The following is a 40,615-nucleotide window of genomic DNA, read 5'->3' on the forward strand; positions in this document are numbered from 1 at the left end:
CGCGGCCTGATCAGGCCCAAATCCGCATGCTCGGAGAACGCCGCTGGAGAATTTCCACCAGAATCGAGACACAACCAGAGCATTTGAATCATCGTTGTTGTCTATAGTGCCGCCTGTTCGGTCCGTCAGAAGACCGGCCGTGTTGAACGGGGACGACAAGACTATGGTCGAGATATTGCTCTGCTCTTCTATCCAATCGACAACGTCATCGTTGAAGGCAATGCAGTCCTGTGCCTCTGCGGGCGCCAAATCAACACTCGCAGTATTCAGGATGGGCCAGCAGCGACTCCTTGTAATTTGTTGCATGCCGATGCGCGCGGCGCTGTCGCTGTGTTCCAGCCACTTCGCGAGATGCATAGCATAGCTGTCGCCCCAAAGGAGGACCGATGGGCTATCAGACGTTCTGCATTTCGGCGAGTTTACGGCAGTTTCCAGATTTTCAATACAGGCCCGGCCCAAACCAAAGTTGAAGCCCAGCTTTTCATCGTTCAAAAATTCACTGTATTTTATGCCGTTCGGAGCTTTTCGAAACGGCGCACCCTCGGAGTTCATTACCAGAACGCCCAAGCATACTAGGGCGGCCATGCCAGCGCCGCTGACGAGAAAAACCGACTTCTGGGTCGGAAGGAGCTGTCGGTCACGGCGCCTGAACGGCTGCTCCACGAAGCGCCAACTCAAATAGGCAAGGCCCAACGTCATGACCGACAAGAGCATCATCCAGATCATAGCAGGTTCATGCGGGCTTCGGATTCTGGCAAACGCAAAAAGCGGCTGATGCCAAAGATATGCGCTGTAACTTATCAATCCGATCCCGACGATTGGCTTGAATGACAGCAGACGGGAGACCATCGATTGTGGTCCTGCAAAAAGGATGATCAGGACACTACCCATGACAGGCACCAGCGCATAGGCGCTGGGAAACGGCACTGTTTCATCGAACGCAAATATAGCGAAGAAAATAAGGCCCAACCCTAATGCAGCTAGCGCATCGTTCGAATATGGATCACGCTTGAACAGCACAATCGAGCAGAATGACCCTGCCAGAAGCTCCCAGAAACGCGATGGCGTGAAATAGAAGTTTGCATCCGGCTCGTTTCGCCATCCCCATTCACTCAGCAACAACGAGGCCAGTGCGAGACATCCCAGAAACCAAGCGACACGGCCCAGTTTACGTGTTCCGAACAGCATGAGCAGCATTGGAAAGACAAGATAAAATTGCTCCTCAACCGCGAGGCTCCAAGTATGCAAGAGCGGTTTCAAGTCTGTGTTGGCGGAAAAATACCCCGCAGTTTCCCAGAAGTGCACATTTGAGATGAAAAGGGCCGTGGCGGCAGCGCTCCTCGCGAAATCCGCCAACATTTCCGGCACCATCCAAGCCCATGCAAAGGGCAGGCAGGCCAAAATAACCAGGTAAAGTGCGGGCAAAATTCTGCGCGCGCGCCGCTCGTAAAATCTTCGAATACTGAAAACGCCATCTGCGCGCTCTGCCAGGATTATCGACGTTATCAGGTAGCCGCTGATGACAAAGAAAATGTCGACACCGACATAGCCCCCGCTGAAAACGCTCATGCCTGCGTGAAAAAGTATCACGGGCACTACGGCAACGGCTCGCAACCCATCGATTTCACTTCTATACTTCATTGGCAGAGCTTTCGATTTTTGACGTTCGATGCAATGTCTTTTATGGCTAAGCTGATCGGAAATACGAAGTTCTTTCCGAAGAAAGAAAGCCGGTTGGCAGTGATGCCTGCTCCATCCGCCGAGGTTTCAAGCTAATCCTTAACCACATAAGATTGATATAAATTTCAGGTTCTCGTGCGCGGATCGTAGGACGCCAGGGGGCCAAGCTCTGCCTCTTCAATGCTTTGTTGGACTTCCCATACCGGCCTGACAAATCTGACTCAAGCGACGAAGTACCCTTTGCACGCGGCTGCCCTTCGGGTTTTGTCGGGTTTGGCGCCCTCCGCCTGTCCAGCGCACCCGCCGCATCACGGCAAAGAGCGCCATGGCCGACAGCACACCTCCGTACGGCGCATAGAGGACTTTGGGCGAGGTCAAAAGGCGATGCAACGTGCGCACACTCCCACAGGTTCAGCTTCAGTGGGATAAGCTCCCTTGATCACGTGTGAGTGTGCCGCACGGATAGTCATCATCGACCGCCTCTGTGTGCCTTTGTCCGCAAAGGTCCAATTCGCGGTTGGAGCGCAGGTGGAGGCATTGGTGGCCCAGCGATTGGAAGACTTCCTTGAAGCGACAGAGATCGCATGTGGACATCACTTGCGCTCACCAAAAAACATCCATATACCATCCATATGGATGGAGAAATCATATGAGCAACATCAGGCAGCTTCGCGACAAGACCCCCGATAGTGAGAAAATCACCATCAATCTCGGCTATGTCGATCTGGGACGGATCGACCTGCTGGTGCAGGAGGGCTTCTACTCAAACCGCAGCGACTTCATTCGCACGGCGATCCGCAATCAGCTGGGCAGCCATGCCGAGGTCGTCAGCAAGTCGGTCGAGCGCCACACAATGGAGCTGGGCCTGCGCGACTACACCCGGGCCGATCTTGAGGCTTTGCGCGATGCCGGTGAGGTGCTGCATGTCAAGGTCGTGGGCCTGGCCCGCATCGATCCCGACGTGACGCCGGATCTGGCGCTGCAGACCATTGGGTCAATCACCGTTCTGGGCGCTTTGCAGGCGTCCCCCGAGATCAAGAAGGCGCTCGCAGATCGCATCCTTTGAGCCAACCCAACCTTAGACAAGGATAAAGACATGTTCGATTTTAACGCCGGCGCGCCGCGCCAGGTGAACGATGGCGCACGCTTGGAGCGGCGCACCGCGGCCCGGGATCTGGTGCAGCGCACCCTTGCCCGGCATGGGCTCGTGTCCACGGGCGGCCAGTCGGAGCCGGACCAGCAGGGCCTGATGGACCTTCTGCAGAACGTTCTGCCCAAGGGCGGCCTCGACCTGCGCGGTGCGCCGCCGCAGAGCCTGCCAATTCCGGCGGGCGCAGAGTTCCTGTCGGCAACGCATCAGGGAAAGAGCGGCAGCCGCTCCTATCGGACTTACGTGCCGGCCTCGGCCAAGGCGGGCGTTTCCGGCATCGTGATGATGCTGCATGGCTGCACGCAGACGCCCGAGGATTTCGCGATCGGCACCGGCATGAACGCGCTTGCCGACCTGGGCGGGTTCATCGTGATCTACCCCGAGCAGTCTCGCGGCGCGAACGCCCAGACCTGCTGGAACTGGTTCAGCCCCAATGATCAGCGCCGCGACCGGGGCGAGCCCGAGATATTGGCCGGCATCGCCCGCAAGGCGATGTCAGACCATGCTGTCCCTTCGGAGCGCATCTTTGTCGCCGGACTGTCCGCGGGAGCCGCGATGGCGGTGATCCTCGGACAGACCCACCCGGATGTTTTCGCGGCCGTGGGGGCACATTCCGGCCTTCCCTATGGCGCGGCAAGTGATGTCGCATCCGCCTTTGCCGCGATGGCGGGGCAGGGGCAACATCAGCGCGCCAATGGCAAGGCCTCGGGCACCCGAACTATCGCCTTTCACGGCAGCGCCGACAACACGGTGCAGCCTGCCAACGGCGCGGCCATCATTCGAGATGCCGAGCGGGCCGGACCGTCTCAGATTGTGCAGACGACGCACAACGGCAGCGCATCAGGCCGGGCCTATTCCGTGACGACTAGCATCGGGCCGGACGGGCGCAACCATCTGGAGCACTGGGTGATCGACGGCCTCGGCCACGCCTGGTCGGGCGGGCAGCCCGGCGGCTCTTACACGGACCGACGCGGCCCCGACGCCAGTGCGGAAATGGTCCGCTTCTTCTTTGACAGCAAGGATTGATTGACATGACACCGATGACATTGACCTTCGACGCCATCAGCGAGAAGGCCCCCGCCGAGAAATGGCACAAGCGCTGGCTGCGCTCATGGCCCGCCTATGAGGCCTGGTTCGTCGCCCACGGGGGCGATGCCGGGCCGGACAGGCGCGCCTGCCGGTCTGCGCTGGGGCGGTACATGCCGGAATTGCTGCCGGTCTACGATCAGCTTGTCGCGATTGCGGGCGGCGATGACCGCGCCGCGCGGTTCCTTTCCACATGGTGCCCGCCGCGTTATCTTGGCGGGTGTTCTCTGGCCGCGATGTCGGACGGCACCGATATACGCCTGTTGCGCAACTACGACCTGTCGCCGGATCTGAACGAGGGCCTGCTCTTGCGCAGCGAATGGACCGGCAGGCCGGTCATGGGCATGGTGGAATTCCTCTGGGGTCTGTCCGATGGCATCAACGATGCCGGGCTCAGCGTCGCGCTGGCCTATGGCGGGCGGTCCGAAACCGGCGAGGGCTTCGGCGTCACCACCATTCTGCGTTACGTGCTGGAAGTATGCGAAAGCGTCGATGAGGCGTTGGCCGTGCTGGACCGGGTGCCATCGCATATGGCCTATAACATCGTTCTGGCCGACACATCGGGCGCGACGGCCAGCGTGGAGCTGGCCCCCGGCGGCGGGGCCAAGCGGATGCCGCATGCCATCGCGACCAACCATCAAAGCGATGCGTCCTTGCCGGATCAGGCCCCTTTCACCCGCACCTATGAGCGGCACACGCATCTGAAGGCGCTTCCGTCCAGCGCGCGGGATCTGCATATCGCCTTCACCAGTGCCCCCCTGAGGCAGGACCGTTTCTCTGAGGGTTTCGGCACGCTCTTTACCGCCGAATATGATCCTGATGCGCGGTCCCTTCGCCTGATCTGGCCGGATGAGGACTGGCACCAGAGCCTCGCGCGGTTCGAAGAGGGCCGGCGGCTCATAGATTTTGCCTCCGGCTCCGATCTTCCGGGTATGAGCCAGGATTGGTATGCCGGGATGGATTGGTCACGGGCGGCGCAGGTGGATTGGGCGCGGGTCGGGCGAGACTACGCCACGGGCGCCGGGCGCCCGATTGCCGCCTACCTTTTGGATGTGAAGCCGTCTTGACCCACCGGGCACCGCAGTCAGGGGGATGCTTTGCCATCCCCCTGATCCTTTGGCCAGGGGGGAGGGCCTGACATCAGGGGTTTGAGCATCCGCATGGGTCAGATCCGCGCCGTCGATATCGTTCGAAGTCTAAAAAAATAGCATTTGACGGACGTCAATTCGGAAAAGCGGCTGTCGACTATGCTCGGCAAAGATGTTTGCCGCTATAAATCGCGGCGTTGGAACGCCCCCTGGCGCCCGAGTTCAGGCGGTAGTCGGCCACAGGAGATTCTACCCATGCAAGACAGAACACTTCAGATCGGGCCGGTATCTCTAAGAGCCTGCCGTAAATTCTGGCTCGCCGCCATTACGTGTTTATGCTTGGCACCCCTCACGGCGTCAGCGCAGGACGTAGAGTCGCAAACCCCCGGGCTCCTACCCGGCATGAATGAGGAAATGCTGGTCGACCCGACCACCTTTGATATCTCTGGAGGATGGTCATACTCCAGTGAGTGGGGCGCGGGGCTATTCGACATCTATCAAGGCGGTGACGGGGTCGTTTTGGAAATTGTCTCCGGCTCGACATGTGATCCCGAAGCGATGTGTACCCTCACGGGGGCAGTCGAGGGCAAGGCGCTCCTGGTTTCCGTGACGGCCTCCGTCCCTGATGGTGGGCAGGCGACGTCTACCTTTGTCATATTCTTCGAGTCGGAGAACGAAGCCCGCGGCATGGGGACGTCCGTATGGGCGGGCGGCGGGTACGAGAAGCGCTGGGACTATCTGATCGAAATGTGGCGACCGGGAACGCGTGACTAGGTCAAGCATAGGCACAGACGTTGAGCCATTGGCCACGGTTTTGTGGCAAGCCAATGTCAGGTGTGCCCGCACGATCCTCTGATCGGCGGGCGTTCATGCGGGTTTACTGGCACACCTCGGGTAGAACGGCGGACCAAATCGGGCAGTAGACGGGATCATACCACCACCCTTCTGACGAATTGATCCCGTAATGGACCCCGACCCAGACCCGACCGGATTTCTGCAGCAAAACCTCCATCGTCGGCCCGTTGCCTGCCTGCGGGTCTATCTGACCACGCTCCACAGCGGGGGTGGCAAAGATGTCGATCTGCTCGCCACTGGGGCGTTGGGCGCGAACGGTCGCAAAGGCCACGTTCCCCGCGACGCGAATTTCACCGACCACAAATTCGATGGGCGGACCGAAATTCCATTCCGCCTGGGGGCGAATAGCATCCAGGATATCTTGGCGTGTGTCGCTGCCCCGTGCGGGTTCGCCGTAACTCTGCGCTTCCGCGAAATGTGCAGAACCGCAAAACGCTGCGATCAGCGCGAGATGTCTGAGAGGTCCGATCTGTAGCATCACTTTTGCCAATCCTTTCGGAACTTACGGTGACCCGGGAAAATGTGGTTTTGCGAGCCTACTGTATTTTCTGCAAGATGCATGACTGCGACTGCCCACATTGGCCGGGGTCGAGCACTGACCGTCAAGCGTTAACTCACCTCCGCAAGAAAGAGCGCTTGATTGTTGGACCGCGTACTTGGGGCGGGCTTGATCGGCGACCTGCCGCGCGGCTCTTGCCCTCAGTCCCGCATGGCGCGGGCAAGGCGCCGGATCCGCAGCGCGCGGTTCAACTCGCCTCCGAAGATCAGCAGAAGCGCCGAAAGATACATGAAATAAAGGGCGGCGATGATCCCCGCCATGCCTGCATAGTAGCTGGCATAGGTGCCGAAGCTGCGGACATAGAAGGCAAACACTGTCGCCAACAGCGTCCAGGCAAGGGCGGTGAACAGGACGCCGGGCCAGATATTTGCGAATTTGGTCCGCCGCGCGGGCAGCAGGACATGCGCGGCAAAGAGCGCGACCACAAAGATGGTCGCCGACGCTGGAAAGCGGATCAGCCGGATCGTCACAGACGCGGGGTCGAACCCCGGTATGAGATCGTGCAGCCACGACCCGGCCCGCGGTGCAAGCACCAGAAGGTAGCCGACCAGCACCAGTGCAAGACTGGCCAGAACGATCATCGTGATCTGGACACTGTATATCAGCACCACGGACCGTGTTTCGCGCAGCCCGTAGGCCCGGTTCAGTCCGACCCGCACGCCATCGACACCGCCCACCGCGAACCAGATCGTAAGCAGGATACCCACGCTGAGCACACCGCCGCGCGGCACCGTCATCACGTTCTCGACCTCCGAGACGATAGGCTCGATCAGGGCCGGGGGCACGATGGCGATCAGAAAGTCGACCAGGTCCTGTGCCATCGAGCGATCCCCGACAAAGGCCGTCATCGCGCTGGTGAAGATCAGGAAGGGAAAGATCGCCAAGAGGGCGCGAAAGGCCACGTTGCCGGCAAGGCCGAAGGCATCGTCGCTCCAGAGCCTCAGGATCGCTTCTTGCATGACGCCGCGCATGATGCGCCAACCGGTGCCGTGGAACAGATCCTGCGGATTTTCGGTGAGCACGCCATGGGTCATCACGATATCGCGGCCCTGATCCTGGCTCGGCTTGGCATTCATCTTCTGACCTCGTCGCGTGACGCCCTCGGTGCTGTAGGCCGCACGGGGTGGCCTAAGGATATCGCCGCCGCGCGGGAGGCACCACAGCGAAGTCAGCAGGGGGTGGCCGCCAGCCGAAAGCCGCGCCCCGACCTTTATGGCGGGGCCGCCGGGGACAAATTGTAGGGCAGGGTCCCCGCCGGTCAGGTGGGGATAAGTGCGAAAGATCGGCGCAAGACGCGTCATGCGGCCGTCATCAAAACAGATCCGCTGTCTTGAAAACGTCACTTGCAATTCTGTGTTATTTCGAGAATTCATGAAATATGAAAATAGACATTCCCGATATGCTGACCACGCTCGGCCACCCGCAGCGGCTCGCCCTCTTCCGCCTGCTCATGCGGCGTTATCCCGACCGCGTGCCTGCAGGGGAGCTTTCGGAGGCGCTGGGCGTGAAGGCCAGCACCATGTCCAGCTACCTTGCCGCCCTCCAGCGCGCCGGGCTGGCCCAGCAACTGCGCATCGGCACGTCGCTGCTCTATTCCGTGCGGATGGACAGGGTGCAGTCCCTCTTCGGCAGCCTCTTTGCCGATTGCTGCCTTGGCCGGCCCGAACTGTGCATCCCTTTCAACGCAGATCCTCACCCGGTGCCTGACCGCAAGTACGGCGTCCTTTTTGTTTGTACCGGCAACTCGGCGCGCTCGATCTTTGCCGAGAGTATCCTGCGCGCGGTGGCGGGGGGCTGCTTTGACGCCTATTCCGCCGGCACGCGCCCTTCGTCCGACGTGAGCCCCCAGGCGCTGCAAGTGCTCCGCAAAAACGGTCATGATATCGCGCTCCTGCGCGCCAAGAGCGTTGCCGAGTTTTCAGGGCTGGACGCGCCCCGGCTGGATTTCGTCTTTACCGTTTGCGACCAGTCCGCGAACGAATACTGCCCCGCCTGGGACGGCCAGCCCGTCAGCGGCCATTGGGGCGTGCCCGATCCGGTGGCAGTGATCAGATCGGACGCGGAAAAGGCGCTGGCGTTTCAGCAGGCCTATGACGCGCTCAAGCGCCGGATCGCGGCGTTCGCGGCGCTGCCCCTCCACAGCCTCAGCCGCATGGAGCTGCAATCGGCCATCGACGATATCGCCCGCACATCGAAAGGAAACCCCGCATGACCACATATGCCGTGAACGGCCTTGGCCGCATTGGAAAACTGATCCTGAAACCGTTGCTGGAGCGGGGGGCCAAGATTGCCTGGATCAATGACGGCGTTGGTGATCCGGAAATGCACGCGCACCTGTTGGAGTTCGACACGGTGCATGGCCGCTGGGACGCCAAATTTTCTCATGACGCCGAAAGCGTGACGGTGAACGGCACTCGGCTGCCCTTTGTCGGGACGCGCGATCTGTCCGCGCTGCCGCTGGAAGGTGTTGACGTGGTGATCGACTGCACCGGCGCCTTCAAGACAGAGGCCAAGCTGGCGCCCTATTTCGACGGCGGCGTGCGGAAGGTCATTGTCTCGGCCCCGGTCAAGGATGGGCCTACGGCGAATATCGTTTACGGCGTCAATGACGAGAGCTATGACGCGGCGCAGCACCATATCGTCACTGCCGCCTCCTGCACCACGAATTGCCTCGCCCCGGTGGTCAAGGTCATCCATGAAAACCTGGGGATCAAGCATGGCTCGATCACCACCATCCATGACGTGACCAACACGCAGACCATCGTGGACCGCCCGGCCAAGGACCTGCGCCGCGCGCGCTCGGCGCTCAATTCGCTGATTCCGACGACCACCGGTTCGGCCACGGCAATAACGTTGATCTATCCTGAACTGGAGGGCCGCCTGAACGGCCATGCGGTGCGCGTGCCACTGCTGAACGCCTCGCTGACCGATTGCGTTTTCGAGGTTGAGCGCGAGACGAGCGCCGAGGAGGTCAACGCGTTGTTCAAGGCCGCCGCAGAAGGCCCGCTCGCCGGTATTCTGGGCTATGAGACACGCCCTCTGGTCTCGGCCGATTACACCAATGATACGCGCTCGGCGATTGTGGATGCGCACTCGACCATGGTGATCAACGGCACGCAGGTCAAAATCTATGCGTGGTACGACAATGAGATGGGCTATGCCCACCGGCTGGTGGATGTCGCGCTGATGGTGGGAGCCTCTCTTTGACCCGGCGGCCCGAGGGCCTGCCTGCCTACATCGCCGTCACGGCAGCCTATTGGGCCTTCATGCTGACCGACGGGGCCTTGCGTATGCTGGTGCTGCTGCACTTTCATACGCTGGGCTTCTCGCCGGTGCAGCTGGCCTATCTCTTTGTCCTTTACGAGATCGCCGGGATGGCGACAAACCTTGCGGCGGGATGGATTGCCGCGCGCTTCGGGCTGACCTCGACGCTTTATGCGGGGCTGGGCATCCAGGTGGCCGCGCTCATGGCGCTGGCGCAGCTTGATCCCGGCTGGGCCATCGGTGCGTCGGTCATCTTTGTGATGTGCGTTCAAGGGGCCAGCGGCGTGGCCAAGGATCTGGCCAAGATGTCGTCGAAATCCGCGGTCAAGCTGCTGGCGCCGGCCGAGGCTGGCGGCCTCTTTCGCTGGGTGGCCGTGCTGACCGGCTCCAAAAACGCGGTCAAGGGCGTTGGCTTTCTGCTGGGGGCGGGCCTGCTGGCGGTGCTGGGCTTTGTCTGGGCCGTGCTGGTCATGGCGGCGGGGCTGGCGGTCATCCTGGCGGCGGTCATCGCCTTTATGCCCGCCGGGTTGCCCAAGGGCCGCAAGGGCGCGAAATTCTCCGAGGTTTTCTCAAAGTCGGCCAACATCAACTGGCTGTCGCTGGCGCGGGTTTTCCTTTTTGGCGCGCGCGACGTGTGGTTCGTGGTGGGCATCCCGATCTATTTCTACGCCGTGCTGTCGGACGGCACCGAGGAGGGCAATCGCGCCGCATTTTTTCTGATCGGCACGTTCATGGCGCTCTGGGTGATCCTTTACGGCGCGGTGCAGGCTGCCGCGCCCAGGATTCTGCGCGCCGGCCGGCGCCCCGAAGCCGCGCTGATCCGCGCTGCGCGGGGCTGGGCCTGGGCGCTCTTCGTGGTGCCAGCCGCGCTGGCGCTGTCCGCGCTGGCGGCGCCGGGCCCGGCGCCATGGTTGACCGTGACGCTGGTCGTAGGGCTGCTGGCCTTTGGCGTGATCTTCGCCGTCAACTCGTCGCTGCATTCTTACCTGATCCTGGCCTTTACCCGGTCCGAAAGGGTCACGATGGATGTCGGCTTCTATTACATGGCTAATGCGGGCGGGCGGCTGATCGGCACGCTTCTTTCGGGGCTGACCTATCAGGCGGGCGGTCTGCCGCTGGTTCTGGGCACGGCTGCGGGAATGGTTGCGCTGGCCGCCGCAGCTTCGCGCCGCTTGACGGATCAGCCGCAAGAGGCGGCGGCATGATGCGCGGGTCTTGCCTGCGGCGGGATAGATAAGGCACGATTGACCCTGCGGGGCGCACCGCCCCGGCGGAGGCTGCGATGACGATGGACCTGACGGCGTTCCGACGCGACCTGCATATGCATCCCGAGACCGGCTTTGACCTGGCGCGCACCCCGAATGCGATCGCCTATCATCTTGAGGCCGCGGGGCTGGAGGTGACGCGCGGTGTCGGCCTCACCGGGCTGGTCGCGACCCTGCATCGCGGATCCGATGCCGAGGCGATCGGCCTGCGCGCGGATATGGACGCGCTACCCATCGAGGAGGCGAATGAGTTTGCCCATCGCTCGACCGTGCCGGGGCGGTTTCACGGCTGCGGCCATGATGGGCACAGCACCATGTTGATGGGCGCTGCGCTGGCGCTGGCCCAAGACCCCAACCTGACGCGCAGCGTGCATTTCGTGTTCCAGCCCAACGAGGAGAATGGCGAGGGCGCAGCGGCAATGATCGCGGACGGGCTCTTTGACCGGTTTCCGATGCGCGCGATCTTCGGCCTGCACAACATGCCCGGCATGGCGCTGGGACAGTTCGCCACGCAGGCGGGGCCGTTTTGCGCCTTCGAGGATAATTTCGAGATCACGATCACCGGGCGCGGAGGCCATGCATCGATGCCCGACAAGGGGATCGACCCTATCGTCGTGGCCAGCGCGGTGGTGCTGCAACTACAGACCATAGTCGCGCGCAGCCTGCCGCCCGCCCAGCATGCGGTGGTTTCGGTGACTGAGTTTGTCACCAATGGCGCGCGTAACGTGCTGGCCAGCCGCGTGGTCCTGCGCGGCGACTGCCGGGGTTTCTCGTCCGAGGTGTCAGGCACTATCGAAGCCCGGATGCGCGCCATCGTGGGTGGGGTCTGCGCCGCGCATGGGGCGACGGACGAGGTCACCTATGCCACCTCCTTTCAGCCGTTGGTCAATGACGCGGGCGCGGCGCGGACCCTTGCCGAAGCGGCGCGGCAGGTGGGCGCGGTCGATACCGGGTATGGCCGCGTCGGCTTTTCCGAGGATTTCGCCGCCTTCCTCGCGCATCGGCCCGGCGCGTTCATTCTGATGGGCAACGGCACGGACGGGCACGGCGCGGCCCCGCTTCACAACCCGTCTTACGATTTCAACGATGAGGCGATCCCGGTTGGGGTCTCCCTCTGGTGCCACCTGGCCAAGAGCTGAGCGGGCAGGGCGACCGTGTTGTCAGCGGCGCAAATCTGGTGCACATCCATCGGCACGTCTTGACGGTCAGGCCCACGCCCGGCAGGACCGACAGTGTGACGAAAGGACCACATGATGCCTCTTCCATCCGATCGCCGTATTGCGGCCCTTCGTTTCACAGGGCCGCGCGCATGAGGCGGCGGGGGTTCATCGCCGGTGCGCTTGCGCTAGGCGCCTGCTCCGGAACGCCGCCCGATATCCGCATGGTGGACGCGCCGCTGCTGCCGCATCTGCGTATATCCGGCGACGCGCCCTTCGAGAAATGGCGCTCGCACCTGGACCTGAGACGGATGCGGAGCGGGCCCAAAGTGCTGGCCCTCTCGGGCGGCGGCGAGGATGGGGCATTCGGCGCCGGTGTGCTTGTCGGCTGGTCCGAGGCGGGCACGCGGCCGCAATTCGACGTGGTGACCGGCGTGTCCACCGGCGCATTGATGGCGCCCTTCGCGTTTCTGGGGCCGCAATACGATTCCGAGCTGAGGCGTATCTACACCACCTATGGTCAGGATGATCTCATCGCGTATCGCGGTCTCGGCGGTATCCTGGGCGGCGGCCTCGTGTCCTCCGCGCCGATGGCGGGTCTGATCGAGCGGCACCTGTCGGATCACGTGCTGCGGCAGATCGCGGCCGAATGGCGCGCTGGGCGGCGCATGTTTGTCGTGACCTCCAACATTGATACCGGGCGCGCAATGATCTGGGATATGGGCGCGATTGCCGAGGAGGGGCGCTATGACCTCTTCCGCGCCGTCATCCTGGCTTCGGCGTCGATTCCGGGCCTCTTTCCGCCCGTGACGCTGCACATGGCGGGCGGCATTGAATCGCATGTCGATGGCGCGGTGCACATGCAGTTCCTGGCCGTGCCCGAAGCGGCCTTCGGCAGTCTGGGCGACGCGCCGGGCCGGGGCGGCGCGCTGTGGATCCTGGTCAACAACATGCTCAGGCCGCCGCCCGCGGCGGTCAGTAGGACGCCGATTGCCATCATGATGAACACGTTCAACACTGCCGTACGCGCGAGTGCGGCCCAATCGGTGGGGATCGCCGAGCGCTATGCCGATCGCACCGGCATGCGCTTTGCGGTCGCGACGATCGGGCCCGATTTCGACGTTGCGTGGGACCCGACCGAGCGATTTTCGCTTAAGTATATGCGCCCGCTCTTCGAGTATGGCCGCAAGCGGGCGCTGAGGGGCGCGGCCTGGCGCTCCTGAGGGCTGTCGGGCTTCCGGCGCACCACGCGCATGCGCGATTGCCGCGTTTGCGCTTGATCGGACCGGCGGGGCCTGTATTTTGCCGCTCGGCACACAGGAGGCGTCATGTCTGCAACCTCATCCCGTAAACCGACCGAACGCAAGCGCGGATCGGGCGTGCAATTCATCTACGGCGTGCTGCGCGACGAGATCCTGAACCTCACGCTGCCCCCGGGCAGCCCCATCGACGAGGTGCAACTCTCGGAACGGCTGGCCATGTCGCGCACGCCGATCCGCGAGGCGCTGGTGCGGCTGGCGGGCGAGGGGCTGGTGACGACGCTGCCCAACCGCTCGACCGTGGTGGCGAATATCGACTTCCTGAACCTGCACACATTCTTTGACGCCATCACGCTGATGTACCGCGTCACCACCCGCCTTGCCGCCGAGCATCGCACAGAGGCCGATCTGGTGGCGATCCGCGCCCGGCAGGCGGAATTCGCGCAGGCGGTCACCGCGCAGGACGCGCTGGCGATGATCGGGACCAACCGGGATTTTCATGCCGCCATCGCCGCCGCCGGGCGCAACCCGTACTACGAGGGACTGTTTCTGCGTCTGCTGGACGAGGGGCGGCGCCTGCTGCGCCTCTATTATTCGGCCTTCGATGATCGCCTGCCGCAACGCTATGTCACCGAACATGAAGAGATCATTGCGGCGATCCAGGCACAGGATGTCGATGCCTGTGACCGGCTGGCCAAGGCGCATGCCGATCAGATCACGGGGAAGATCCGCACGATGATCGCCAAGGACCGCCGCCGCGACATCGCCTTGTAAGACGGTAATCCCTCGGCAGAAATGCGCGCATAATTTCTGTCGACAAGAAATATACAAATGCTATCATCTGCCCGATTCCACGATCAGGGCACAGCCGCGTCTGGCCCGTCCATGTCCGGCCCCGCCGGGATGCGCCGCGGCCCATCCCGGTCCAGATCCTCAAGGAGACCACTATGAAAACCAGCATTTTCTCGGGCACGGTGCCCGCCCTGATGACGCCCTGCAAGGCAGACCGCAGCCCCGATTACGATGCGCTGGTGCGCAAGGGGCGCGAGCTGATCGATCTGGGCATGCGCGCGGTGGTCTATTGCGGCTCGATGGGCGACTGGCCGCTGCTGACGGACGAGCAGCGGATGGAGGGTGTCGCGCGCCTTGTCGAGGCGGGTGTGCCCGTCATCGTCGGCACCGGTGCGGTCAACACCAGGGTCGCGGCCCAGCATGCGGCCCATGCGCAAAAGGTGGGCGCTCAGGGCCTGATGCTGATCCCGCGCGTGTTGTCACGGGGCATCTCGCCCGCCGCGCAGCGTAGCCATTTCAAGGCGGTTCTCTCGGCCGCGCCCGATCTGCCGGCGGTGATCTACAATAGCCCCTATTACGGCTTTGCCACCCGCGCCGATCTTTTCTTTGCGCTGCGGGCCGAGCACAAGAACCTCGTCGGATTCAAGGAATTCGGCGGCCCCGCCGATCTCAGCTATGCGGCCGAAAACATCACCAGCGGCGATGACGAGGTCGTTCTGATGATCGGCGTCGATACCACCGTGTTCCACGGCTTCGTCAATTGCGGCGCGGCGGGCGCGATCACCGGCATCGGCAACGTGCTGCCGCGCGAGGTGCTGCACCTTGTCGCGCTCAGTCAGGCAGCGGCGGCCGGCGATGCCGAAGCGCGCGAGCGCGCGCTGGAGCTCGACACCGCGATGCAGGTCCTGTCCACTTTCGACGCAGGCCCCGATCTGGTGCTGTATTTCAAGCATATGATGGTGCTGAACGGCGAGCAGGAATATGCGCTGCATTTCAACGAGGATGACGTTCTTTCGGACAGCCAGCGCGGCTTTGCCGAGACGCAGCTGAAGCTTTTCCGCGCGTGGTATGCCGAGTGGAGCAAGCAGCCCGGCGTGGTCAGCAAATACGCGGCCTGAGGGGCGCAGAATTGCAGACGGCCCGGCCAGCGATGGCGGGGCCGTTTTGCGTTTCAGTCTACGGCGTCGAGGCCATGCTCTTGCAGCCGGTCCAGATGCGCGATTTCCTCGGCGGTCAGCGTGATCCCTTCGGCCATGGCCTTCTTGCGCGCGGCAAAGCGGCGCTGCGAGGGCAGGCGAGCGCCTTGGCCGACGATGGCTGAGAACAGCGTCTCGGCCCGCGCCATCGGATCGCCCTCGCGCCCGGCCGAGAATCGCGTCGGATCGAAGGCGAGGATCAGCTCGCCATGGCCGGGCAGAAGGGTAAAGTTGCCCAGCCGGTCCAGCGCCTCGCGGCTGGTCAGATCGCCGATCATCACACCGGCCAGCAGCTCGATCATCGTCGCAATCGCCGAGCCCTTGTGCCCACCGAAAGGCAGCATGGCACCGTCCAGCGCCGCCTCGGGGTCGGTTGTGGGGTTGCCGTCGCTGTCCACCGCCCAGCCTTCGGGCAGGGGGGTGCCGGCGCGGCGGTGCAGCTCGATCTCGCCGCGGGCGGCGACGCTGGTGGCGAAGTCGAAGACGTAGGGATCGCTTTCGGCCCGCGGCCAGCCGAAGGCGAAGGGGTTGGTGCCCATAAGCGCCTCGTTCCCGCCCGAGGGCGCGACGCTGGAATAGCTGGGGCACATCGCCATCGCGGCGAGGCCGTGGGCGGTCAGCGTCTCGATCTCGGGCCAGAGGGCGGCGAAATGGGTGCAGTCGTTGATCACGAGTGCGGCGATGCCCAGCTCCTTGGCGCGCTTTGCCAGCTCGGGCGCGCCCAGTTCGAACGCGGCGTTGGCAAAACCGCCCTTGGCCGCGACGCGCACGATCGCGCCTCCATCGCCGCCCAGCTCGGGGACCGCGTCCAGCGTGACCATGCCGGCCTTGGCCGTGCGCAAGCAGCCGTCGATGCGGTAGATGCCATGCGATTTGCAGGCGTCCCGCTCGCCCGCCGCGATGGTGCGAGCGACGGCATCCGATTGCAGCGCGCTCAGCCCCGCGCGCTGGAAAATCTGCGAGACGCGGGTGATGAGCGCGTCGTGAGTCAGGGTGGTGTCAGTCATGGGGCCTCGCCGGGGTTGGTCGCGGTTGCGTTATTGCATACACACTGTATGCATGTGGATATCAAGGCAAGGGGCCGCGCCCGCATTGCCAAAGGAACTACGGAGAATGATATGCCTTTCACCCCGCATGGAAAACACCTGATCGCCGGCCAGTGGATCGCGGGCAAGGCGACCTTCGCCTCCCAGCCGGCGCATGGCCCTGCACATGATTATGCCGTGGGAACGCCCGAGTTGGTCGACCGCGCCGTGCAGGCCGCCGAAGAGGCGTTCGAGGCCTATGCCGCCACCAGCCGCGCCACGCGGGCCGATTTCCTTGAGGCCATTGCGGATGAGATCGAGGCGCGCGGCGCCGAGATCACCGAGATCGGCACGCAGGAAACCGGCCTGCCCGAGGCTCGGCTGGAGGGCGAGCGGGGCCGCACCGTGGGCCAGATGCGCCTTTTTGCGGACCACATCCGCGATGGCGCCTATCTGGACCGCCGTCATGACGCGGCCCTGCCTGACCGCGCGCCCGCCCCGCGCCCGGATCTGGTGATGATCCAGCGGCCCATCGGACCCGTCGCGGTCTTTGGCGCGTCCAACTTTCCGCTCGCCTTTTCGGTCGCAGGGGGCGACACGGCGGCGGCGCTGGCGGCTGGCTGTCCCGTGGTGGTCAAGGGCCATTCGGCCCATCCCGGCACAGGCGAGATCGTCGCCGAGGCGATCAAGGCCGCGGCCGAGCGCAGCGATATGCCGCCCGGCGTCTTTTCCCTGATCCAGGGCGGTGACCGCAAGGTGGGGCAGGCCATCGTACTGCACCCGCTGATCAAGGCTGTCGGCTTTACCGGCAGCCTTGCGGGGGGGCGTGCGCTCTTTGATCTGTGCGCCCAGCGTCCCGAGCCGATCCCGTTTTTCGGCGAGCTGGGCTCGGTCAACCCGATGTTCGTGCTGGACCGTGCCGCCGAGACGCGCGCCGAGGAAATCGGCAAGGGTTGGGCCGGATCGCTGGTGATGGGTGCTGGGCAGTTTTGCACCAATCCTGGCATCGCAGTGATTGCTGATGGCGCTGCGGCGGACCGGATGGTCGCCGCAGCAGGCGCGGCATTGCAGGAGGTCAAGCCGCAGACCATGCTGACCGACGGCATCGCCGAGGCATTTGACAAGGGCCGTGCCCGTGTCGCGGTCGCGCCGCAGGTTGAGGCTGTGCATGTATCCGAGGCGAAGGGCCGCAGCGCCGCCCCCGCGCTCTACCAAACCAGCGGCGCGGCCTTTCTGGAGAATCCCGAACTGCATCACGAGGTCTTCGGCCCGCTGGGCCTGATCGTGCGCGCCGCCTCTGAGGACGAGATGATGCAGATCGCGCGCGGTCTGGAAGGGCAGTTGACCGTGACGCTGCATATGGATGACGACGACATGGAGGTCGCCCGCGCGCTGACCCCAATCCTTGAACGGAAAGCGGGTCGCCTTCTGGTCAATGGCTTTCCCACCGGGGTCGAGGTGGTGGATTCGATGGTGCATGGCGGGCCTTACCCCGCCAGCACGAATTTCGGCGCCACCAGCGTCGGCACCCTGTCGATCCGCCGGTTCCTGCGCCCGGTCTGCTATCAGAACATGCCCGCCGGTCTGCTGCCCGAAAGCCTCGGGCATTGACCCTGACGCAATGGTCGGCTCGGCCCAAAACATGGCAGCGGCGCGCATCCTCTTGCGCGCCGTTTTTCGTGTTTGGCGCCTGTGCCCGCCAATAGAGGGCGCATTTTTCTTTTCACGGCGATAGTATACAACTTGTATTCAAAAACCATCTGGTGTTCGCTGAATTCAGGCCCGACTCGCTGCGGATGCATCAAGGCAGGCCGGCACGACAACGAGACAAAAAATCAGGGAGATAATCATGAAATTCATTAAACTCGCCGGTGCTCTGATCGCCGCGGCGCTGGTGGCCCCCGCCGCGCAGGCCGACAAGCTGGACGACATCATCGCCTCGGGCACGCTGCGCTGCGCCGTTGTGCTGGACTTTCCGCCCATGGGCTCGCGCGATGCCAATAATGAGCCGGTCGGTTTTGACGTGGATTACTGCAACGACCTGGCCAAGGCGCTGGATGTCGAGGCCGAAATCGTCGAAACGCCCTTTCCGGACCGTATCCCGGCGCTGGTTTCTGGCCGCGCCGATGTGGGCATCGCCTCCACCTCGGACACGTTGGAGCGGGCGCGCACCGTCGGCTTCTCGATCCCCTATTTCGCCTTCACGTTCAACGTCGTGACCAATGCCGATGCAGGCCTCGAGACCTACGAGGCGCTCGCGGGCCAGACCGTCGGATCGGTGGCAGGCACCTATGAGGCGATCCGCCTCGAAGAGGACATCAACGAATGGGGCAACGGCGGCTCGTTCCGCTCGTATCAGAGCCAGGCGGACGTGTTCCTTGCCCTCTCGCAGGGTCAGATCGACGCCACTGTCGTGACGTCGACGGTCGCGTCGGCCATCGTGCAGGGCGGCAAATACGAGGGGCTCAGCATGACGGGCGAGGCGCCGTATGACATCGACTATGTCGGCCTGATCGCGCTGCGCCAGGAATATGGGTTGCTGAACTACCTCGATCTCTTCGTCAATCAGCAGGTCCGCACCGGGCGCTACGATGAGCTTTACGAAAAGTATATCGGCGGCGACGCACCGCGCCTGACCGTCGACAAGGTCTACTACTAAGCCGTAGGCTGGGCCGGGCAGGGGGCGCGGCGTTGCCCCTTGCCCGGCCTTTTCTTGCCCATCACCTCTAATTGATTGGCCCCATCCGGAGCGCGGCATGTTCGAATACACCTTTCAATGGAGGCAAGCCTTCCGCGCCCTGCCGCAGATGCTGGAGGGGGCGGTGGTCACGATGCAGATCTCGCTCCTGTCCATGGCAATTGGCATTGCCATCGCGGTTCTGCTGGCCGTGGGGCGCAATTCGAAATCCATCTGGCTGCGCGGCCCGGCGACCGCCTGGGTCGAGGTGGCGCGCAACACACCCGCGCTTTTCCAGATCTACATGGCGCATTTCGGCCTTGGATCCTTCGGCATCTACCTCAGCCCATATATCGCGCTTTTGGCCGGGATCACCTTCAACAATGCGGGCTACCTCTGCGAGACCTTCCGCGGCGCGCTGCGCGCCATCCCCGAGACGCAGGTCCGGGCGGGCCGGTCGCTGGGGATGGGGCCGGTCAAGGCGTTCCGCCTGATCGTGCTGCCGCAAATGTTCCGCATCGCGTTTCTGCCCAGCACCAACCAGATGGTCTGGGCGATCCTGATGACCTCGCTGGGTGTGACGGTGGGCCTCAACGCGGACCTTACGGGCGTCACGCAAGAGCTGAACGCGCGCACTTTCCGCACCTTTGAGCTCTTCGCGCTCGCGGGAGTTATCTATTACTGCATCGCCAAGGCGGTGATGCTGGGCGCGCGTCTGCTCGCCTGGCGTCTCTTCCGGTATTGAGGGGGCTCTGATGTTCGACACCGGCCTCTCCCTCAACGACCTTTGGTTCATGCTGAAAGGCGCGGGCGTCACGCTGGCGATCACCTTCTTCGCGGTGACCGGCGGCACGCTCATGGGCCTCGCCTTCGGCGTCATTCGCAGCCATGTGAACCCGTGGCTAACGTTGCCGCTGGTCTTCGTGCTGGATATCTTCCGCTCGGTGCCGCTGCTGATCCAGCTGATCCTCGCCAATGCATTCCAGGCCATCGCGGGGCTGCAAATCTCACCCTTCACCACGTCCTGCATCGTGCTCGCACTCTACACCTCTGCCTATTGCACCGAGATCGTGCGCGGCGCCATCGACGCGGTACCGGTGGTGACGCGCCGCGCCGCGCGCTCGCTGGGGCTGACATGGGGGCAGGACATGACGCAAATCGTCTTTCCCATGGCGCTGCGCGTCGGCCTGCCCAGCTGGATCGGGCTGACCTTGGGCGTTATGAAAGACAGCGCGCTGGTGCTGTGGCTGGGTATCATCGAGCTTTTGCGCGCCAGCCAGATCATCGTGACGCGCCTGCAAGAGCCGATGCTGATCCTGCTGATCGCCGGCGCGATTTATTTCGCCATCAGCTTTCCCATCGCGCGGCTGGGCGGACATTTGGAACGAAGGTGGCAAGAGAATGATTGAGATCGAGAACGTCCATAAATCCTTTGGCGCGCTCAAGGTGCTGAAAGGCATCGACCTGACCGTGGAGAAGGGCGAGGTCGTGTCTGTGATCGGCGGATCAGGCTCGGGCAAATCCACGCTGCTGACCTGCATCAACGGGCTGGAGCCGATCGACAGCGGCACGATCACCGTCGACGGCACCGTGGTCCATGCGCGGGGCACCGACCTCAACAAGCTGCGCCAGAATATCGGTATCGTGTTTCAGCAGTTCAACGCGTTCCCGCATCTGACGGTGCTCGAAAACGTCACGCTCGCCCCCCGCAAGGTCAAGGGCATGGGCCGTGCCGAGGCCGAGGAGATCGCGGTAAAACAGCTGACCCATGTTGGCCTCGCGGACAAGATGAAGGTCTATCCCGGCCGCCTCTCGGGCGGGCAGCAGCAGCGCATGGCGATCGCCCGCGCGCTGGCGATGTCGCCCGATTACATGCTTTTCGATGAGGTGACATCGGCGCTCGACCCTCAGCTGGTGGGCGAGGTTCTCGATACGCTGAAACTTCTGGCCGAGGGCGGCATGACCATGATCTGCGTCACGCATGAGATGGGTTTTGCCCGCGACGTGTCGAACCGCGTCGCCTATTTCGAGAGCGGCGTCATGGCCGAGATCGGACCGCCCGAGCAGATCTTCGGCGCGCCCAAGAGCGAGGCCACAGCCAAGTTTCTATCGAGCGTGCGCTGATGCCCCAAACGGTGCTGATTGTCGGCGCAGGGGTCATCGGCCTGTCCGTCGCGCTCGAGGCGCAATCGCGCGGGCTAACTGTGCGCGTGATCGACCGCGAGGGGCCGGCGGCGGGCGCGTCTGCGGGCAACGCCGGCGCCTTCGCCTTTGCCGATATCCTGCCGCTCGCCTCGCCGCGCATCATGCGGCAGGCGCCGAAGTGGCTGTTGGACCCTTTGGGGCCGCTCAGCGTGCCGATGGGTTACGCGCCGCGCCTTTTGCCGTGGATGTGGCGCTTCTGGCGCGCGAGCCGCCCGGAACAGGTCGCCGCATCGACCATCGCTCAAACGGCGATGATGCGTCATGCGCAAGGCACATTGGACGGGTTCCTGGCCCGCGCAGGCGCGTCCAACATGCTGCGCCGCGAGGGGCAGTTGCAGGTCTACGAGGGCAAGGCAGAGTTTGAAGCATCATTGGAAGGCTGGCGCGCGCGACAAGACGGCGGTGTCGAGTTCCGCCATCTCGAAGGCGACGAGATCCGGCAGATGCAGCCCGGACTGTCCCGGCGCTTTACTCATGCCACCTTTACCCCCGGCTGGGTCACGATCGACGATCCGAAGGTCTATGTCGAAACGCTGGCGGAAAAGTTCGTCGCGAATGGCGGCGAGGTCGTCATCGCGAATGTCGAGGCGCTGACTCAGGACGGCCTGACCACCGGCGCGGGCGAGATGACGGGCCGCGTGGTGATCGCGGCGGGCGCGCATTCGCATCACCTGACGCGCACCGCCGGCATAAAAATCCCGCTTGAAACCGAGCGCGGCTACAACACCACTCTGCCGCATGGGGGGATCGACCTCCGCCAGCACATTACCTTTCCCGCGCATGGCTTTGTCATGTCAAAACTGAACGGGCGTCTGCGCGTCGGCGGTGCGGTCGAGCTGGGCGGGCTGACAGCGCCGCCCAATTACAAGCGCGCGAATGCGATGCTCCGCAAGGCCAAGACCTTCTTTCCGGAGCTCGATACCTCGGGCGGCACGCAATGGATGGGGTTCCGTCCCTCGCTGCCCGATAGCCTGCCCGCCATTGGCCCGCTGCCGGGGCACCGCAATGTCATCTGCGCCTTCGGCCACGGACATCTGGGCCTGACACAATCAACGGCGACCGCCGATATCGTCGCGCATCTCTTGACAGGACAGGCGCCGGGGATCGACATGGCCCCATTCTCGCCCGCGCGGTTCTAGGGAGGCACACATGACCCAATACATTTTTCCCTGCATTGACGGCCATACCTGCGGCAATCCCGTGCGCCTCGTCGCCGGGGGAGCGCCGATCCTGCGCGGCGCCAACATGCTGGAGAAACGCGCGCATTTCCTGGCCGAGTACGACTGGATCCGCACCGGCCTGATGTTCGAGCCGCGCGGGCATGACCAGATGTCTGGCTCCATCCTCTACCCGCCGACGCGCCCCGATTGCGATATCGCCGTCCTCTTCATCGAGACGTCCGGCTGTTTGCCGATGTGCGGCCATGGCACCATCGGCACCGTCACCATTGCGCTGGAGAATGGCCTCGTGAAACCATCCGTGCCAGGCCAGCTGGCGCTCGAGACGCCCGCCGGTCGGGTCAATGTGACCTACCGGCAGGAGGGGCGTTTTGTGGAGGAAGTGCGCCTGACCAACGTGCCGGGCTTCCTCCACTCCGAGGGGCTGACCGCCGAGGTCGAGGGGCTGGGCGAGATCGTCGTCGATGTGGCCTATGGCGGCAATTTCTACGCCATCGTCGAGCCGCAGAAGAATTTCGCCGACATCGCCGATTTCACCGCCTCGCAGCTGATCGGCCTCAGTCCGAGACTGCGCGCGGCGCTCAATGCCAAATACGAGTTCATTCACCCCGAGCATCCGGCAATCAACGGGCTCAGCCATATCCTCTGGACCGGCGCGCCGCGCGTGGAGGGCGCTCATGCGCGCAATGCCGTCTTCTACGGCGACAAGGCGATTGACCGCTCGCCCTGCGGCACCGGCACCTCGGCCCGGATGGCGCAGCGCGCGGCCAAGGGGCTGCTGAAGGTCGGCGATGAGTTCATCCATGAGAGCATCATCGGATCGCTCTTCCGGGGCCGCTATGAGGCGGAGGCCGAAGTCGCGGGCCAACCCGCCATCATCCCCTCCATCGCCGGATGGGCACGCGTGACCGGTCTCAACACCATCTTCATCGACGAGCGCGATCCATTCGCGCATGGCTTCGTCGTCATCTGATAGGGGGGCCGCATGGGCCAGATCATCGTCGAGGCGGACGCATCCGGCCCCGTTTTGGCCAGCGCCGAGGGGCTGAGCTTCTGGGGCGGGGTCAATGCGACCACGGGCATGGTAATCGACGCGCATCACCCGCTGCATGGGCAGTCGATTGCCGGTGCCGTGCTGCTCTTGCCCACCAGCCGCGGCTCCTGCACCGGGAGCGGCGTTCTACTGGAACTTGCGCTGGGCGGTAACGCCCCCGTTGCGCTGGTCTTTCGCGAAAACGAGGACATCCTGACCCTAGGTGCGCTGATCGCGGGGCGCATGTTCGGCAAGCCTTTGGCGGTGCTGCGGCTGAGCGCCGAGGTGTGGGGCAGGCTGGCCGGTGAGGACCATGCCGATATCGCGGACCGGCGTTTGGTGGCCGGGGGCTGGACGCTGGACCTTGCCGCCCCGCCCACCGCCGCGCTGGAGTTGAGCGATGCAGACCGCGCCATGCTGGACGGTGCCGAGGGAGAGGCGGCGCAGCTGGCGCTCGAGGTGATCTGCACCATGGCTGCAGGGCAGCGCGCTACGCAGCTGACGGATGTGACCCGCGCGCATATCGACGGCTGTATCTATGCCAGTCCCGCCAACCTCACCTTTGCGCGCCGCATGGCAGATATGGGCGGGCGGGTGCGCGTTCCGACGACGATGAACGCCATTTCGGTCGACCATTCCAACTGGAAGTCCCAGGGCGTGCCGCCGCTCTTCGGCACGCCCGCCCAAAAACTGGCCGATGCTTATGTCGAGATGGGCGCGCGCCCCAGTTTCACCTGCGCGCCCTATCTGCTGGAGGAGCCGCCCGCCTTGGGCGAGATGATCGGCTGGTCCGAGTCGAACGCCGTGATCTACGCCAATTCGGTGCTGGGCGCGCGGACGGTCAAGCACCCGGATTTCATGGATCTTTTCATTGCGCTCACGGGGCGCGCGCCGCTTTCGGGGGTCTATCTGGACGCCGGTCGCTGCGCGCGCCGGGCGGTGCATGTCGATCTGCCGGGGGGGTATGACGATGCGCTCTGGCCGCTACTCGGGTGGCTGGTGGGACGCGCCGCGCCCGACCGGATCCCGCTGATCACGGGGCTTGAGCATACTGCGCCATCTGCCGACGATCTCAAGGCGCTCTGCGCCGCGTTCGGCACCACCTCGGCGGCGCCCATGCTGCATGTCGCGGGCGTGACGCCCGAGGCGGAGGGCGCGCTGGACAGGGGTGCCGACGCCGTGCGCCTCGGTGCGCAGGATCTGGCCCACGCGTGGCAGCAGTTCAACGATGCGCCCGCAAAGGTCGATCTGATCGCCTTCGGCAGCCCGCATTTCTCGCTGTCCGAGTGCCACGCGCTGGACGCCGTTCTGGCGGGCCGCAAACGCGCCGGTGGCACGAACGTCATCGCCACCGTCGGGCAGCAGGTGCTGGACGCGATCCGCGCCGATGGCACCCTAGCCAGTCTTGAAAGATCCGGCGTGCAGGTGGTGCCGGATATCTGCTGGTGCTCGATTTCCGAGCCGGTGTTTCCGACCTCGGCCAAGGTCTTGATGACCAATTCTGGTAAATACGCCCATTACGCGCCGGGCCTATCGGGCCGCGCCGTGCGGTTTGGCAGCCTGGCCGACTGCGCCGAAACCGCGATCACCGGCACCGCACCCGACATGCCGCCGCCCTGGCTCACCTCCTAGAAAGGCACCGAAATGCGCAGCACAAAGACCATCCATGTCATCTCCGCCCATGCCGAGGGCGAGGTCGGCGATGTCATTGTCGGCGGTGTCGCCCCGCCGCCGGGGGACACCATCTGGGAGCAGAGCCGCTGGATCGCCGCTGACAATACCTTGCGCAATTTCGTTCTGAACGAGCCGCGCGGCGGCGTCTTTCGCCATGTCAATCTGCTGGTCCCGCCCAAGCATCCGGAGGCGAACGCGGCCTTCATCATCATGGAGCCTGAGGACACGCCCCCCATGTCCGGGTCCAACTCGATCTGCGTCGCCACCGTCCTTCTGGACAGCGGTATCATCCCGATGACCGAGCCTGTGACAGAGATGCTGCTGGAGGCGCCGGGCGGTCTGGTCAAGGTGCGTGCTGAATGCAGCTACGGCAAGGCGCAGCGCATCCATGTGCAAAACCTGCCCAGCTTTGCCGCGCAGCTGGATGCGCAGCTTGAGGTCGCGGGCCTAGGCACGTTTACGGTCGACACGGCCTATGGCGGCGACAGCTTCGTCTTTGTCGATGCCGCGGCATTGGGATTTTCGCTGGTGCCCGAGGAGGCGCACGCTCTGGCAAAGCTGGGGGTGCAGATCACGGCGGCGGCGAATGAGCAGCTGGGATTTCATCATCCGGATAATCCCGACTGGCGCCATATCTCGTTCTGCCTCTTCGCCGGACCGGTCACGCGCGAGGGCAGCGCCCTGCGCGCCGGGGCCGCCGTGGCGGTGCGGCCAGGCAAGATCGACCGCTCGCCCACCGGGACGGCGCTTAGCGCGCGGATGGCGGTGCTGGCCGCAAGAGGCCAGATGGCGATGAGGGATACGCTGACGGCAGTGTCGCTGATCGGCTCGACCTTCGCAGGACAGATCGTGGGCCAAACCACCGTGGGCGGTAAGCCTGCCATCCTGCCGGAGCTTTCGGGGCGCGGCTGGATCACCGGCACGCATCAGCACATGCTGGACCCCGAGGATCCCTGGCCCGAAGGGTATCGTCTGTCGGATACCTGGGGGGCGCGCTAAAGCGCGAAGCTGCCGAAGGGAATGTAGCGCACCGGATCGCCCGGCGCGATTTCCGCGGCGCTATCGGGTAGCTCAACCAGTCCATCGGCCCAGCTGAGGCTGCTGACGCGGCCCGAGCCTTCGGAGCGGAACACCTCGGCGCGCCCCTCGCGGATGCGCGCGCGCAGATATTCCCGGCGGCCGGGTTTCTTGGACTTGGCGAAGCCGGCGGGGACGTGAAATCCCTGCGGCGCGCTCCATCCTGCGCCTGCGAGCAGGCCGAGGGCCGGGCGCGCGAAGATCAGCGTGCAGACCAGCGCCGCCACCGGATTGCCCGGCAGGCCGAAGACCGGCGCGCCCCGCCATAGCCCCAAGGCCAAGGGCCGCCCCGGTTTCAGCGCGATGCGCCATTCCCGCATCGCGCCCGCCTCGCGCAGAAGGGCCGAGACGTGGTCCTCATCCCCCGCCGACGCGCCGCCCGAGGTGAGGATGACATCCGCGCGGCCCGCCGCATCATCGAGCGCGGCGCGCAGGGTGGCGCGGTCATCGCGAATGCGGCCCATATCAATGCCCTCCATCCCCCAGCGCGCGATCTGCGCCAGCAGCATGGGGCGGTTTGCGTCGAATATCTGCCCGGCTTTGGCGTCACCGCCAGCCTCGATCAGCTCGTCTCCGGTGGAGATCACTGCAACTCGCAGCCGGTCATAGACCGCCACTTCGCCGATGCCGACAGAGGCCAGCAGCGCCAGATCGGCGGGGGTCAGCACGCGGCCCTCGGGCAGCACCTCGGCGCCCTCGTCCATATCCTCGCCCGCGCGGCGCGTATTCGCGCCGGGTTTGATACCTGCGCGAAAGGCGATCTGGCCCTCGCCCTGCCGCGTGTCTTCCTCCAGGATGACGGTGTCGACGCCTGCGGGCAGGATCGCGCCGGTCAGGATGCGCAGGGCGTGGCCCGCAGGCAGGGTACCGTCATAAGGCGCACCCGCCGCCGCGCGGCCCTCGGCCAGCGGCATCACCGGATCGCCCGGCGGCAGGGAGGCATGGGCAAAGCCATAGCCATCCACCGCCGAATTGGCGTGCGGCGGGCTGGCGCGGCGCGCGGTCACCGGCGCGGCAAGGATGCGGCCAGCGGCCCCCGTCACGGGGCAGGGGCCGCTGCGGACAACGCGGTGCAACCCGGCATGCAGCGCGGCCAGCGCCTCGTCCACCGGTGTCCAGTCGGTGCCGGCAGGCATGGCAAAGCAATCATCGTGCAGGGGCGGCGGGGCTGGCGACGCGCTGCCTTCGCCCTTCGCCAGCGCCGTCATCTCTGCGGCGTGGCCGGCGCCGAGGATCCAGGCCTCCTCTTGCGCATCCCGGGGCAGGTTCGACATCAGCGCGCCCAGCCGGTCCTCGGGCATGCTCGCCAGCGCGCGCGACAGCAGATCCACCTGCACCGCATCGCGGATCTGGCTGGGGCGTTCGGCCATGGCGGTGCGCACCGCAGGCTCGATCAGGCCGGGCCATATCTCGGCCAGCACGACATCCGCCTCCTGCCACGGCTCGAACGGCCAGACGGCGACGCCGGGCAGACGGCGCAGCCGCCAGAGCATGGGCAGCCCCATCAGGACTTGGCTGCCAACCGTTGGAGGATAGAAAAGCTGAAAACAACTGCTCGCCGCGTTGGCCTCACGATCGCAGGCGCGTTTCTCGGGGATCGTGTCATACACGATCCCCTCCCTGCGATAGGGCACGCCCGGCCAGCGATCACGGTGCGATTTGCCCCAGAATGGCCCTAGTCCATCGAACATCGCGTTCAGCGTCTCGGCCACCTCGAACCTGTTGTTCTCGCCCTCGTCGCTGTCGGTGATCTGATCGGCCAGCCAATCCCACAAATGCAGCGGATCATCCCCGCCGGTCACCCGCCGCGCGAAGCCGCGCGGATAGCCGAAGGGAAAATCGAACCCCGCCAGCAGGCGGCGCCCGGCGACGCGCTCGGCCTCGATGATCGCTTTGATGCGCGCCTCGGCCTCGGTCCGCGTCCGGCAATAAATCGGCTCCTGCGGAGCGCCGTCCTGCACGAATCCCATCCAGATCGCATCCTTGGACGGGCGGGCGGGCGGGCGCGTGCTCGCTGCGGACCAGTCGACTATCAGGATGCTGTCGAAGCCGCTCACAACCCCACCTCGCGCAGGATGAAATCGGCGATGGCGCGCGTGTCGTCGAGGTCCATGACAGGGCAGGGCGCGTCTATCGCGCAGTCAGCGGCCACGGCGCGGATGCTGGGATCATCCGGCGCGATCAGGGGGTTGCCGGCCTCGGCGCGATAGGCTTCGACCTTGGGGTGGAGCGCCCGCTTGTAGCCCTCGATCAGCACCAGATCGACGGGCGAGAGGCGGGCCAGCAGCACATCCAGTTCCGGCTCGGGCGCGCCGCGCAGCTCCTGCATGATCGCGATGCGGTGCCCCGAGGCCAGCAGCACCTCCTGCGCGCCCGCCGCGCGGTGGCGATAGCTGTCGCGGCCCGGCTGATCGACGTCGAAGCTGTGATGCGCGTGCTTGATGGTTGAGACGCTATGCCCGCGCGCGGTAATCTCAGCCACCAGCCGCTCCATCAGGCCGGTCTTGCCCGCGTTTTTCCAGCCGGTGACGCCGTAGACCTTCATTCGGCCCGCTCCTGCGCGCGGGCCAGATCCTCGGGTGTGTTGACGTTGAAAAAGGGATCGCCGTCCTCCGGGAACATTGCCGCCTTCGCCCCATGCGCATCAGTCCACTGAACTACCTTGCGCAGGCCGCCCATGAGCGCGGCGCGCAGATCATCGCGCAGCGCGACGGGCCAGAGGCCGAAGGTCGGGTGCCGCCCGTCCGGCGTCGCCGCCAGAGCCAGTGGCGCCTCCATCCCCTCGGCGGCCAGCAACAGGCGCGGCACCAGATCACAGGGGAAGAACGGCGTGTCGGCGGCAACGGAAACGACCGTTTCCGCGCCCTGCTGCGCGGCCCAGTCCATGCCTGCCAGAACGCCCGCCAAGGGGCCGACATAGCCCTCGACCGGATCGGCCAGGACCGGCAGGCCGAAGCGGTCCAGCCGCGCCGGATCGCCATTGGCGTTAAGCGCCACCGCGGCCACCTGCGGTGTGACCCGCTGGATCACGTGGTCGAGCAAGGTCGTGCCGCCCAGCGGCAAGAGCCCCTTGTCGCCGCCGCCCATGCGGGTGGCCAAGCCACCTGCGAGGATGATCGCATAGGGTTGTTTCATTGCTCTTCCTCCGCGCCTGCCCCCCTGCGCCGATGCTTGCCGTCCTCTTCGGCCACATGCGCGGGATCGGCGTCGCGCAAGAGGCGCTCTTCGCCCGAAAGGCAGACGAAGCGGCGCCCGCGCATCCGACCGATCAGCGTGAGGCCAACCTGCCGTGCGATCTCGACCCCCCAGGCGGTAAAGCCCGAGCGCGAGGCGAGCACCGGGATGCCCATCAGCGCAGTCTTGATCACCATTTCGGAGGTCAGCCGTCCGGTGGTGTAAAGTATCTTGCCCTCGGGCCCCACGCCTTCCGACAGCATCCAGCCCGCGATCTTGTCGACCGCGTTATGGCGCCCGACATCCTCCATGTAGACCAGCGGGTGGTCCCCTTCGCAGAGGACCGTGCCATGGATCGCGCCCGTCTCGAGATAAAGGCTGGGCGTCGTATTGATGACATGCGCGAGGGCGTAGAGATGCGAGGTGCGCACCTGCGCGCCGGGTAATGTCACGCCCTCCAGCCCCTCCATCATGTCGCCAAAAACGGTGCCGACGGCGCAGCCACTGGTGCGGGTCTTCTTCTTCAGCTTGTCCTCATAGGTCGTGCGCCCGTCGGTGCGCACGACCACTGTTTCAAGCTCGTCGTCGTAATCGACGCGCAGCACGGCCTCGCCATCCTTCAGCATCCCCTGATTGCGCAGAAATCCCAGCGCCAGGTATTCGGGGTAATCCCCGATGGTCATGGCGGTCACGATTTCCTGCGCGTTGAGGAATATCGTCAGCGGGCGTTCCTCGACCACATTGATCGTCTGGGCGCGCCCCTCGTGATCTGTGCCCTTGACGGCGCGCGTCAGGCCCGGCGCTGCGGGCGAGGGGGCAATGATGTAGGGGCTGTCATCGGGCGGGGGCAATTGCATCTCCTTGGCTGGGCGGCTAAGCCCGCGGTATCGGCGCCTTTTCCGCAGCGCCATCACCATGCGGGGGCGCTCAGGTCATGACTCCACAAAGCACCAAATCCACCTACTGGCAAGGCGTGGGCGCCGGGGCGCCGTTCATCCTCGTGCTGGTTCCTTTCGCGCTGCTCTTCGGCGTCGTGGCGACCGAGGCGGGTTTGACGCTGATCGAGACGTTTTCCTTCTCGATCCTGGTGGTCGCGGGTGCGGCGCAGTTTACCGCGGTCCAGCTTCTGACCGAGCACGCGCCGACGATCATCGTCGTGGTCACGGCGCTGGCGGTCAACTTGCGGATGGCGATGTATTCGGCCTCGCTGACGCCCCATCTGGGCGAGGCGCCTTTGGGCATGCGCGCGCTGGTGGCCTATTGCATGGTCGATCAGGCATACGCGAGCGCCATCCTCGCCTATGAAAAGCACCCCGGCTGGAGCGTGCGGCAGAAGATCGCCTTCTATTTCGGAGCGGTCACTCCCCTCATGCCGCTCTGGCTGCTCTTCACGGTTATCGGCGCGCTGGTGGGTGGACGTATCCCACCGGAGTTCGCGCTGGATTTCGCGGTGCCGATCACGTTTCTCGCGATGATCGCGCCCATGCTGCGCACTCTGGCCCATGTGGCGGCGGCGCTCACCTCCATCGCCGTCGCGCTGCTGCTGGCTTTCGTGCCCTATAGCATGGGCCTTCTGGTGGCAGGCGTGGTGGGCATGATGGCGGGCGCGCAGGTTGAGCTGATGATGACCCGCCGGCAGGCTGAGCCATGAGGGATATCGCCACGCTCGACATCTGGATCACGATCATCTGCCTCGGCCTCGGTAGCTATGGGCTGCGCTTCATCTTCCTTGGTCTCATCGGGGATCGGCCGCTTCCCGCGTGGATCCTGCGTCATCTGCGCTATACTGCCGTCGCTGTTCTGCCGGGGCTGGTCGCGCCCATGGTGGTCTGGCCGCCCGCGACTGGGGGTGCGCTTGACCTGCCGCGCATGACGGCGGCCTGCGCCACGGTCCTTGTCGGGCTTGCCACGCGCAACGTGGTTGCAGCGATCCTGGCCGGAGCCGCCGCGCTTTACGGCATGCTCTATCTTCTGGGCTAGGCGCTGCACCAAAAGAGACGAGTGCCTTCGGCGAGGATATTTTCAGCAAGAAGAAAAACCGGCCCATTCTTCTTGCTGAAAATATCCTGGGGTCCGGGGCGAAGCCCGGAAGTTCCGATGGCTTGTATAGAAAAAAAGGGCGCGCCGCTCGGCACGCCCTTGTCATTTTCCGAAGTCTTCAAGACTCAGCCGATGGCCGCCGCTTTTACGTCCTGGTCGATATGCGGCAGGTATTGCTCGAAGTTTTCCGCGAACATCTTGACCAGTTTGGCGGCCTGCCGGTCGTAGCTGTCGGGCTTGTCCCAAGTGCGGCGCGGGTCCAGCAGGACGGTGGGCACGCCGGGCGCATCGATCGGCACTTCAAATCCGAAATTGGCATCTGTCCGGAACTCCACATCCCCCAGCGAGCCGTCGAGCGCTGCGGTCAGCAAGGCGCGCGTCGCCTTGATCGGCATGCGCGAGCCGGTGCCGTAGGCGCCGCCCGTCCAGCCGGTATTGACCAGCCAGCAGGTCGCGCCGTGCTTGGCGATCTTCTGGCGCAGGAGGTTGCCGTAAACCTCAGGGCGGCGCGGCATGAAGGGGGCGCCGAAGCAGGTCGAGAAGGTCGGCTCGGGTTCGGTGACACCACGCTCGGTGCCGGCGACCTTGGAGGTGAAGCCGGACAGGAAATGATACATCGCTTGGGCCGGTGTCAGCCGTGCGATGGGCGGCAGCACGCCGAACGCATCGCAGGTCAGCATGATGATGTTCTTGGGGTGCCCGCCGATGGCCGTTTGGCTGGCGTTCGAGATATATTCCAGCGGGTAGGCGCAGCGCATGTTTGCGGTCAGGCTGTCGTCGTCGAAATCGAGTTCCTTCGTCTCTTCGTCATAGACCATGTTCTCGATCACGGTGCCGAATTTCGACGTGGTCGCATAGATCTCGGGCTCGGCCTCGGGGTCGAGGTTGATCGTCTTGGCATAGCAGCCGCCCTCAAAGTTGAAGGTGCCGCGATCCGACCAGCCATGCTCGTCATCGCCGATCAGCGTGCGGTCCGGGTCTGCCGACAGGGTCGTCTTGCCGGTGCCCGAGAGGCCAAAGAAGATGGCCGTATCCACCGGGTTGCCCTTGGCGTGGTTGGCCGAGCAATGCATCGGCATAACGTCTTTCTCGGGCAGCAGGTAGTTCAGCAGGCTGAAGACCGATTTCTTGTTCTCGCCCGCGTATTCCGTGCCGCCAATCAGGATGATCTTGCGGTCGAAATTCATCGCGATCACAGTTTCGCTGCGGCAGTCATGCCTAGCCGGGTCAGCCTGGAAGCTGGGGCAGTTGATGACCGTGAAATCGGCGATGAAATTGTCCAGCGCCTCACGCTCGGGGCGGCGCAGCAGGTGGCGGATGAAAAGGCCATGCCAAGCAAGTTCGGTCACCATGCGCACCTTGATCGCATAGGCCGGGTCCGCGCCGCCGACGAGGTCCTGCACATAGTAGGTGCCGCCCTTCATATGCGTCAGCATGTCGTCATAGAGCGCATCGAACCCTTCGGGCGACATGGCGGCGTTGTTGTCCCACCAGATGCTGTCCTTGACGCTTTCGGTGGCGACCACGTGCTTGTCCTGCGGCGAGCGGCCCGTGAATTTTCCGGTCGAGACAAGAAAGGCGCCGCCGCGGCCCAGCTTACCCTCGCCGTTCTTCAGCGCGGCCTCGATCAGGGCAGGTTCGATCAGATTGTAGTGGACGCTGTCCAGCCCATCGATCCCCTGATCCTCAAGGCGGAATTTCGGGTTTACCCGTCCCAATGTCATGACAGTCTCTCTCCGATATCTGGTCCTGGCCGCTCTTGGGGTGCACTGCGCAGAGACCGATTGATCGGAATTCGCGGGCGCCCACCGATGGCTCGCGCGTTTCTTAGCATGCGGTTTCAGGGATTGAACAGGCGGCTTTGCACGCGTTAGCGCAACCAAATGCCCGTTAGCGCAATCGCGCCCATCCCGGAGCATTTTGCACAAATCATGCGCAGAACGGACCCAAAAAGTGAGTCATATTAGCCATTGGTTATGAAAAACGCCTTCAAATGGAGGGTGAAAAGGGTGTGATTCGCGAATTGGGATTGATCGCCTTGCGCAAAGAACGGCATACTGATGAAAAAAATCAGGCAATCTGAGCAGTACAAGGAATAGCTACATGTCCAAAATCGCCCTTGTGGACGATGACAGGAATATTCTGACATCCGTTTCCATGACTCTCGAGGCCGAAGGCTTCGAGGTTGAGACTTATAATGACGGCCAGCAGGCCTTTGATGCATTTTCCAAGAAGCTTCCGGACATGGCCGTGCTCGACATCAAGATGCCGCGCATGGACGGGATGGACCTACTTCAGCGGCTGCGCCAGAAATCGCAGATGCCGGTGATCTTCCTTACCTCCAAGGATGATGAGATCGACGAGGTGCTGGGCCTGCGCATGGGCGCCGATGATTATGTGAAAAAGCCGTTTTCGCAACGCCTTCTGGTCGAGCGGATCCGCGCACTCCTGCGCCGTCAGGACGCGCTTGACGGCAATGTGACTGCTGTCGATGCCGAAGAGGGCAAGGTGATCGAGCGCGGCGAGCTGCGCATGGATCCGCTGCGTCACGCGGTGGCGTGGAAGGGCTCGGACGTTTCGCTGACCGTCACGGAATTTCTGTTGCTTCAGGCGCTGGCGCAGCGACCCGGCTTCGTCAAGAGCAGGGATCAGCTGATGGATGTGGCTTATGACGATCAGGTCTATGTCGACGACCGCACGATCGACAGCCATATCAAGCGTCTGCGCAAGAAGTTGCGTCAGGTCGATCCGGAATTCTCCGCGATTGAGACGCTCTACGGCATCGGTTACAGATATAACGAAGAATAAACGTGACTCTGGCCGAGGGGATTAACGTGCGCGATGCGGCACCGGGACGGGATGGCGACGTGGTTCTCGGCGAAGATTTCGTCGCGCCGGATAACGTTGTCGAGGATGAGCTGCGTCAGCGCCGGGCGCGACGCGGCTTCTTCTCGCTGCGCGAGTCGCCTCTGGCGCGCAAGATCATCATCTTCAACCTGATCGCGCTGAACATTCTTGTTGCCGGCATTCTCTATCTTAACTCGTCGCGCGACGGGCTTGCCCTGCAACGGATGAGCGGCCTCGTCGGTGAGGCCGAACTGGTCGCGAACGTCTTCGAAGTGCAGATGCCTGCGCGCTCTCCCGTCAACCTCATTACCGGGGACGGCGTCGATGTGGATGCAACCCTGTCACGGCTGGATGTTCAGCGCGGGGCCGAAGTGTTCGTTTTTGACACGGCGGGCGCGCTGGCGGGCCGCATGACCGGCACGGCGGATCGCCCGGCCACCTCTGCCGAGGGGCAGCCGACGCTGATCACCGACGCGCTGGGGCGGCTCTGGGATTGGCTGTCAACGCCCTTTACTCCCGGGCAGGGCGCCATTGTCCCTAACCTGGAAGAAATCGCGCGCGCGCAGGTGAATGCGGCGCTGCAAAATGGCACGCAGGTCACCACTGCGGAGGTCGATGGTGGCGCGGTTTTCGTGATCTCGACCCCGATCCTGCAGGATGGGAGCGCCGTGGGCGCCGTGTCGATGATCAGCGCGACCGGCGAGATTGACTATCTGGTCATGTCCGAGCGCGAGCGTATCCTGCAAATGTTCCTGATCGCCACGCTCGTCTCCATCGGTCTCAGCCTGATCCTGGCCTCAACCATCGCGCACCCTCTGGCCGATCTGGCCGCCGCCGCCGAGATCGGCGGCGCGCGAAACCGTGGCAAACAGGGAAGCGGGCGCATTCGAATTCCCGATCTGACCGCCCGCCCAGATGAGATCGGGCGCCTGTCCGGCGCGCTGCGCGGTATGGTTGCTGCGCTCTACAACCGCATCGACGGGAACGAGCAGTTTGCGGCCGATGTCGCCCATGAGATCAAGAACCCCCTTGCCAGCCTGCGCAGCGCCGTGGGCACCATGCGCGTGGCCAAGCGGGACGATCAGCGCGAAAAGCTGCTGGATGTCATCGACCACGATGTGCGCCGCCTCGACCGGCTCGTCAGCGACATCTCGAATGCGTCGCGTCTCGACAGCGAATTGGTCAAGGAAGAGGAAGAGCCGTTCGACCTGCTCACCATGATGCGCAACCTTGGCGAATATCTGGGGCAGCAGGCGGGCGAAAAGGGTATCGAATTCATCACCGATTTCCCCAGCCAGCCAATCGTCATCAACGGCCTCGAGGCGCGTCTGGCGCAGGTTTTTGTCAACCTGATCTCGAACGCGACCAGCTTCTGCGAAGAAGGTGACGCGATCCGGATCTGGGCGCGCCGCCGCGAGAACCGCGTGCTGATCGTTGTCGAGGATACCGGCCCCGGCATTCCCGATCAGGCGCTGACCAAGATCTTCCAGCGGTTCTACTCGCAGCGGAGCGCCAAGGATTTCGGCAATAATTCCGGCCTTGGCCTTGCGATCTCCAAGCAGATCGTCGAGGCGCATGGCGGCGTGATCTGGGCCGAGAATATCCGCCCGACGGACGCGGATATCACCTCGGACCCGCTTGGCGCGCGGTTTGTCGTCGGCCTGCCGGTCTAAGCCGGTGTCCGCCGATCCGCCGGGGATGCAAATTCTGCACGCCTCAAGCGTCGCGGTTGCGGGCCGCGCCGTGTTGATCAGAGGCGCGTCCGGCGCGGGCAAGTCGTCTCTGGCACTGCAACTCATCGCAATGGGCGGCGTGCTTGTCTCAGATGATCGAAGCTGCGCCTGGTGCCAGGGCGGCGCTCTCATGCTGGATGCGCCCCCGGCCATCCGGGGCCGGATCGAGGCGCGCGGCGTGGGAATTCTGAAGACGCCCGCTTCGGGGCCGACACCCGCGGCGCTGCTTGTCAATCTGGAACTTGCGGAGGCGCCGCGCCTGCCACCCGATGAGACGGAGACAATTCTGGGCGTGAGCCTGCCCCTTGTGCGGGGCAGTGCCGCAGGCCATTTTCCGGCTGCTGTTTACCTCTATCTGTTGCATGGACGCGCTGCATGAGGACGTGGGTATGAGTGAGGACGGCACATCGACACCGCATGGCACGCCGCCGCCGCTGGTTCTGGTGACGGGTCCCTCGGGCGCGGGCCGCAGCACGGCGATCCGCGCGCTGGAGGATATGGGCTACGAGGCCATCGACAACCTTCCGCTCAGCCTTCTGCCCCGGTTGCTGAGCGCGCCGAGCGGTGTAAGCGCCTCGCCGGACCGGCCCATGGCCCTCGGCGTCGATCCTCGCAACCGCGACTTTTCGGCTGCGGCGTTGGTCGATGCGGTCGATCAGCTTGCGGCCGGCGGTGACCTGCATGTACAGCTCCTCTTCGTGGATTGCCGCCCGGATGTGCTGCTGCGCCGCTTTTCCGAGACGCGACGCCGTCATCCCCTGGCCCCCGCCGAGAGCGCGCAGATCGGCATCGCGCGCGAACTGGACCTGCTGCGCGCCGTGCGCACCCGCGCCGATATCCTGATCGACACGTCAGAGCTCAGCCCGCAAGAGCTGCGCGCGGAGCTGGAGCAATGGATCAGCCCCGGCCGTGCTGCGCGGCTGGCCGTCTCGGTCCATTCCTTTTCCTACAAGCGCGGACTGCCGCGCGGTGTCGACATGGTCTTCGATTGCCGGTTTCTGAAGAACCCGTATTGGGACCCCGGCCTGCGCGCGCTCGATGGCAGGGCGCCAGAAGTGGCGCGCTACGTCTCCGCCGATCCGCGGTTCGAGGCGTTTCATGCCCAGCTGGGCCAGATGATGGATCTGCTCCTGCCGGCCTTCGAGGCTGAGGGGAAGTCATACCTCTCGATCGCATTGGGATGCACCGGCGGCCAGCATCGTTCGGTTGCCATGGCGGAAACTTTGGCGCGCACCCTTGCAGAACGGGGGTGGCAGGTGTCAACTAGGCACCGAGAGCTTGAGCGCCGGGCCAGCGACACGTAACCGTCGCGGGCCGGCGCGGATAGATAAGGATAACAAGGCGTTGATCGGGATCGTCATCGTAGCGCACGGCGGGCTGGCGCGGGAATATCTGGCCGCGATCGAGCATGTCGTCGGGCCTCAGCAGGGCATTCGCGCCATCTCGGTCGAAAGCGGCGATGACCGCGAAGCCAAGACAGCCGAAATCAGTCAGGCGGCCCGAGACGTCGATCGCGGCGAGGGGGTGGCGGTTGTGACCGACATGTTCGGCGGATCGCCCTCCAACCTGTCGCTTCCCGCCTGCCGCAGCGGCGATCGCCGCATGCTCTATGGTGCGAACCTGCCGATGCTGATCAAGCTGGCGAAAAGCCGGGACAAGCCGCTGCCCGATGCCGTGCGCGACGCGCTCTATGCGGCTCGCAAATACATCGACAGCCAGAATATTTCAGTGGAAGAATAAGCCTATGTCCGCACCCGTGATGCGCAAACTCGAGATCGTCAACGTCAAGGGCCTGCATGCCCGCGCCTCGGCCAAGCTGGTTGAGGTGGTCGAAGGGTTCGACGCGTCTGCAGAGGTGTCCTATGATGGCCAATCGGCCAGCGGCGACAGCATCATGGGCCTTTTGATGTTGGCAGCCGCGATGGGAAGCACTATTGACGTCGAAACCCGCGGCCCGGATGCCGAGGCGCTGGCCGATGCGGTGGCCGCCTTGGTTGCAACCAGGTTCGGGGAAGACATGTAGCGCGCAACCGCGCGCCGAGCGACGGATTGGAACGGTCCAACTTGGCAATCGATCGACGCGACGAACGGCATCAGGCATCCGGCCAGGGCGGCGCGGAGGAGTCCGCGCATACCGCATCCGGCGATGCGACGATGACCTTTCCCAAATATGACAGGCGCAGCCTGACCTATTCCAATTCCTTCGATGCCCCGCTGACCGCCGCAACGATCCGGGGGATCGAATGGATGACCGGCAAGCTGTCGATCATCCGCATGATCCGCGATTTCGAGCGGCGCGGCGCGCCCACCGGTCAACCCTTCTGGCGCGCGTCGCTCGACACGATGGGGATCGATCTGCTGACCCCGCATGCCGAGCTTGAGAACATCCCGCTGACCGGGCCGGTCGTCGCGGTGGCAAACCACCCTCACGGTCTGGTCGATGGCATGATCCTGGCCGACCTGATCGGCAGACGCCGCACCGATTACAAGATCCTGACGCGCGCGCTGCTGACCGGTATCGACGAGGTGGCGGCCAGCTACATGATCCCCGTGCCCTTCCCGCACGAGCCGGACGCGCAGCGCAAATCGGTGGAGATGCGCGCCAACGCGATGGCGCATCTCAAGGAGGGCGGCCTGATCAGTGTCTTCCCGTCGGGCGTCGTTGCCTCATCCGACACAATGTTCGGCCCGGCCATCGAGCGCGAGTGGAACGTGTTCACCGCGCAGATGATCCGCCGCTCGGGGGCCAAGGTGGTGCCGATCTATTTCCCCGGCTCCAATAGCCGCTGGTATCAGATTGCCAACCGGCTATCGGCGACGCTTCGGCAGGGCCTTTTGCTGCATGAGGTTGTCCATAGCTGCAATCGCCCGCAAAAGCCTGTGGTTGGCGCCCCCGTCTCGGACGAGCGGATGGAGATGCTGGAGCGTGATCCGCGCGGGTTCATGACATGGCTGCGGGCGCATACCCTCTCCCTGGGAGAGGCGGGCGGCACGTAGCCTGCGATGGACCGCTCCGCGCGAGTACGCTATCAGATCCGAAACGCAATTCAGGCAAAGGCGCACGCATGTCAGGCCACGGCACCCCCATCCCAATGAGCTCGGCCAAATGTGGCCCGCTGACCGGCACCGCGGATGTGCCGGGCGACAAGTCCATCTCGCACCGTGCCCTGATCCTGGGCGCGATGGCCGTGGGAGAGACGCGGATCACCGGGCTGCTCGAAGGCGAGGATGTGCTTGACACCGCGCGCGCCATGCGGGCTTTCGGCGCCGAGGTCACTGATCATGGCGGCGGCGCATGGTCGGTGCACGGCGTCGGCGTGGGCGGCTTTGCCGAGCCACCCAACGTGATCGATTGCGGTAATTCGGGCACCGGCGTGCGCCTGATCATGGGGGCGATGGCGACCTCGCCGATCACGGCGACGTTCACGGGCGATGCCTCCCTCAACAAGCGCCCAATGGCGCGCGTGACCGATCCGCTGGCGCTTTTCGGAGCCCAGAGCTATGGCCGCACCGGAGGCCGCCTGCCCATGACCATCGTCGGCGCGGCCGAGCCCGTGCCGGTGCGCTATGCCACGCCGGTCCCCTCTGCACAGGTGAAATCTGCGGTCCTTTTGGCCGGACTCAATGCCCCCGGCGAGACGGTGGTGATCGAACGTGAGGCAACCCGCGACCATTCTGAACGGATGCTGGCGGGCTTCGGCGCAACGATCCGCACCGAGGATAGCAAGGAGGGCCGCGTCATCACCCTGACCGGCCAGCCCGAGCTGCGCGCCCAAGAGATCGACGTGCCGCGCGATCCCAGCTCGGCGGCCTTTCCCGTTTGCGCGGCGCTGATCGTGCCCGGATCGGACGTGCTGGTGCCCAATATCGGCCTCAACCCCACACGCGCCGGTCTCTTCACCACCCTGCGCGAAATGGGCGCGGACCTGACCTACGAGAATGAGCGCCTCGAGGGCGGCGAGCCTGTGGCGGATCTGCGCGCCCGCTATTCACCCGACCTTGAAGGGATCGAGGTAGATCCTGCCCGCGCCGCCTCGATGATCGACGAATACCCGGTGCTGTCGGTTGTCGCCGCCTTCGCGGCAGGCAAGACCGTGATGCGCGGCGTTGCTGAACTCCGCGTCAAGGAATCGGATCGGATCGAAGCCATGGCCACCGGCCTGCATGCAAACGGTGTCGAGGTGGAGGAGGGGCCGGATTGGTGGATCGTCCATGGCCGCGGCCATGGCAACGTGCCTGGCGGCGCCACCTGCGCCAGCCATCTCGACCACCGCATCGCCATGTCCTTCCTGATCCTCGGAATGGCCGCAAACGCGCCGGTATCGGTCGATGATGGGAGCCCGATCGCCACATCCTTCCCGATCTTCGAACCTCTGATGGACCGGCTTGGTGCAGAGATCAAGCGCGGCGCCTGATCGGCTTGAGTATTTGAACCAAGATGAAGCAGCAATTGCGCCCCTTTCTTTTTGCCGAAAATATCCCCGCCGGAGGCGCCGCAGTTTCAAAAGTGCAGGCATGAAAAAAGGTTGTGTCTCGATTCTGGTGGAAATTCTCCAGCGGCGTTCTCCGAGCATGCGGATTTGGGCCTGATCAGGCCGCGA

General features: G+C 64.3%; 39 protein-coding genes. 30 read left to right on the forward strand and 9 right to left on the reverse strand.

Annotated features, from left to right (window positions below; all coding sequences use genetic code 11):
* On the reverse strand, positions 1-1,641 hold a 1,641-nt coding region (locus ACEWPL_RS17085), incomplete at its 3' end, for an acyltransferase family protein (protein WP_420744367.1).
* A 688-nt stretch (positions 1,642-2,329) separates the two neighbouring features.
* Here ACEWPL_RS17085 and ACEWPL_RS17090 point away from each other — a divergent pair.
* The 4 genes from ACEWPL_RS17090 to ACEWPL_RS17105 all read left to right on the forward strand — a co-directional run bounded on the left by ACEWPL_RS17090 (position 2,330) and on the right by ACEWPL_RS17105 (position 5,778).
* The gene (locus ACEWPL_RS17090) at positions 2,330-2,746 is read left to right on the forward strand and encodes a CopG family transcriptional regulator (protein ID WP_393930676.1); all 417 of its coding nucleotides are present in this window, start codon (positions 2,330-2,332) and stop codon (positions 2,744-2,746) included.
* A gap of 30 nt (positions 2,747-2,776) precedes the next feature.
* A complete protein-coding gene (locus ACEWPL_RS17095) occupies positions 2,777-3,856 on the forward strand; it encodes an extracellular catalytic domain type 1 short-chain-length polyhydroxyalkanoate depolymerase (RefSeq protein WP_393930678.1) in 1,080 nt (359 codons plus the stop codon).
* A 5-nt stretch (positions 3,857-3,861) separates the two neighbouring features.
* Positions 3,862-4,983, forward strand: a complete 1,122-nt coding sequence (locus tag ACEWPL_RS17100; RefSeq protein WP_393930680.1) for a C45 family autoproteolytic acyltransferase/hydrolase — start codon at positions 3,862-3,864, stop codon at positions 4,981-4,983.
* 423 nt (positions 4,984-5,406) lie between these two features.
* On the forward strand, positions 5,407-5,778 hold the full coding sequence (locus ACEWPL_RS17105) for a hypothetical protein (protein WP_420744368.1): 372 nt from the start codon (positions 5,407-5,409) through the stop codon (positions 5,776-5,778).
* A 103-nt stretch (positions 5,779-5,881) separates the two neighbouring features.
* On the opposite strand, the gene ACEWPL_RS17110 is transcribed toward ACEWPL_RS17105, so the two are convergent.
* Both ACEWPL_RS17110 and ACEWPL_RS17115 read right to left on the reverse strand, forming a co-directional pair.
* Positions 5,882-6,337 (reverse strand): hypothetical protein, encoded by a 456-nt coding sequence (locus ACEWPL_RS17110; RefSeq protein ID WP_393930684.1) that lies wholly within the window; start codon positions 6,335-6,337, stop codon positions 5,882-5,884.
* Positions 6,338-6,558: 221 nt separating this feature from the next.
* Complete coding sequence (locus tag ACEWPL_RS17115) at positions 6,559-7,719, reverse strand: YihY/virulence factor BrkB family protein (protein WP_393930686.1); 1,161 nt, start codon at positions 7,717-7,719, stop codon at positions 6,559-6,561.
* A 77-nt stretch (positions 7,720-7,796) separates the two neighbouring features.
* Between ACEWPL_RS17115 and ACEWPL_RS17120 the strand changes: the two genes are divergently transcribed.
* The 7 genes from ACEWPL_RS17120 to ACEWPL_RS17150 all read left to right on the forward strand — a co-directional run bounded on the left by ACEWPL_RS17120 (position 7,797) and on the right by ACEWPL_RS17150 (position 15,273).
* The gene (locus tag ACEWPL_RS17120; RefSeq protein ID WP_393930688.1) at positions 7,797-8,630 is read left to right on the forward strand and encodes an arsenate reductase/protein-tyrosine-phosphatase family protein; all 834 of its coding nucleotides are present in this window, start codon (positions 7,797-7,799) and stop codon (positions 8,628-8,630) included.
* Entirely contained in the window at positions 8,627-9,625 is a 999-nt protein-coding gene (locus ACEWPL_RS17125; protein ID WP_393930690.1) for an ArsJ-associated glyceraldehyde-3-phosphate dehydrogenase, read from the forward strand. The genes ACEWPL_RS17120 and ACEWPL_RS17125 overlap by 4 nt, the downstream gene beginning before the upstream one ends.
* Positions 9,622-10,887, forward strand: a complete 1,266-nt coding sequence (gene arsJ / locus ACEWPL_RS17130; RefSeq protein ID WP_393930693.1) for an organoarsenical effux MFS transporter ArsJ — start codon at positions 9,622-9,624, stop codon at positions 10,885-10,887. The genes ACEWPL_RS17125 and arsJ overlap by 4 nt, the downstream gene beginning before the upstream one ends.
* A gap of 77 nt (positions 10,888-10,964) precedes the next feature.
* Positions 10,965-12,086, forward strand: coding sequence for an amidohydrolase (locus ACEWPL_RS17135; protein ID WP_393930695.1), 1,122 nt, complete (start codon positions 10,965-10,967; stop codon positions 12,084-12,086).
* A 170-nt stretch (positions 12,087-12,256) separates the two neighbouring features.
* Positions 12,257-13,327, forward strand: coding sequence for a patatin-like phospholipase family protein (locus ACEWPL_RS17140; protein ID WP_393930697.1), 1,071 nt, complete (start codon positions 12,257-12,259; stop codon positions 13,325-13,327).
* A gap of 105 nt (positions 13,328-13,432) precedes the next feature.
* Complete coding sequence (locus ACEWPL_RS17145; protein ID WP_393930699.1) at positions 13,433-14,137, forward strand: GntR family transcriptional regulator; 705 nt, start codon at positions 13,433-13,435, stop codon at positions 14,135-14,137.
* A gap of 173 nt (positions 14,138-14,310) precedes the next feature.
* The gene (locus ACEWPL_RS17150) at positions 14,311-15,273 is read left to right on the forward strand and encodes a dihydrodipicolinate synthase family protein (protein WP_393930701.1); all 963 of its coding nucleotides are present in this window, start codon (positions 14,311-14,313) and stop codon (positions 15,271-15,273) included.
* 53 nt (positions 15,274-15,326) lie between these two features.
* Here ACEWPL_RS17150 and ACEWPL_RS17155 read toward each other — a convergent pair whose 3' ends face one another.
* Positions 15,327-16,358, reverse strand: a complete 1,032-nt coding sequence (locus tag ACEWPL_RS17155) for an Ldh family oxidoreductase (RefSeq protein ID WP_393930703.1) — start codon at positions 16,356-16,358, stop codon at positions 15,327-15,329.
* A gap of 111 nt (positions 16,359-16,469) precedes the next feature.
* Between ACEWPL_RS17155 and ACEWPL_RS17160 the strand changes: the two genes are divergently transcribed.
* From ACEWPL_RS17160 to ACEWPL_RS17200, 9 genes are all read left to right on the forward strand, one after another.
* Positions 16,470-17,987: an aldehyde dehydrogenase (NADP(+)) gene (locus ACEWPL_RS17160; RefSeq protein WP_393930705.1), complete on the forward strand. Its 1,518-nt coding sequence runs from the start codon at positions 16,470-16,472 to the stop codon at positions 17,985-17,987.
* Positions 17,988-18,225: 238 nt separating this feature from the next.
* On the forward strand, positions 18,226-19,035 hold the full coding sequence (locus ACEWPL_RS17165) for an ABC transporter substrate-binding protein (RefSeq protein ID WP_393930707.1): 810 nt from the start codon (positions 18,226-18,228) through the stop codon (positions 19,033-19,035).
* Between the two features lie 97 nt (positions 19,036-19,132).
* Positions 19,133-19,798, forward strand: a complete 666-nt coding sequence (locus tag ACEWPL_RS17170; protein ID WP_393930709.1) for an amino acid ABC transporter permease — start codon at positions 19,133-19,135, stop codon at positions 19,796-19,798.
* Positions 19,799-19,808: 10 nt separating this feature from the next.
* Positions 19,809-20,462: an amino acid ABC transporter permease gene (locus ACEWPL_RS17175; protein WP_393930711.1), complete on the forward strand. Its 654-nt coding sequence runs from the start codon at positions 19,809-19,811 to the stop codon at positions 20,460-20,462.
* Complete coding sequence (locus tag ACEWPL_RS17180) at positions 20,455-21,177, forward strand: amino acid ABC transporter ATP-binding protein (protein WP_393930713.1); 723 nt, start codon at positions 20,455-20,457, stop codon at positions 21,175-21,177. The genes ACEWPL_RS17175 and ACEWPL_RS17180 overlap by 8 nt, the downstream gene beginning before the upstream one ends.
* The gene (locus ACEWPL_RS17185) at positions 21,177-22,397 is read left to right on the forward strand and encodes an NAD(P)/FAD-dependent oxidoreductase (RefSeq protein ID WP_393930715.1); all 1,221 of its coding nucleotides are present in this window, start codon (positions 21,177-21,179) and stop codon (positions 22,395-22,397) included. The genes ACEWPL_RS17180 and ACEWPL_RS17185 overlap by 1 nt, the downstream gene beginning before the upstream one ends.
* A 10-nt stretch (positions 22,398-22,407) precedes the next feature.
* Entirely contained in the window at positions 22,408-23,409 is a 1,002-nt protein-coding gene (locus ACEWPL_RS17190; protein ID WP_393930717.1) for a 4-hydroxyproline epimerase, read from the forward strand.
* Positions 23,410-23,421: 12 nt separating this feature from the next.
* Positions 23,422-25,101 (forward strand): cis-3-hydroxy-L-proline dehydratase, encoded by a 1,680-nt coding sequence (gene lhpI, locus ACEWPL_RS17195; RefSeq protein WP_393930719.1) that lies wholly within the window; start codon positions 23,422-23,424, stop codon positions 25,099-25,101.
* Positions 25,102-25,113: 12 nt separating this feature from the next.
* Positions 25,114-26,142: a trans-3-hydroxy-L-proline dehydratase gene (locus ACEWPL_RS17200; RefSeq protein ID WP_393930721.1), complete on the forward strand. Its 1,029-nt coding sequence runs from the start codon at positions 25,114-25,116 to the stop codon at positions 26,140-26,142.
* Here ACEWPL_RS17200 and ACEWPL_RS17205 read toward each other — a convergent pair.
* The 4 genes from ACEWPL_RS17205 to ACEWPL_RS17220 are packed head-to-tail and all read right to left on the reverse strand — an operon-like array spanning position 26,139 to position 30,251.
* Positions 26,139-28,277, reverse strand: a complete 2,139-nt coding sequence (locus ACEWPL_RS17205) for a molybdopterin-binding protein (RefSeq protein WP_393930723.1) — start codon at positions 28,275-28,277, stop codon at positions 26,139-26,141. The two genes, ACEWPL_RS17200 and ACEWPL_RS17205, sit on opposite strands and share 4 nt — an antisense overlap.
* Positions 28,274-28,765, reverse strand: a complete 492-nt coding sequence (mobB, locus tag ACEWPL_RS17210) for a molybdopterin-guanine dinucleotide biosynthesis protein B (protein ID WP_393930725.1) — start codon at positions 28,763-28,765, stop codon at positions 28,274-28,276. Before mobB ends, ACEWPL_RS17205 begins: the two co-directional genes overlap by 4 nt.
* A complete protein-coding gene (gene mobA / locus ACEWPL_RS17215) occupies positions 28,762-29,355 on the reverse strand; it encodes a molybdenum cofactor guanylyltransferase MobA (protein WP_393930727.1) in 594 nt (197 codons plus the stop codon). Before mobA ends, mobB begins: the two co-directional genes overlap by 4 nt.
* The gene (locus tag ACEWPL_RS17220; RefSeq protein WP_393930729.1) at positions 29,352-30,251 is read right to left on the reverse strand and encodes a formate dehydrogenase accessory sulfurtransferase FdhD; all 900 of its coding nucleotides are present in this window, start codon (positions 30,249-30,251) and stop codon (positions 29,352-29,354) included. Before ACEWPL_RS17220 ends, mobA begins: the two co-directional genes overlap by 4 nt.
* 77 nt (positions 30,252-30,328) lie before the next feature.
* On the opposite strand from ACEWPL_RS17220, the gene ACEWPL_RS17225 reads away from it, so the two are divergent.
* Entirely contained in the window at positions 30,329-31,045 is a 717-nt protein-coding gene (locus tag ACEWPL_RS17225; protein ID WP_393930731.1) for an AzlC family ABC transporter permease, read from the forward strand.
* Positions 31,042-31,374, forward strand: a complete 333-nt coding sequence (locus ACEWPL_RS17230; RefSeq protein WP_393930733.1) for an AzlD domain-containing protein — start codon at positions 31,042-31,044, stop codon at positions 31,372-31,374. Before ACEWPL_RS17225 ends, ACEWPL_RS17230 begins: the two co-directional genes overlap by 4 nt.
* Before the next feature lie 185 nt (positions 31,375-31,559).
* Here ACEWPL_RS17230 and ACEWPL_RS17235 read toward each other — a convergent pair whose 3' ends face one another.
* Positions 31,560-33,158, reverse strand: coding sequence for a phosphoenolpyruvate carboxykinase (locus tag ACEWPL_RS17235; protein WP_393930735.1), 1,599 nt, complete (start codon positions 33,156-33,158; stop codon positions 31,560-31,562).
* 379 nt (positions 33,159-33,537) lie between these two features.
* Here ACEWPL_RS17235 and ACEWPL_RS17240 point away from each other — a divergent pair, with 379 nt between their 5' ends.
* The 8 genes from ACEWPL_RS17240 (at position 33,538) to aroA (ending at position 40,429) form a co-directional block, all read left to right on the forward strand.
* Positions 33,538-34,242, forward strand: coding sequence for a response regulator transcription factor (locus ACEWPL_RS17240; RefSeq protein WP_393930737.1), 705 nt, complete (start codon positions 33,538-33,540; stop codon positions 34,240-34,242).
* Between the two features lie 2 nt (positions 34,243-34,244).
* Positions 34,245-35,954, forward strand: a complete 1,710-nt coding sequence (locus ACEWPL_RS17245) for a sensor N-terminal transmembrane domain-containing protein (RefSeq protein ID WP_393930739.1) — start codon at positions 34,245-34,247, stop codon at positions 35,952-35,954.
* A gap of 25 nt (positions 35,955-35,979) precedes the next feature.
* On the forward strand, positions 35,980-36,393 hold the full coding sequence (locus tag ACEWPL_RS17250) for an HPr kinase/phosphorylase (protein WP_393930749.1): 414 nt from the start codon (positions 35,980-35,982) through the stop codon (positions 36,391-36,393).
* Between the two features lie 10 nt (positions 36,394-36,403).
* Entirely contained in the window at positions 36,404-37,318 is a 915-nt protein-coding gene (rapZ, locus tag ACEWPL_RS17255) for an RNase adapter RapZ (RefSeq protein WP_393930741.1), read from the forward strand.
* Between the two features lie 40 nt (positions 37,319-37,358).
* Complete coding sequence (locus ACEWPL_RS17260) at positions 37,359-37,754, forward strand: PTS sugar transporter subunit IIA (protein WP_393930743.1); 396 nt, start codon at positions 37,359-37,361, stop codon at positions 37,752-37,754.
* A gap of 4 nt (positions 37,755-37,758) precedes the next feature.
* Positions 37,759-38,037, forward strand: coding sequence for an HPr family phosphocarrier protein (locus ACEWPL_RS17265; protein ID WP_393930745.1), 279 nt, complete (start codon positions 37,759-37,761; stop codon positions 38,035-38,037).
* 131 nt (positions 38,038-38,168) lie between these two features.
* Entirely contained in the window at positions 38,169-39,011 is an 843-nt protein-coding gene (locus tag ACEWPL_RS17270; protein WP_393930751.1) for a lysophospholipid acyltransferase family protein, read from the forward strand.
* A 68-nt stretch (positions 39,012-39,079) separates the two neighbouring features.
* Positions 39,080-40,429: a 3-phosphoshikimate 1-carboxyvinyltransferase gene (aroA, locus tag ACEWPL_RS17275; protein ID WP_393930747.1), complete on the forward strand. Its 1,350-nt coding sequence runs from the start codon at positions 39,080-39,082 to the stop codon at positions 40,427-40,429.
* Positions 40,430-40,615: the final 186 nt, after the last annotated feature.

Origin of the sequence: Roseovarius roseus (assembly GCF_043355935.2) — a bacterium.
Lineage (GTDB): Bacteria > Pseudomonadota > Alphaproteobacteria > Rhodobacterales > Rhodobacteraceae > Roseovarius > Roseovarius roseus.

Bases quoted from the DNA above. Each gene is read 5' to 3' on its own strand.
- ACEWPL_RS17225 (WP_393930731.1), top strand. From the start codon at position 30,329: ATGACTCCACAAAGCACCAAATCCACCTACTGGCAAGGCGTGGGCGCC.
- ACEWPL_RS17100 (WP_393930680.1), top strand. From the start codon at position 3,862: ATGACACCGATGACATTGACCTTCGACGCCATCAGCGAGAAGGCCCCC.
- ACEWPL_RS17095 (WP_393930678.1), top strand. From the start codon at position 2,777: ATGTTCGATTTTAACGCCGGCGCGCCGCGCCAGGTGAACGATGGCGCA.
- ACEWPL_RS17150 (WP_393930701.1), top strand. From the start codon at position 14,311: ATGAAAACCAGCATTTTCTCGGGCACGGTGCCCGCCCTGATGACGCCC.
- ACEWPL_RS17200 (WP_393930721.1), top strand. From the start codon at position 25,114: ATGCGCAGCACAAAGACCATCCATGTCATCTCCGCCCATGCCGAGGGC.
- ACEWPL_RS17120 (WP_393930688.1), top strand. From the start codon at position 7,797: ATGAAAATAGACATTCCCGATATGCTGACCACGCTCGGCCACCCGCAG.
- ACEWPL_RS17220 (WP_393930729.1), bottom strand. From the start codon at position 30,251: ATGCAATTGCCCCCGCCCGATGACAGCCCCTACATCATTGCCCCCTCG.
- ACEWPL_RS17090 (WP_393930676.1), top strand. From the start codon at position 2,330: ATGAGCAACATCAGGCAGCTTCGCGACAAGACCCCCGATAGTGAGAAA.
- ACEWPL_RS17170 (WP_393930709.1), top strand. From the start codon at position 19,133: ATGTTCGAATACACCTTTCAATGGAGGCAAGCCTTCCGCGCCCTGCCG.
- ACEWPL_RS17270 (WP_393930751.1), top strand. From the start codon at position 38,169: ATGACCTTTCCCAAATATGACAGGCGCAGCCTGACCTATTCCAATTCC.
- ACEWPL_RS17115 (WP_393930686.1), bottom strand. From the start codon at position 7,719: ATGACGCGTCTTGCGCCGATCTTTCGCACTTATCCCCACCTGACCGGC.
- lhpI (WP_393930719.1), top strand. From the start codon at position 23,422: ATGGGCCAGATCATCGTCGAGGCGGACGCATCCGGCCCCGTTTTGGCC.
- ACEWPL_RS17185 (WP_393930715.1), top strand. From the start codon at position 21,177: ATGCCCCAAACGGTGCTGATTGTCGGCGCAGGGGTCATCGGCCTGTCC.
- ACEWPL_RS17165 (WP_393930707.1), top strand. From the start codon at position 18,226: ATGAAATTCATTAAACTCGCCGGTGCTCTGATCGCCGCGGCGCTGGTG.
- ACEWPL_RS17125 (WP_393930690.1), top strand. From the start codon at position 8,627: ATGACCACATATGCCGTGAACGGCCTTGGCCGCATTGGAAAACTGATC.
- ACEWPL_RS17240 (WP_393930737.1), top strand. From the start codon at position 33,538: ATGTCCAAAATCGCCCTTGTGGACGATGACAGGAATATTCTGACATCC.
- ACEWPL_RS17235 (WP_393930735.1), bottom strand. From the start codon at position 33,158: ATGACATTGGGACGGGTAAACCCGAAATTCCGCCTTGAGGATCAGGGG.
- ACEWPL_RS17250 (WP_393930749.1), top strand. From the start codon at position 35,980: ATGCAAATTCTGCACGCCTCAAGCGTCGCGGTTGCGGGCCGCGCCGTG.
- ACEWPL_RS17180 (WP_393930713.1), top strand. From the start codon at position 20,455: ATGATTGAGATCGAGAACGTCCATAAATCCTTTGGCGCGCTCAAGGTG.
- rapZ (WP_393930741.1), top strand. From the start codon at position 36,404: ATGAGTGAGGACGGCACATCGACACCGCATGGCACGCCGCCGCCGCTG.
- ACEWPL_RS17145 (WP_393930699.1), top strand. From the start codon at position 13,433: ATGTCTGCAACCTCATCCCGTAAACCGACCGAACGCAAGCGCGGATCG.
- ACEWPL_RS17190 (WP_393930717.1), top strand. From the start codon at position 22,408: ATGACCCAATACATTTTTCCCTGCATTGACGGCCATACCTGCGGCAAT.
- ACEWPL_RS17160 (WP_393930705.1), top strand. From the start codon at position 16,470: ATGCCTTTCACCCCGCATGGAAAACACCTGATCGCCGGCCAGTGGATC.
- ACEWPL_RS17135 (WP_393930695.1), top strand. From the start codon at position 10,965: ATGACGATGGACCTGACGGCGTTCCGACGCGACCTGCATATGCATCCC.
- ACEWPL_RS17140 (WP_393930697.1), top strand. From the start codon at position 12,257: ATGAGGCGGCGGGGGTTCATCGCCGGTGCGCTTGCGCTAGGCGCCTGC.
- ACEWPL_RS17230 (WP_393930733.1), top strand. From the start codon at position 31,042: ATGAGGGATATCGCCACGCTCGACATCTGGATCACGATCATCTGCCTC.
- aroA (WP_393930747.1), top strand. From the start codon at position 39,080: ATGTCAGGCCACGGCACCCCCATCCCAATGAGCTCGGCCAAATGTGGC.
- ACEWPL_RS17110 (WP_393930684.1), bottom strand. From the start codon at position 6,337: ATGCTACAGATCGGACCTCTCAGACATCTCGCGCTGATCGCAGCGTTT.
- mobA (WP_393930727.1), bottom strand. From the start codon at position 29,355: ATGAAACAACCCTATGCGATCATCCTCGCAGGTGGCTTGGCCACCCGC.
- ACEWPL_RS17155 (WP_393930703.1), bottom strand. From the start codon at position 16,358: ATGACTGACACCACCCTGACTCACGACGCGCTCATCACCCGCGTCTCG.
- ACEWPL_RS17175 (WP_393930711.1), top strand. From the start codon at position 19,809: ATGTTCGACACCGGCCTCTCCCTCAACGACCTTTGGTTCATGCTGAAA.
- ACEWPL_RS17105 (WP_420744368.1), top strand. From the start codon at position 5,407: ATGAATGAGGAAATGCTGGTCGACCCGACCACCTTTGATATCTCTGGA.
- mobB (WP_393930725.1), bottom strand. From the start codon at position 28,765: ATGAAGGTCTACGGCGTCACCGGCTGGAAAAACGCGGGCAAGACCGGC.
- ACEWPL_RS17265 (WP_393930745.1), top strand. From the start codon at position 37,759: ATGTCCGCACCCGTGATGCGCAAACTCGAGATCGTCAACGTCAAGGGC.